Raw genomic sequence first — 45762 nt, 5'->3', positions numbered from 1 at the left:
GCCAGGCCTCAGCATTTTATTATGGTGATCCCCTGGGCGAAATGCGCCTGGTAAGCAGAGTTTTTGAAATGTAAGGCCTTTGAATAAGACAAAAGGCTGCCTCATCGCTAACTTTGCAACAGTGCCCTCGCCTTAGTTCTGTTAACGCTGGCGCTGGCATCACCTTTCTTTGCCACATTTTATACGATGAGCCGTTCTGATTTCATGGCGACGACGGCCTGCTACATGGCTGCGTGTGGCAGGTCTTAAACAACTGAACTGGGCTAGCGAAGGAGTGGGGGCAACAGCAGCTGCGCTGGTAGACTTATCCACAGTTGCTGGTAACAAAATCAGCAATCCGCCCTGGGTCAAATTTCAATCGGCAGGGTGGGTCAATTTTCCATCAGCGCCAACAAATGGTGGTTTCGTCGGGGATGCGCTCCAGGTTCAGCCCGGCAAACTGGCGCAGGATCGTGGTTTCGTACAGCGCTTCCTCCATCGCTGGATCGCTGTAGCCGAACCAGTTCTGCAGCAGATGCACACGCAGCATCGCCATCAACGGGTAGGCCGGACGGNCGGATAATGTGGCTCGATCAAAGCAATCAAGCCCTTCCACGGCACCACCCGATCCATCTCGATCAGGAACAACTCCTTGCGGGTTTGCTTGCGCTTGCCAGCGTACTCGGCGTCGGCGAAGGTCATCTGCTTCATCGGGAAACTCGGTGGGTGGGGGCGCGGTATTTTGCCAAATCAGAAAGTCTTTTTCAGAGTTTCCCTAGTGTGCGCTCTCTTGCTTGGATGGCATTACGTTCTGGCCCAACGTTACTGTAGCGAATCCGCAGCAGTATCAATCAAAGCCTCCTGTATCCCGCGTGAAGAAAGACGCTACGTTGCGCCCGTTCTTCCACGGCTTCGCTTGCCGCCCCGCTACGGCAGATTCGAAGTATTCATCGAAATGTCATCCTTTAGAAACAGTGCGTTAACAAGGAATTTCTATCCTTTGCATCGCGAACCGCAATTGTGCGGCCAGCAATATTGCAAAAGGTGATCAAATGATGCCCCATCCAATACAGGACGCCGTGCTGCGGGTCGACCGGTTGAGCGTCGTCTATCCAGGCGGCGTGACAGCCCTACGCGATACCTCGATTGCATTTCGGCGTGGTGAGTTCACCGTGCTGCTTGGTCTCTCGGGCGCAGGCAAGTCGACCTTGCTCCGTAGTCTCAATCGACTCGTCACGCCCACTGGCGGCAGTGTCACCAGCGAACTCGGTGAGCTCGGCAGCGGCTCGGCCTTGCGTCAGCATCGTCGGCGTACCGCCATGATCTTTCAGCACCACCAGCTAATCGAACGTCAAAGCGCACTGGCTAATGTGCTTACCGGTCGGCTGGCCTTTCACAACACGCTCCGCTCGCTGTTTCCTCTGCCGCGTGCCGATCAGGAGATTGCGCTCAGTTGCCTCGCTCGGGTCGGTCTGGCAGACAAGGCGCTAAGCCGGGTGGACAAACTGTCCGGTGGCCAGCAGCAGCGGGTAGGCATCGCGCGTGCGCTAGCGCAACAGCCGGCGATCATTCTGGCCGATGAGCCGGTAGCCAGTCTCGACCCGGCCACTTCGGTCCGTGTTCTCGGATTGCTGCGCGACATCTGCAAGGAAGACGGCATCACCGCCATCGTTTCGCTGCATCAACTCGAATATGCCCGCCGCTTCGCCGATCGCGTCGTCGGGCTGGCCGATTCTCAGATCGTTTTCGATGCCGCGCCCTCGGAACTCACCGATGCGCAGCTTGAGCGCATCTATGCAGGCCGCTCTACGACTCAGCCAGCGAATGCTCCGGCTGAACCACCTGTCATGCTCGAACCTTCACTGGAGATGTCCCGATGAAACGCTTATCCGCGCTCTTATTGACTTGCTTGCTGTCCGCTGTTTCAAGTTTGTCCGCCCTAGCGGCCGATGCCGATCCGGATGTGCTAAAGGTTGCCCTGCTGCCGGACGAAAACGCCTCCGAGCTGATCAAGCGTAACCAGCCGCTGAAGGATTATCTGGAAGAGCATCTGGACAAGAAGGTGCAGCTGATCGTAACCACCGACTATTCCTCGATGATTGAGGCGATGCGCTTTGGCCGTATCGACCTGGCGTATTTCGGTCCGCTGTCCTACGTCATGGCCAAAAGCAAAAGCGACATCGAGCCCTTCGCTGTCACGGTCATCGACGGCAAGCCGACCTATCGCTCGGTGATTATCGCCAATGTGGCGTCAGGCGTGAATGAGTATGCCGACCTTAAGGGCAAGAAGATGGCCTATGGTGACCGGGCATCGACGTCCAGCCATTTGATTCCCAAAACCGTGCTTCTTGAGACGGCCGGTTTGACGGGTGGGCGGGACTACGAAGAATATTTTGTGGGCACGCATGACGCCGTTGCCGTCAACGTGGCGAACGGCAACGCCGATGCGGGTGGGCTGTCGGAGGTAATTTTCAATCACGTAGTCGAACGTGGCCTAATCGATCCGAGCAAGGTGAAAGTACTTGGTTACAGCGGCGAATACCCCCAGTACCCCTGGGCGATGCGCTCGAACCTGAGCCCCGAGCTGAAAACCAAGGTGCGGGATGTATTCGTCGGTATCGACGATCCCGAAGTGCTGCGCAACTTCAAGGCCGAGGCCTTCGCGCCAATCACCGACGCCGACTACGATGTGATCCGCAAAATGGGATCGCTGCTCGGCCTCGACTTCGCCACGATGTGAGCACCGATATGTCTACTCATTACGACGTGCAGGCGCTGCCTGCAGAGCAACGCGAGCACATCCTTCGAGGCTTCGGCCTCGGTTGGTGGCGCCAGCTGGGGCAGGTGGCGATTGTATTCGGAGTGGTGCTGTTGGCCTGCTGGTACGTGGGGCTGCTCGATGCCACCACGCTGCTGAACGGGCTGCCCTCCATCGCGACCCTGGCAGGCGAGGCCATGCCGCCAGACTTTTCGGGCTATCGAAGCTGGATTCGCCCCTTGATCGACACCTTGGCGATGAGCATCGCCGGTACGGCCATCGCAGTGGTGTTCTCGCTGGTGGTGGCCTTCGTTGCAGCGCGCAATACGGCGCCGCACCCCCTTGTGTTCGGTGTTGCCCGGGTGCTGCTCAATGCCCTGCGGTCGGTGCCGGAGCTGATCATGGGCATCATCTTCGTTGCAGCCGTAGGGTTCGGCGCCTTGCCGGGCGTGCTTGCCCTGGGTCTGCATTCGGTCGGCATGGTCAGCAAGTTCTTCGCCGAGGCCATCGAGCACGTCGACGAAGCGCCGGTGGAAGCCGCTCGGGCGGCGGGGGCTACGCCGATGCAAGTGCTGCTGCACGCGGTTTTGCCACAGGTGACGCCGCAGTTCGCCGACGTGGCGATCTACCGCTGGGAATACAACTTTCGCGCCTCCACCGTGATGGGCATGGTTGGCGCCGGCGGTATCGGCTTCGAACTCATGGGCTCGCTGCGCATCATGCAGTACCAGGAGGTTGCAGCAATCCTGCTGGTCATCCTGGCCATGGTCACGCTAGTAGACGCCTTCAGTGGCGTGCTGCGCAAACGTTTCAAATAGGACAAAACATGCTGCCGAAACTCGTTATAACTCACCGAGTACACGATGAGATCCTGCAACTGCTGGCGCCACATTGCGAGCTGGTGACCAACCAGACCGACAGCACGCTGACGCGCGAGGAAATTCTGCGCCGCTGTCGCGATGCTCAGGCGATGATGGCGTTCATGCCCGATCGGGTCGATGCAGACTTTCTTCAAGCCTGCCCTGAGCTGCGTGTAGTCGGCTGCGCGCTCAAGGGCTTCGACAATTTCGATGTGGACGCCTGTACTGCCCGCGGGGTCTGGCTGACCTTCGTGCCTGATCTGTTGACGGTCCCGACTGCCGAGCTGGCGATCGGACTGGCGGTGGGGCTGGGGCGGCATCTGCGGGCAGCAGATGCGTTCGTCCGCTCTGGCGAGTTCCAGGGCTGGCAACCACAGTTCTACGGCACGGGGCTGGATAACGCTACGGTCGGCATCCTTGGCATGGGCGCCATCGGACTGGCCATGGCTGAGCGCTTGCAGGGATGGGGCGCGACCCTGCAGTACCACGAGGCGAAGGCTCTGGATACACAAACCGAGCAACGGCTCGGCCTGCGCCAGGTGGCGTGCAGCGAACTCTTCGCCAGCTCGGACTTCATCCTGCTGGCGCTTCCCTTGAATGCCGATACCCAGCATCTGGTCAACGCCGAGCTGCTTGCCCTCGTACGGCCGGGCGCTCTGCTTGTAAACCCCTGTCGTGGTTCGGTAGTGGATGAAGCCGCCGTGCTCGCGGCGCTTGAGCGAGGCCAGCTCGGCGGGTATGCGGCGGATGTATTCGAAATGGAAGACTGGGCTCGCGCGGACCGGCCGCGGCTGATCGATCCTGCGCTGCTCGCGCATCCGAATACGCTGTTCACTCCGCACATAGGGTCGGCAGTGCGCGCGGTGCGCCTGGAGATTGAACGTTGTGCAGCGCAGAACATCATCCAGGTATTGGCAGGTGCGCGCCCAATCAACGCTGCGAACCGTCTGCCCAAGGCCGAGCCTGCCGCATGTTGAATCCGGTCTGGCTGAAGAGCCTGGTAGCGATCGTTCAAACAGGCAGTTTTCAGAGCGCGGCGAGGGCGTTGGGGCTGGCCCAGCCGACGGTGTCGCAGCACTTGCAGAAGCTTGAAGAGCAGGTCGGCGTAACGCTGGTGCAGCGCAGTCGTAGCGGCTGCCAGCCTACCACACGGGCGCTGGCCTTCATGCCGCATGCGACCGCCTTGCTCGACATGCACGCCCGGGCGCTAGAAGCCCTGCATGGCAATCGTGAGCGCGTCGGGGCCAGCACCAACATCGGCACCTACCTTCTCCAGCCATTCGTGCGCAACTATCTGACGACCGCAAATGAGAGGGGCGAGGTGGATCTGCGCATCGCCGCCAACCCGGATGTGGCCGACCAGCTACTGGCGGGCCAGCTCGACGCCGCGATCATGGAATGGTGGCTACCTCACCCCGACTTCGAACACCGCCTCTGGCGGGTCGAGCCGCTGGTGCTTATCGTCAGCCCCGACCATGCGCTGGCTGAAGCAGGGTGCATAGAACGTGATCGTCTGGTGGACCTGCCGATGCTGGGAGGTGAACCGGGTAGCGGTACCGGACGGCTTCTGACCGAATACTTTGGCGAACTGGGCGTGCCTCGCAGCGGTATGCAGCTAGGCAGCACCGAGGCAGTCAAACAAGCAGTGAGGGCGGGACTCGGCGTGTCGTTGGTGATGGCTTCCGCAGTACAAGACGAAGTTCGCAGTGGCGCGCTGGTAGCTCTTCCCATCCCGGGGCTTGAAAAGCGTCTCCAACTGATCTGGCGCAAACCTCCCGGAAATCTGCACCCGCCGGGATTTGTGCGGCACTTATTGGAGGAGGCAGATCTAGCTGGATAAGGTGATGGATGGTTGCGATCCAGCGCTTGGCTTGTCAGCCTAGGGAAACTCTGAAAAAGACTTTCTGATTTGGCAAAATACCGCGCCCCCACCCACCGAGTTTCCCGATGAAGCAGATGACCTTCGCCGACGCCGAGTACGCTGGCAAGCGCAAGCAAACCCGCAAGGAGTTGTTCCTGATCGAGATGGATCGGGTGGTGCCGTGGAAGGGCTTGATTGCTTTGATCGAGCCACATTATCCGAAGGGTGAAGGTGGCCGTCCGGCCTACCCGTTGATGGCGATGCTGCGTGTGCATCTGCTGCAGAACTGGTTCGGCTACAGCGATCCAGCGATGGAGGAAGCGCTGTACGAAACCACGATCCTGCGCCAGTTTGCCGGGCTGCACCTGGAGCGCATCCCCGACGAAACCACCATTCTCAACTTCCGCCGCTTGCTGGAGAAACACGAGCTGGCGGCCGGCATCCTCGCTGTCATCAATGGCTCTGGGCGACCGCGGCCTGTCGCTGCGCCAGGGCACCATCGTCGATGCAACGCTGATCAATGCGCCCAGTTCGACCAAGAACAAGGACGGCAAGCGCGACCCGGAAATGCACCAGACCAAGAAGGGAAACCAGTATTATTTCGGCAGTGCGACCTGAAAGTCGCATGGGTTTCTGTTCCGCAGGTTAACGCCCGACGGAACCGACTGTTCCACCACTCGTTCCCTACCCAGACAGGCGTGGCCGGTAACAGCCGGGTCTGAAGCTCTGGGGACAATGTAACCGCCGATATTTCGGTAGGTCGAACCGCGAGGCCAGACTGAATCTGCCAGCATCAAGGCGGAGAGGCGCCAGGGATGAACAGGTACCCGCCAACTGCACGGGGGTGATGGTGCTCGCTTGGCGACTGGCTTCTTGCTGGAGGTTAGAGATTGCTTCGGCAATTGCCTTGGTCTGAGCCACATAGCTGCCGGATAGGTTGGCAATCACAATGCAGCAACGCGGTAACTCCAGAGCGGCGCTCATCAGGCAGCTGAGTGTGTAGGTGCTCACGGTAGCCAGCGTACCGCCGCCGATGACAGGGAAGGTGCGAATAAGCAGGTCATTTCTTCCCAAGCTGACTCGCTGATTAAAATTTCGCGGATCTGGGCCGATTTTTTTCCCGCAAACACATCGAATCAGCCTATTTAGGCTATTTTTTCCACCATTTCTGGCGTTATTTCCGGTTTTTACTGAGATCTCTCCCACTGACGTATCATTTGGTCCACCCGAAACAGGTTGGCCAGGGTGAATAACATCGCCAGTTGGTTATCGTTTTTCAGCAGCCCCTTGTATCTGGCTTTCACGAAGCCGAACTGCCGCTTGATGATGCGAAACGGGTGCTCCACCTTGGCACGGATGCTGGCTTTCATGTATTCGATGTTGATGGCCGTTTTGTTCTTGCGCGGATGCTGCTTCAAGGTTTTTACCTTGCCGGGACGCTCGGCGATCAGCCAGTCCACATCCACCTCGGCCAGCTCCTCGCGCTGTGGCGCTCCTTGGTAGCCGGCATCGGCTGAGACAAATTGCTCCTCTCCATGAAGCAGATTACCCGGCTGATTGAGGTCATGCTCGTTGGCCGCGGTGGTGACTAGGCTGTGGGTCAGGCCACTCTTGGCATCGACACCAATGTGGGCCTTCATGCCAAAGTGCCACTGATTGCCTTTCTTGGTCTGATGCATCTCCGGATCGCGTTGCTGCTCTTTGTTCTTGGTCGAGCTGGGTGCCTCAATGATGGTGGCATCGACCAAGGTGCCTTGAGTCATCATGACGCCTGCTTCGGCCAGCCAGCGATTGATGGTCTTGAACAATTGGCGGGCCAGTTGATGCTGCTCCAGCAGGTGGCGGAAATTCATGATGGTGGTGCGGTCAGGCAAGGCGCTATCCAGGGATAATCGGGCAAACAGGCGCATGGAGGCGATTTCGTACAGGGCATCTTCCATGGCACCGTCGCTCAGGTTGTACCAATGCTGCATGCAGTGAATACGCAGCATGGTCTCCAGCGGATAGGGCCGTCGGCCATTGCCCGCCTTGGGATAAAACGGCTCGATGACAGCGGTCATATTCTGCCATGGCAAAATCTGCTCCATGCGGGAGAGGAAAATCTCTTTTCGGGTCTGACGGCGCTTAGTGCTGAATTCACTATCGGCGAAGGTGAGTTGATGGCTCATGATGTCCCTCTGGGATGCGCTCCGGATGAATATGATGATCTCATATCAGGAACTTGTTCGCACCTTCCCTTGGTAAATGCTTCGCTCCGAGCTTATGACAACTGCCCCGCAGCGAGTTTTTCACATTTCCTATCATCGTGTTTACCCAGTTGAATGCCGGATGATCCAGCCAGTCCAGGTTGCCCCTGGTGACAACACCCAGGTGCTCACAATTGGCCTCCTTGACCGCTTTGAAACAGGCCAATCCATCGGATATCACCGCGCTACCACTGGCAATATGCCGTTTTGCCCAATCAGCAACGGACTTGGTTTTGAAACCATCGACCACCGTCATCCGCATCTTGATTGGATGTCCTTCCTTGTTCAGGGCCACTGCTGCCACAAACGGCGTCTTGCCTGCCGCGCCCCGACCCCGTTTGCCACCACGGCGCTCGCCACCCCAGTAGACATCATCGAGCTGAATGATGCCGCTGATGGGCTGCTTGTCATCGGACTCTTTCATGGCTTGCAGCAGCTTGTGCTTGAGCATCCAGGCGGTGTCATATTTGACGCCCAACTGGCGCTTTAGCTCCATCGCTGACAAGCCTGTTTTGGTTTGTGACAACAGGTGCATTGCCAGAAACCACTTGGTCAGTGGGAGCTTGGTGTTTGCGAAAATCGTGTTTCCAGTCAATGACATCTGGTGACGGCAGTGATTGCATTGCCACACACGTGGCCGCCTTCTCAGGCGACAACAGGTCTTGTTGGCACATTCAGGGCAGACAAAGCCGTTAGGAAAACGCCAAGTGAACAGCGCGTTTTCGCACTGAGCCTCAGTGCCATAGTCCTTGAGAAACTCAAACAGGCTGTAGCCTTTCTGGAATTGGATTTTGCTTTTGGCCATGATCTCGCACCTCGATAACTGTACGTAAGATCAGTATAGTTCGTGGTAACTGACTGCTAATCATGGGTAATCAGGTAAAGTTATGTAAATGTAAATCGTTTAAACTTTGCAATTATTGTAAGTGCTAGTGATTATCATTTATTGTACGCGAGCCAAAGGAACGATCCCCCCGCTCGGTTCACTGTACGTTCCAATTACTCTGGGATATAAACGATGAATTCTCTGCCTCGCGCCGGACTGCGCCGTATCACATTTGCCTCTGTCCTGGTCTTCTCAGTTAGCCTACCGGCGTTCGCTCAGGAAACGTTAACGCTCTATACCACCCGTGAACCGGGTCTGATCCAGCCTTTGCTTGATAGCTGGACCAAAACCAGCGGCATCAAAGTCAGTACGGTCTATATCAAGGACGGTATGCTTGAGCGCGTTAAAGCTGAAGGTAAAAATTCACCTGCCGACCTGCTGATGACCGTCGATGCCGGTAACCTCATTGATTTAGTGGAAGCGGGTGTAACTCAGCCTGTAGAGTCAGAAGCACTAAAAACCGCTATTCCGGCTAATCTGCGCGGCGCAGATAATCAGTGGTTTGCGCTGTCGATGCGTGCCCGCGTGCTGTATGCCGAGAAGTCACTGCCAATCGATAACTGGCATTACGAACAACTCGCCAGCCCTGAGTACAAAGGTAAAGTCTGTATTCGTTCCGGACAGCACCCGTATAACACGGCGCTGATCGCCGCAATGATTGCTCATCACGGTGAAGCAAAGACCGAAGAATGGCTGCGCGGTGTGAAAGCTAACCTGGCGCGTAAAGCTACCGGTGGCGACCGCGATGTTGCTCGCGATATTCTCGGCCGAATTTGCGATATTGGTCTCGCCAACTCCTATTACGTCGGCCATATGAAAAACGCCAAAGAAGGCAGTGATGCACGTCAGTGGGGCGATGCGATTAAAGTCGTTAAACCCACCTTTGAAAATGGCGGTACACACGTCAACATCAGTGGCGCAGCTGTAGCCCGCTATGCGCCAAATAAAGCCGATGCCGTTAAGCTGATGGAATATCTGGTTTCCGCACCTGCCCAGCAGCAGTATGCGAAAGCGAACTTCGAATACCCGGTACTGAAAGGCGTGACGCTTGATCCGGTTATCAGCGCAACTATTGGTGAAATCAACGTCGATAAAACGCCGTTAACCGAAATCGTTAAATATCGTAAACAAGCTAGTCTGCTGGTAGATAAAGTTGGATTCGATCAATAAACCTCTGCAGTTTCCGACGTTACGCGGCCTGGTTTCCGGGCCGCAGTCATTATTAACGCCGCTACATCTTGGCGCACTGTGCGTAGCGCTTGGCGTTCTGACACCGATCATTGCGCTAATTTGGCAGGCTACCCAGGCCAATTTATCTCACTGGGATAATCTCCTGACGTATGTACTGCCTGCCGCACTAAAAAATACCGTGCTGTTATTAGCCGGTGTCGCGGTGATGGTCGGCGTGATTGGCGTAGGCAGCGCATGGGCGGTAACGGCATGGGATTTTCCTGGACGTAAAATTCTTAGCTGGGCGTTACTGTTGCCGCTGGCAATGCCAACCTACATTGTGGCCTTTGCGTGGCTCGATCTGCTGCATCCGATTGGCCCCCTGCAAACCTTTATCCGTTTTTTACTGGGCTTTGACAGCCCAAGACAGTTCCGGCTGCCAGATTTACGCTCACTTTCCGGCGCAATCATCCTGCTCGGATTAGTGCTTTACCCATACGTGTATCTGACAACCCGCGCTATGTTTATCAGCCAGCCCGCCCATTTACTGGAAGCCGCACGCACGCTGGGATGCAGCGCAACCGGAACCTTTTTTCGTGTTGCTTTGCCCATGGCCCGTCCGGCACTGGCCGTTGGGATCAGCCTGGCACTGCTGGAAACGCTCAACGATATTGGCGCATCGGAGTTTCTCGGGGTACAGACGTTAACCGTTACCGTGTACACCACATGGATCTCGCGTTCTGATTTATCTGCTGCGGCGCAAATTGCCTGCATGATGCTGATGTTTATATTCCTGATTCTGACACTGGAATTTTATGGTCGCAGAAAACAAGGATTCAGCAGCCGCAGCCTGCGGGAAATTCAACCTTCGCGCGTGCAGGGCTGGCGCGGTTGGCTGCTCGGTGGCGTTATTTCACTGCCGGTTGTACTGGGTTTTCTGGCACCGGTACTGTTTTTAATGTGGGAAAGCGCCAAACGCATAGGCGATGAGAACCCCCTTTCCTCTTCGTTACTGTCAGCATTGCAAAATACGCTATCGCTGGCAGCGGGAACCACGCTGGTGGTGGTTTGTGTCAGTATGCTGGTGGCCTGGAGCGCCCGCCATAGCGCCGCAGACAACGCCATGCCGGGATTTCGTCGCGGCGTGATGCGTCTGGCCTCTTTAGGCTATGCGGTTCCCGGCACAATTCTGGCGATTGGTTTTTTACCCCCCGCCATGGCTGTCGACCGCTGGCTGGCCGATTTACTGGATGTTCGCGGCCTGCCGCTGATGTCCGCAGGGATCCTGCTGGTAATTTGTTGTGCCATGCGATTCCAGGCGATTGCCATTGGCGCGCTGGATTCTGGTCTGGGCCGCATTCCACCTTCGCTGGAACAGGCGTCTCGTCTGTTGGGCGAGAATGGTGCGGGGACGTTTGCACGAGTCCATTTTCCCCTGCTGCGCCCGGCATTAGTCAGCAGTGCCCTGCTGGTTTTTGCTGATGCCATGAAAGAGCTGCCAACAACGTTGCTTTTGCGCCCGGTCAATTTTGAAACGCTGGCAACGTTACTGTATGCGGAAGCCGCACGTGGAACCTATGAAGAAGGTGCTATCGCCGCGCTAATGATTGTTTTAGCTGGCACGCTACCGGTTATTTTGTTGGTGCGTCACCAAATGACTCGCCGTGGTTAAGAGAGCAACAATGTCAGAAATTGCATTACGACTCCAGGATGTACACGTTGCTTATGGCAACAGCCAGCAATCGGTACTGAGCGGATTTTCAATGTCGGTACGTAAAGGTGAAATTGCCTGTCTGCTGGGTGCCTCAGGCTGCGGAAAAACCACGGTACTACGCGCAGTTGCCGGATTTGAACGCCTGCAAAACGGAGAGATCTATGTGTCACAGCGACGTGTTGCCGGTCCCGGCGTTCATCTGCCACCGGAAAAACGTCATGTCGGCATGGTCTTCCAGGAGTATGCGTTATTCCCCCATCTGACCGCGCAGCAAAATGTGGCCTTTGGATTGCGTCGCATGCCGCGTGAGGAACAACAGGCCAGAGTGACTGAGCTGTTGAAAATGGTGGAGTTACACAGCCATGCCAACCGCTATCCGCATGAGCTTTCCGGCGGGCAACAACAGCGTATCGCCCTTGCGCGCGCGTTGGCGCCACATCCGGAAATCCTGTTGCTGGATGAACCCTTCTCCAGCCTGGATAAGCGCACACGTGAGCGTCTTGGCAACGAGGTACGGGATATTTTGCGCGCCGCCGGGCAAACGGCGCTGTTGGTTACCCACAGTGAACACGAAGCCCAACTAATGGCTGACCATATTGGCGTGGTAAAAATGGGGCAGTATCAAATTAAAAAAGCGACCCATCCGACCTGAAGGTCAACAAAGTCGCCCTGAAAATTAATAATGCTTCTGTACCAGGCTGATGTTCACCGGCATACCGGAGCGCCTTTCCAGTGCCTGGCTCCCGCGGCTCACATCCACGTCATTCCCGCTGATAAAGGTGCGCAAAGCGGGAGTGACTGACAAAGGCACCTTTCTGTCAGACTCGTATTCCGAACGGTTTCGTGACAGCGGCTCATGTACTTCCACCCAGCGACTACCGTCCGGCTCTTCGCTGTATTTCACCGGTCGGTCAATTAATTGTACACGCGTCCCTACAGGCACCGTATCAAACAGGTGCTTGATGTCATCATTCCGCAAACGGATGCACCCCTGACTTACCCGCAAACCAATACCGAAATTGGCATTTGTCCCGTGAATGGCATAAAGCCTGCCAATATAAATTGCATACAGGCCCATCGGATTTTCTGGCCCGGCAGGAACAAAAGCCGGCAAGCTTTCACCGCGAGCGGCGTATTCACGTCGGGTATTTGGCGTCGGCGTCCAGCTTGGTGCTTCCTGCTTACGTTCGACCGCCGTCACCCAGTTACGCGGCGTTTCTCTACCCGCCTGACCAATGTCAATGGGTAAAACCTCAACCGTATTGCTGCCAGCAGGATAATAGTAAAGCCGCATCTCGGCGACGTTGATGACAATCCCCTCGCGCACGGTATCCGGAAGTATCAGTTGCTGCGGCACAACCAGCGTTGAACCCGATTTAGGCAGAAAAACATCGACGCCCGGATAGCCTCGAAACAGTGCAATGCTGTCCAGAATACGCGTGACCTGAACGCCTGAAATCCCAAAGGCAACAGTGACCGTCAGGCATTCCTTTGTGAAATCATCGACGCAGGTAAGACACTTGATCCTGCGACCGGTGGAAAGTGCGTCCATGACGAAATCCATCGACCAGGTCAGATTGGGCGCCGCCGGACGGAGCAGCGGCAGACGTTCTGTTGCCAGCCCTTTACGACGTCTTCTGCGTTTTACGCCCAGGCCACTGAGGTGATAAAGCCGGTACACGCGCTTATGATTAACATGAAGCCCTTCACGGCGCAGCAACTGGCAAATACGACGGTAGCCAAAACGCCTGCGCTCCAGTGCCAGCTCAGTGATGCGCCCTGATAAATGCGCATCAGCAGCCGGACGGTGAGCCTCATAGCGGCAGGTCGACAGGGATAAACCTGTAAGCCTGCAGGCACGACGTTGCGACAGACCGGTCGCATCACACATCAACATCACGGCTTCCCGCTTCTGGTCTGTCGTCAGTACTTTCGCCCAAGAGCCACCTGAAGCGCCTCTTTATCCAGCATGGCTTCGGCAAGCAGCTTCTTGAGTCTGGCGTTCTCTTCCTCAAGCGACTTCAGGCGCTTAACTTCAGGCACCTCCATACCGCCATACTTCTTACGCCAGATGTAAAACGTGGCATCGGAAATGGCATGCTTGCGGCAGAGTTCACGGGCGGGTACCCCAGCTTCGGCTTCGCGGAGAATACTGATGATCTGTTCGTCGGAAAAACGCTTCTTCATGGGGATGTCCTCATGTGGCTTATGAAGACATTACTAACATCGGGGTGTACTAATCAACGGGGAGCAGGTCAGACAGCCCGCCTCGCCGGTCACCGCCTGAATCGCGGTGAGTACCGCATCGACGCTCGGCGAGGCGAACAGATCGCCGCAGACCGCGGCGGTCAGCATGCCTTTACCAATAAAGCCGACGTGCGCCGGTTCATGGCCGGAGCCGCCGCCGGAAATCACCGCCACGTTGTTTTTATTCAGATCGCGGCGTACCACTACACGGATCGCCGGGTCGCTCTCCAGACGCGCCAGGTTATTCCACGGGCTGGTGATAATTGTACCGTCGATCACGTCGCTAACGAGATGGGGGCGTTGATTAAAAAAGAATTGAGACATAACGGCTCCTCGAGGTTGAGTGTAAGACAACCCCCCGAATGCATGTTCATGGTGCGGAGGCGATAGAGAGATTCTGGCGAAGTCAGCATGGAAAAAAACAACACGAAAATGAGTTTCATTACGAAACGTGATTGCTGTTTTTTGTTCCGAAATGAAACTTAATTAGGCGAGAAATCATCACAATGCGAACTCGCTCGACTTTTTCCTCCTGCGATCAGAGCAGGCCACACGGCGCAGTCAGTCTTTTTTGCGGGGCTTTACCCAGGATGGCGCGTAATTGGGGAAATTTATCATCGTGTTTGTCGGTAATTTCGCGGTAACGGAACGGATCGAGATCGCAAATCTCATTATTTTTGTGGTTAAGCGTTCCAATATGAAACGCATGTCATTTTTATCTGTTCCATATCAGAACAAAATGACGAAAGATTTTTTTGTACACGCCTCGCCATACAGTTATTACATCGCTCCGGTACGTCCGCTTTCGCCGTCAACATCAGGCTAAACGGGTTAACGCCAGGGCTCACCATGTAAAAACATGTACTTATTTGAGGATGAAAGGAATGCTAAAAGTTATTCAATCTCCAGCCAAATATCTCCAGGGTCCTGACGCTTCTACCTTATTTGGTCAATACGCTAAAAATCTGGCGGACAGCTTTTTCGTGATTGCGGACGACTTCGTCATGAAGCTGGCGGGAGAAAAGGTACTCAATGGCCTGCACAGCCATGACATTAGCTGCCACGCGGAACGCTTCAACGGTGAATGCAGCCATGTTGAAATTAATCGCCTGATTGCCATTCTGAAAAAACACGGTTGCCGCGGCGTGGTCGGGATCGGCGGTGGTAAAACCCTCGATACCGCGAAGGCGATCGGTTACTACCAGAAGCTGCCGGTGGTGGTGATCCCGACCATCGCCTCGACCGATGCGCCGACCAGCGCGCTGTCGGTGATCTACACCGAAGCGGGCGAGTTTGAAGAGTATCTGATCTATCCGAAAAACCCGGATATGGTGGTGATGGACACGGCGATTATCGCCAAAGCGCCGGTACGCCTGCTGGTCTCCGGCATGGGCGATGCGCTCTCCACCTGGTTCGAGGCCAAAGCTTGCTACGATGCGCGCGCCACCAGCATGGCCGGAGGACAGTCCACCGAGGCGGCGCTGAGCCTCGCCCGCCTGTGCTATGATACGCTGCTGGCGGAGGGCGAAAAGGCCCGTCTGGCGGCGCAGGCCGGGGTAGTGACCGAAGCGCTGGAGCGCATCATCGAGGCGAACACTTACCTCAGCGGCATTGGCTTTGAAAGCAGTGGCCTGGCCGCCGCCCATGCAATCCACAACGGTTTCACCATTCTTGAAGAGTGCCATCACCTGTATCACGGTGAGAAAGTGGCCTTCGGTACCCTGGCGCAGCTGGTGCTACAGAACAGCCCGATGGACGAGATTGAAACGGTGCTGGGCTTCTGCCAGCGCGTCGGCCTGCCGGTGACGCTCGCGCAGATGGGCGTCAAAGAGGGGATCGACGAGAAAATCGCCGCGGTGGCGAAAGCCACCTGCGCGGAAGGGGAAACCATCCACAATATGCCGTTTGCGGTGACCCCGGAGAGCGTCCATGCCGCTATCCTCACCGCCGATCTGTTAGGCCAGCAGTGGCTGGCGCGTTAATTCGCGGTGGCTAAACCGCTGGCCCAGGTCAGCGGTTTTTCTTTCTCCCCTCCGGCAGTCGCTGCCGGAGGGGTTCTCTATGGTACAACGCGGAAAAGGATATGACTGTTCAGACTCAGGATACCGGGAAGGCGGTCTCTTCCGTCATCGCCCAGTCATGGCACCGCTGCAGCAAGTTTATGCAGCGCGAAACCTGGCAAACGCCGCACCAGGCCCAGGGCCTGACCTTCGACTCCATCTGTCGGCGTAAAACCGCGCTGCTGACCATCGGTCAGGCGGCGCTGGAAGACGCCTGGGAGTTTATGGACGGTCGCCCCTGCGCGCTGTTTATTCTTGATGAGTCTGCCTGCATCCTCAGCCGTTGCGGCGAGCCGCAAACCCTGGCCCAGCTGGCTGCCCTGGGATTTCGCGACGGCAGCTATTGTGCTGAGAGCATTATCGGCACCTGCGCGCTGTCGCTGGCCGCGATGCAGGGCCAGCCGATCAACACCGCCGGCGATCGGCATTTTAAGCAGGCGCTACAGCCATGGAGTTTTTGCTCGACGCCGGTGTTTGATAACCACGGGCGGCTGTTCGGCTCTATTTCGCTTTGCTGTCTGGTCGAGCACCAGTCCAGCGCCGACCTCTCCCTGACGCTGGCCATCGCCCGCGAGGTGGGTAACTCCCTGCTCACCGACAGCCTGCTGGCGGAATCCAACCGTCACCTTAATCAGATGTACGGCCTGCTGGAGAGCATGGACGATGGGGTGATGGCGTGGAACGAACAGGGCGTGCTGCAGTTTCTCAATGTTCAGGCGGCGAGACTGCTGCATCTTGATGTTCAGGCCAGCCAGGGGAAAAATATCGCCGATCTGGTGACCCTCCCGGCGCTGCTGCGCCGCGCCATCAAACACGCCCGCGGCCTGAATCACGTCGAAGTCACCTTTGAAAGTCAGCATCAGTTTGTCGATGCGGTGATCACCTTAAAACCGATTGTCGAGGCGCAAGGCAACAGTTTTATTCTGCTGCTGCACCCGGTGGAGCAGATGCGGCAGCTGATGACCAGCCAGCTCGGTAAAGTGAGCCACACCTTTGAGCAGATGTCTGCCGACGATCCGGAAACCCGACGCCTGATCCACTTTGGCCGCCAGGCGGCGCGCGGTGGCTTCCCGGTGCTGCTGTGCGGCGAAGAGGGGGTTGGGAAAGAGCTGCTGAGCCAGGCTATCCACAATGAAAGCGAACGGGCGGGCGGCCCCTACATCGCCGTCAACTGCCAGCTATATGCCGACAGCGTGCTGGGCCAGGACTTTATGGGCAGCGCCCCTACCGACGATGAAAATGGTCGCCTGAGCCGCCTTGAGCTGGCCAACGGCGGCACCCTGTTTCTGGAAAAGATCGAGTATCTGGCGCCGGAGCTGCAGTCGGCCCTGCTGCAGGTGATTAAGCAGGGCGTGCTCACCCGCCTCGACGCCCGGCGCCTGATCCCGGTGGATGTGAAGGTGATTGCCACCACCACCGTCGATCTGGCCAATCTGGTGGAACAGAACCGCTTTAGCCGCCAGCTGTACTATGCGCTGCACTCCTTTGAGATCGTCATCCCGCCGCTGCGCGCCCGACGCAACAGTATTCCGTCGCTGGTGCATAACCGGTTGAAGAGCCTGGAGAAGCGTTTCTCTTCGCGACTGAAAGTGGACGATGACGCGCTGGCGCAGTTGGTGGCCTACTCATGGCCGGGGAATGATTTTGAGCTCAACAGCGTCATTGAGAATATCGCCATCAGCAGCGACAACGGCCACATTCGCCTGAGTAATCTGCCGGAATATCTCTTTTCCGAGCGGCCGGGCGGGGATAGCGCGTCATCGCTGCTGCCGGCCAGCCTGACCTTTAGCGCCATCGAAAAGGAAGCTATTATTCACGCCGCCCGGGTGACCAGCGGGCGGGTGCAGGAGATGTCGCAGCTGCTCAATATCGGCCGCACCACCCTGTGGCGCAAAATGAAGCAGTACGATATTGACGCCAGCCAATTCAAGCGCAAGCATCAGGCCTAGTCTCCTCGATACGCGCCATGGAGAACAGGGCATCCGACAGGCGATTGCTGTAGCGTTTGAGCGCGTCGCGCAGCGGATGCGCGCGGTCCATGGCCGTCAGCAGGCGTTCGAGCCGACGGGACTGGGTGCGCGCCACGTGCAGCTGGGCAGAGGCGAGATTCCTCCCCGGGATCACGAACTGTTTTAACGGGCCGCTCTCGGCCATATTGCGGTCGATAAGCCGCTCCAGGGCGGTGATCTCCTCTTCGCCGACCGTCTGGCTCAGGCGGGTCAGGCCCCGCGCATCGCTGGCCAGTTCAGCCCCCAGCACGAACAGCGTCTGCTGAATATGGTGCAGGCTTTCCCGGAGCCCGGCGTCGCGGGTCGTGGCGTAGCAGACGCCCAGTTGGGATATCAGTTCATCGACGGTGCCGTAGGCCTCGACGCGAATATGGTCTTTCTCGATGCGGCTGCCGCCGTACAGGGCGGTGGTGCCTTTATCCCCGGTGCGGGTATAGATACGATACATTCAGTTTCTCTCACTTAACGGCAGGACTTTAACCAGCTGCCCGGCGTTGGCGCCGAGCGTACGCAGATGATCGTCGCTATCGGTGACGTGTCCGGTAGCCAGCGGCGCGTCCGCCGGCAGCTGGGCATGAGTGAGGGCTATCTCGCCGGACGCGCTGAGCCCGATACCCACCCGCAGGGGCGAGCTTCTGGCCGCCAGGGCGCCCAGCGCAGCGGCGTCACCGCCTCCGTCATAGGTTATGGTCTGGCAGGGGACCCCCTGCTCCTCCAGCCCCCAGCACAGCTCATTGATGGCGCCGGCATGGTGCCCGCGCGGATCGTAAAACAGGCGTACGCCTGGCGGTGAAAGCGACATGACGGTCCCCTCGTTAACACTCAGAATGCCTGGCGGAAAATCGCGGCAATCTCCTGCTCGTTGCCTTTACGCGGGTTCGAGAACGCATTGCCGTCTTTCAGAGCCATCTCCGCCATGTAGGGGAAGTCGGCCTCTTTTACTCCCAGATCGCGCAGATGCTGCGGAATACCGATATCCATCGACAGACGCGTGATAGCGGCGATGGCTTTTTCCGCCGCGTCGAGAGTGGACAGTCCGGTGATATTTTCGCCCATCAGTTCAGCGATATCGGCGAATTTCTCCGGGTTGGCGATCAGGTTGTAGCGGGCCACATGCGGCAGCAGGACAGCGTTGGCCACGCCGTGCGGCATGTCGTACAGGCCGCCCAGCTGGTGCGCCATGGCGTGCACGTAGCCGAGGTTGGCGTTATTGAAAGCCATCCCGGCCAGCAGAGAAGCATAGGCCATGTTTTCCCGCGCCTGCAGATTGCTGCCGAGGGCCACGGCCTGGCGCAGGTTGCGGGCGATGAGGCGGATCGCCTGCATGGCGGCGGCGTCCGTCACCGGGTTAGCGTCTTTGGAGATATAGGCCTCTACGGCGTGGGTCAGGGCATCCATCCCAGTCGCCGCGGTCAGGGCGGCCGGTTTACCGATCATCAGCAGCGGATCGTTGATAGAGACCGACGGCAGGTTGCGCCAGCTGACGATCACAAACTTCACTTTGGTTTCGGTGTTGGTCAGGACGCAGTGGCGGGTGACCTCGCTGGCGGTGCCGGCGGTGGTATTGACCGCGACGATAGGTGGCAGCGGGTTGGTCAGGGTCTCGATTCCGGCATACTGGTACAGATCGCCCTCATGGGTGGCGGCGATGCCGATGCCTTTGCCGCAATCGTGCGGGCTGCCGCCGCCCACGGTGACGATGATGTCGCACTGTTCGCGGCGAAACACGGCGAGGCCGTCGCGCACGTTGGTGTCTTTCGGGTTCGGCTCGACGCCGTCAAAGATCGCCACCTCGATCCCGGCCTCCCGCAGATAATGCAGGGTTTTGTCCACCGCTCCATCTTTAATTGCCCGCAGGCCTTTGTCGGTGACCAGCAGGGCTTTTTTCCCCCCCAGCAGCTGGCAGCGTTCGCCGACTACGGAAATGGCGTTGGGGCCAAAAAAGTTAACGTTTGGCACCAGATAATCAAACATACGATAGCTCATAATATACCTTCTCGCTTCAGGTTATAATGCGGAAAAACAATCCAGGGCGCACTGGGCTAATAATTGATCCTGCTCGACCGTACCGCCGCTAACGCCGACGGCGCCAATTACCTGCTCATTAAAAATAACTGGCAGGCCGCCGCCAAAAATAATAATTCGCTGTTGGTTGGTAAGCTGCAGACCGTACAGAGATTGTCCTGGCTGGACCGCTGGCGTAATTTCATGGGTACCTTGCTTCAGGCTGCAGGCGCTCCAGGCTTTATTCAGGGAAATATCGCAGCTGGAGACGAAGGCCTCGTCCATCCGCTGGATAAGCAGCGTGTTGCCTCCGCGGTCAACTACGGAAAACACCACCGCCACGTTGATCTCAGTGGCTTTTTTTTCCACCGCCGCCGCCATTTGCTGGGCGGCGGCCAGGGTGATTGTCTGAACTTGTTGGCTCTTGTTCATCATTCTCTCCCGCACCAGGATAACGCTGGCGCGAATAGTCAGTAGGGGGCGATAGTAAAAAACTATTACCATTCGGTTGGCTTGCTTTATTTTTGTCAGCGTTATTTTGTCGCCCGCCATGATTTAGTCAATAGGGTTAAAATAGCGTCGGCAAAACGTAATTAAGGGCGTTTTTTATTAATTGATTTATATCATTGCGGGCGATCACATTTTTTATTTTTGCCGCCGGAGTAAAGTTTCATAGTGAAACTGTCGGTAGATTTCGTGTGCCAAATTGAAACGAAATTAAATTTATTTTTTTCACCACTGGCTCATTTAAAGTTCCGCTATTGCCGGTAATGGCCGGGCGGCAACGACGCTGGCCCGGCGTATTCGCTACCGTCTGCGGATTTCACCTTTTGAGCCGATGAACAATGAAAAGATCAAAACGATTTGCAGTACTGGCCCAGCGCCCCGTCAATCAGGACGGGCTGATTGGCGAGTGGCCTGAAGAGGGGCTGATCGCCATGGACAGCCCCTTTGACCCGGTCTCTTCAGTAAAAGTGGACAACGGTCTGATCGTCGAGCTGGACGGCAAACGCCGGGACCAGTTTGACATGATCGACCGGTTTATCGCCGATTACGCGATCAACGTTGAGCGCACAGAGCAGGCAATGCGCCTGGAGGCGGTGGAAATAGCCCGCATGCTGGTGGATATTCACGTCAGCCGGGAGGAGATCATTGCCATCACTACCGCCATCACGCCGGCCAAAGCGGTCGAGGTGATGGCGCAGATGAACGTGGTGGAGATGATGATGGCGCTGCAGAAGATGCGTGCCCGCCGGACCCCCTCCAACCAGTGCCACGTCACCAATCTCAAAGATAATCCGGTGCAGATTGCCGCTGACGCCGCCGAGGCCGGGATCCGCGGCTTCTCAGAACAGGAGACCACGGTCGGTATCGCGCGCTATGCGCCGTTTAACGCCCTGGCGCTGTTGGTCGGCTCGCAGTGCGGCCGCCCCGGCGTGTTGACGCAGTGCTCGGTGGAAGAGGCCACCGAGCTGGAGCTGGGCATGCGTGGCTTAACCAGCTACGCCGAGACGGTGTCGGTCTACGGCACTGAAGCGGTATTTACCGACGGCGATGATACTCCGTGGTCAAAGGCGTTCCTCGCCTCGGCCTACGCCTCCCGCGGGTTGAAAATGCGCTACACCTCCGGCACCGGATCCGAAGCGCTGATGGGCTATTCGGAGAGCAAGTCGATGCTCTACCTCGAATCGCGCTGCATCTTCATTACCAAAGGCGCCGGGGTTCAGGGGCTGCAAAACGGCGCGGTGAGCTGTATCGGCATGACCGGCGCTGTGCCGTCGGGCATTCGGGCGGTGCTGGCGGAAAACCTGATCGCCTCTATGCTCGACCTCGAAGTGGCGTCCGCTAACGACCAGACTTTCTCCCACTCGGATATTCGCCGCACCGCGCGCACCCTGATGCAGATGCTGCCGGGCACCGACTTTATTTTCTCCGGCTACAGCGCGGTGCCGAACTACGACAACATGTTCGCCGGCTCGAACTTCGATGCGGAAGATTTTGATGATTACAACATCCTGCAGCGTGACCTGATGGTTGACGGCGGCCTGCGTCCGGTGACCGAGGCGGAAACCATTGCCATTCGCCAGAAAGCGGCGCGGGCGATCCAGGCGGTTTTCCGCGAGCTGGGGCTGCCGCCAATCGCCGACGAGGAGGTAGAGGCCGCCACCTACGCGCACGGTAGCAACGAGATGCCGCCGCGTAACGTGGTGGAGGATCTGAGTGCGGTGGAAGAGATGATGAAGCGCAACATCACCGGCCTCGATATTGTCGGCGCGCTGAGCCGCAGCGGCTTTGAGGATATCGCCAGCAATATTCTCAATATGCTGCGCCAGCGGGTCACCGGCGATTACCTGCAGACCTCGGCCATTCTCGATCGGCAGTTCGAGGTGGTGAGTGCGGTCAACGACATCAATGACTATCAGGGGCCGGGCACCGGCTATCGCATCTCTGCCGAACGCTGGGCGGAGATCAAAAATATTCCGGGCGTGGTTCAGCCCGACACCATTGAATAAGGCGGTATTCCTGTGCAACAGACAACCCAAATTCAGCCCTCTTTTACCCTGAAAACCCGCGAGGGCGGGGTAGCTTCTGCCGATGAACGCGCCGATGAAGTGGTGATCGGCGTCGGCCCTGCCTTCGATAAACACCAGCATCACACTCTGATCGATATGCCCCATGGCGCGATCCTCAAAGAGCTGATTGCCGGGGTGGAAGAAGAGGGGCTTCACGCCCGGGTGGTGCGCATTCTGCGCACGTCCGACGTCTCCTTTATGGCCTGGGATGCTGCCAACCTGAGCGGCTCGGGGATCGGCATCGGTATCCAGTCGAAGGGGACCACGGTCATCCATCAGCGCGATCTGCTGCCGCTCAGCAACCTGGAGCTGTTCTCCCAGGCGCCGCTGCTGACGCTGGAAACCTACCGGCAGATTGGCAAAAACGCCGCGCGCTATGCGCGCAAAGAGTCACCTTCGCCGGTGCCGGTGGTGAACGATCAGATGGTGCGGCCGAAATTTATGGCCAAAGCCGCGCTATTTCATATCAAAGAGACCAAACATGTGGTGCAGGACGCCGAGCCCGTCACCCTGCACGTCGACTTAGTAAGGGAGTGACCATGAGCGAGAAAACCATGCGCGTGCAGGATTATCCGTTAGCCACCCGCTGCCCGGAGCATATCCTGACGCCTACCGGCAAACCATTGACCGATATTACCCTCGAGAAGGTGCTCTCTGGCGAGGTGGGCCCGCAGGATGTGCGGATCTCCCGCCAGACCCTTGAGTACCAGGCGCAGATTGCTGAGCAGATGCAGCGCCATGCGGTGGCGCGCAATTTCCGCCGCGCGGCGGAGCTTATCGCCATTCCTGACGAGCGCATTCTGGCTATCTATAACGCGCTGCGCCCGTTCCGCTCCTCGCAGGCGGAGCTGCTGGCGATCGCCGACGAGCTGGAGCACACCTGGCATGCGACAGTGAATGCCGCCTTTGTCCGGGAGTCGGCGGAAGTGTATCAGCAGCGGCATAAGCTGCGTAAAGGAAGCTAAGCGGAGGTCAGCATGCCGTTAATAGCCGGGATTGATATCGGCAACGCCACCACCGAGGTGGCGCTGGCGTCCGACGACCCGCAGGCGAGGGCGTTTGTTGCCAGCGGGATCGTCGCGACGACGGGCATGAAAGGGACGCGGGACAATATCGCCGGGACCCTCGCCGCGCTGGAGCAGGCCCTGGCGAAAACACCGTGGTCGATGAGCGATGTCTCTCGCATCTATCTTAACGAAGCCGCGCCGGTGATTGGCGATGTGGCGATGGAGACCATCACCGAGACCATTATCACCGAATCGACCATGATCGGTCATAACCCGCAGACGCCGGGCGGGGTGGGCGTTGGCGTGGGGACGACTATCGCCCTCGGGCGGCTGGCGACGCTGCCGGCGGCGCAGTATGCCGAGGGGTGGATCGTACTGATTGACGACGCCGTCGATTTCCTTGACGCCGTGTGGTGGCTCAATGAGGCGCTCGACCGGGGGATCAACGTGGTGGCGGCGATCCTCAAAAAGGACGACGGCGTGCTGGTGAACAACCGCCTGCGTAAAACCCTGCCGGTGGTAGATGAAGTGACGCTCCTGGAGCAGGTCCCCGAGGGGGTGATGGCGGCGGTGGAAGTGGCCGCGCCGGGCCAGGTGGTGCGGATCCTGTCGAATCCCTACGGGATCGCCACCTTCTTCGGGCTAAGCCCGGAAGAGACCCAGGCCATCGTCCCCATCGCCCGCGCCCTGATTGGCAACCGTTCAGCGGTGGTGCTCAAGACCCCGCAGGGGGACGTGCAGTCGCGGGTGATCCCGGCGGGCAACCTCTACATTAGCGGCGAAAAGCGCCGCGGAGAGGCCGATGTCGCCGAGGGCGCGGAAGCCATCATGCAGGCGATGAGCGCCTGTGCTCCGGTACGCGACATCCGCGGCGAACCGGGCACTCACGCCGGCGGCATGCTTGAGCGGGTGCGCAAGGTAATGGCGTCCCTGACCGGCCATGAGATGAGCGCGATATACATCCAGGATCTGCTGGCGGTGGATACGTTTATTCCGCGCAAGGTGCAGGGCGGGATGGCCGGCGAGTGCGCCATGGAAAATGCCGTCGGGATGGCGGCGATGGTGAAAGCGGACCGTCTGCAAATGCAGGTTATCGCCCGCGAACTGAGCGCCCGACTGCAGACCGAGGTGGTGGTGGGCGGCGTGGAGGCCAACATGGCCATCGCCGGGGCGTTAACCACTCCCGGCTGTGCGGCGCCGCTGGCGATCCTCGATCTCGGCGCCGGCTCGACGGATGCGGCGATCGTCAACGCGGAGGGGCAGATAACGGCGGTCCATCTCGCCGGGGCGGGGAATATGGTCAGCCTGTTGATTAAAACCGAGCTGGGCCTCGAGGATCTTTCGCTGGCGGAAGCGATAAAAAAATACCCGCTGGCCAAAGTGGAAAGCCTGTTCAGTATTCGTCACGAGAATGGCGCGGTGGAGTTCTTTCGGGAAGCCCTCAGCCCGGCGGTGTTCGCCAAAGTGGTGTACATCAAGGAGGGCGAACTGGTGCCGATCGATAACGCCAGCCCGCTGGAAAAAATTCGTCTCGTGCGCCGGCAGGCGAAAGAGAAAGTGTTTGTCACCAACTGCCTGCGCGCGCTGCGCCAGGTCTCACCCGGCGGTTCCATTCGCGATATCGCCTTTGTGGTGCTGGTGGGCGGCTCATCGCTGGACTTTGAGATCCCGCAGCTTATCACGGAAGCCTTGTCGCACTATGGCGTAGTCGCCGGGCAGGGCAATATTCGGGGAACAGAAGGGCCGCGCAATGCGGTCGCCACCGGGCTGCTACTGGCCGGTCAGGCGAATTAAACGGGCGCTCGCGCCAGCCTCTCTCTTTAACGTGCTATTTCAGGATGCCGATAATGAACCAGACTTCTACCTTAACCGGGCAGTGCGTGGCCGAGTTTCTTGGCACCGGATTGCTCATTTTCTTCGGCGCGGGCTGCGTCGCTGCGCTGCGGGTCGCCGGGGCCAGCTTTGGTCAGTGGGAGATCAGTATTATCTGGGGCCTTGGCGTCGCCATGGCCATCTACCTGACGGCCGGTGTCTCCGGCGCGCACCTTAATCCGGCGGTGACCATTGCCCTGTGGCTGTTCGCCTGTTTTGAACGCCGCAAGGTGCTGCCGTTTATTGTTGCCCAGACGGCCGGGGCCTTCTGCGCCGCCGCGCTGGTGTATGGGCTCTATCGCCAGCTGTTTCTCGATCTTGAACAGAGTCAGCATATCGTGCGCGGCACTGCCGCCAGCCTTAACCTGGCCGGGGTCTTTTCCACGTACCCGCATCCACATATCACTTTTATACAAGCGTTTGCCGTTGAGACCACCATCACGGCAATCCTGATGGCGATGATCATGGCCCTGACCGACGACGGCAACGGAATTCCGCGCGGGCCGCTGGCGCCGTTGCTGATTGGCTTGCTGATCGCCGTGATCGGCGCGTCGATGGGGCCGCTAACCGGCTTTGCGCTGAATCCGGCGCGCGACTTCGGCCCAAAACTGTTTACCAGTCTGGCCGGGTGGGGCTCGATCGCCTTTACCGGTGGGCTGGCGATCCCTTACTTTCTGGTGCCGCTGCTGGCGCCGGTGGTGGGGGCGATTATCGGGGCGTTTTTGTATCGCAAGCTTATCGGCCGCCTTCTGCCGTGCGAATGCGGTATCGATGAGTAAAGCGGGACCCGCCGCAGCGCGGCGGGTTTCCCCGGCCTGATGCCGGGGGGGTTATTTTTTGATGACCGCGCTGAGATCGCCAAGTTTAGCGGCGGGGTTCTTGTGGCACTCCTGCAGCATTTTCGGTACCGAAACGGTCTCGACTTCATGCCAGTCAACATAGTCGCCGCCGCTAAAGTCGGTGTTGCGATTCACTACCCAGAAGGCCACCGGGGTCATGCTTTTTGGGTTCATATCCATAAATTCCTGACAGGTCATATTCTGCGGCGTGGTTTCCTCAACCGCGAACGCCGGGCTGGTCATCAGACAGAATGTGGTAGCCGCCACGGTCAATACGAGTGCTTTAGGGAAGGTGCGAACAAGTCCCTGATATGAGATCATGTTTGTCATCTGGAGCCATGGAACAGGGTTCATCATGAGTCATCAACTTACCTTCGCCGACAGTGAATTCAGCAGTAAGCGCCGTCAGACCCGAAAAGAGATTTTCCTCTCCCGCATGGAGCAGATTTTGCCATGGCAGAATATGGTGGAAGTCATCGAGCCGTTTTATCCCAAGGCGGGCAATGGCCGACGGCCCTATCCGCTGGAGACCATGCTGCGTATTCACTGCATGCAGCATTGGTACAACCTGAGCGACGGTGCCATGGAAGATGCCCTGTACGAAATCGCCTCCATGCGCCTGTTTGCCCGATTATCCCTGGATAGCGCCTTGCCTGACCGCACCACCATCATGAATTTCCGCCACCTGCTGGAGCAGCATCAACTGGCCCGCCAATTGTTCAAGACCATCAATCGCTGGCTGGCCGAAGCAGGCGTCATGATGACTCAAGGCACCTTGGTCGATGCCACCATCATTGAGGCACCCAGCTCGACCAAGAACAAAGAGCAGCAACGCGATCCGGAGATGCATCAGACCAAGAAAGGCAATCAGTGGCACTTTGGCATGAAGGCCCACATTGGTGTCGATGCCAAGAGTGGCCTGACCCACAGCCTAGTCACCACCGCGGCCAACGAGCATGACCTCAATCAGCTGGGTAATCTGCTGCATGGAGAGGAGCAATTTGTCTCAGCCGATGCCGGCTACCAAGGGGCGCCACAGCGCGAGGAGCTGGCCGAGGTGGATGTGGACTGGCTGATCGCCGAGCGCCCCGGCAAGGTAAGAACCTTGAAACAGCATCCACGCAAGAACAAAACGGCCATCAACATCGAATACATGAAAGCCAGCATCCGGGCCAAGGTGGAGCACCCGTTTCGCATCATCAAGCGACAGTTCGGCTTCGTGAAAGCCAGATACAAGGGGTTGCTGAAAAACGATAACCAACTGGCGATGTTATTCACGCTGGCCAACCTGTTTCGGGCGGACCAAATGATACGTCAGTGGGAGAGATCTCACTAAAAACTGGGGATAACGCCTTAAATGGCGAAGAAACGGTCTAAATAGGCTGATTCAAGGCATTTACGGGAGAAAAAATCGGCTCAAACATGAAGAAATGAAATGACTGAGTCAGCCGAGAAGAATTTCCCCGCTTATTCGCACCTTCCCTTGGTCAGGTTACTATTCATTGATCCTCACATCGCAAAGTATAGGCACATTCAAATCAGTATCTTTTTTCCTGTGCTGTTCTGAGGTGAGTATATCACCTCAGAACAGGTGGCCAAATTCAGTGTGTCACTTCACTATGCCTTCACCAGTTTCGCAGACATGGGGTCATAAACATACCCAATGATGCTACCATCCTTAATACGTGCAACAGCCTCATCGATAACGAATAACGGAACGAGAAACCATTCCTCGGGCTGTACTGGATGGCCGAAACGGTCGTTAATGGTAATGTTAAGCCTTGCGGGTGCAAACAACCTGTGAAACAGGTTTTCCATCCGGGTGCGGTTGATGCCTGCAAGCTTGTATGAAGCTACCACCTCGACCTTCGCTAACAGATAGGTGGAATCGTGTTCCGCATTGGCAATACGCGCCTCAACTTTGCCGCCAGTAACTCCAATCTTGTGAATGACATCACGATGTTCAGCTACATAAGGGTTATCAGATAGCGAACGCAACACATAAATGGTGCCACTTTCTAGATCGCTCTCTTCTAGAGCATCGCTGAATAAAGGCCCCATGTCTGGATCGGTAATTCGGCGTGCTGTTTCGTCTTTATACAAAGCACGAACCAGTGACAGCCGAAGTAGGTTGCTTTCCGTACCATTCGAGTAAATGACACGCAGCCGAGCATCTTTCTTCCCCTGTGGCGAATCGAACTCTTCACCTTCCTCAGCCACATAAGCCGTTTGACCATCCAGGATGAACCAATGGCCCACTTCAATCGTTGCATACTGTCCAAAAGGTCGGGTCACTCTTAACCCTGAACTTAGATCACTGCGCACCTGTTCAAATAGCGGTTTGAATGTATCAAAATCCTCGCACGGCTTGCGATCCGCGATCCCTTGTACAGCACGCTTTTCGGCGCTAGCACGAACATGACGCAAGACTGTGATATCGTCCTCGCTGGTAACATCCGCCAGTTCGGCAGCCAAATTATCGATATCGATAAATTCGTCCGCTGACTCCGCTCCATCCCCCCCTCCGGCCAACAAGCCCTGATAATCCAGCGGCTCTAGCAAGGCACGGCAGTCTGGGAGACTGCGTAGCCGGTCGAGCCGCACTGCATAGAGGCGCTCAAAGATCTCACGCTCTTCGCCGTGTTGCGGCGCACGTCCATGTTGGTCAGCGAAGCGCTGGATTTCCTCAAAACCTGCGATGATGCGTTCCTCGCTGGCTGGACGTCCTTTTTTCTTCTCCGGTGGTGCAAATTCAGCAAGTTCTGCCGCCAAATCGTCTAAATCAGAATTACTCATAACGTCCCTCCGCCCTAAAACGCATAAACGCGGCTGCACCTTCTGCAAGGTGCTTTTCCCAGGCATCCGCCGAAGTTAACGATGGGAGTCGCCCACGTTCACGTTTAAATTCAGCAGCACGCTTGGCGATCACTTTGGCATCTTCAGGCGTGATCGAGGTACGCTTGGCCGAGATGGCCGCCGCGACCTGCTTCAAGCTATCTTCGCTCATTGTCTTAGCAAGTATGGCGTAGGCTTCACCAAAGGGATTGATGCGGTCGATAAGGTCTATGTCTAAATCGCGTACGTCCATCGCAAAGCGACGCACTCCGTCAATAAGGGCAGTATTGAGCGTCCCATCGTTCTCGCCGTTGACAATACGCTTGGCCTGCTGCGTGAGGTTAAGGGCGGCGATAGCATGCTGACGTACAGCCTCCTGATCTTCAGCATCAAGTTCAGGATACTTTTCTTTGATGATCTTACCCATACGAACCTGTGTTAACTCTTCAGGGATCAGCTCTTCATCGAACAGACCTCGTTCGATGGCGGGCTTATCCTGCACAAAGGCCGCGATCACTTCGTTTAAATCTTCCTGGCAGATGCGTGCCGCTTCTTTGCTCTTGGGCTCGGCAAGTCCCTTAATCTCGATTTGATACGTCCCTGTCTGCTCATTAACACCAAAATTGCAGCTATCCGGGTCATATCCTCCATCACCATAATCAAAGCCTGGAGTCGGGCCGCTTTCTGGATTCTTGGGCTTAAACTCGAAGCGCGGAGCCAGTACCTGCTCCATCAACAAGCTCGCCGCGATAGCTTTCAAGGTATCGTTGACTGCCTCAGTAACTGCGCCCTCTACAGCGTCCGGCTCGGCGATCAAGTTAGTAAATCTCGCGCGGGTTTTACCCGGAGCGTCACGAGTGGCGCGACCGATAATCTGCACGATCTCAGTCAGGCTAGCACGGTAGCCCACAGTCAGCGCATGTTCGCACCAGATCCAGTCGAAACCTTCCTTCGCCATACCAAGTGCAATAATGATGTCCACATAATCACGGTCTGTCTTCATTTCTACAGCTCGAAGGCTTTCCTGAATCTTGCCTTGGCTAGTTGGGTCCACCAGATCAGCGATACGCAACATTCGGCCATCGCGGCATTTGACTAACTGGAAACCTGTCGCAGGATCCGCACCTTGCCAATCGCCAAGCGCGCCAAGAATATGTTCCACTTCCTTAATTTTATCCTTCGTGCTCTCGCGCGAATTGACGTTGGGTATATGGATAATGGTCTTCTTGTCAGGATCGAGGACATTAAGGATGTCATCGACGTAGGAGCCACTGTAGAAGAAGTAGCCGATGTCAAGTTGCTTGAGGTATTCGTAACCGTTGAGTTGTTCGTAGTAGGTATAGGTGACGGTATCGAACCTGGACTCATCCTGAGGAGCCAAAACGGCCTCCGCATCACCCCGGAAGTAGGAGCCGGTCATGGCAACGATGTGTGTCTTGTCACGCGCGATGAACTGCCCCAGATGCTGACCAAGCTTGTTATCCGGGTTAGCTGACACATGGTGGAATTCATCGACGGCGATCAGGCGATCGTCAAACGCTTCTACGCCGTAGGCATCGACCGCGAAGCGAAAGGTTGCGTGTGTGCAAACAAGCACCTTGTCGCTACTTTCAAGAAAAGAGCCGAAAGCTCTTACCTTGCCACCGTTGTCGTTACCGGGCGCGTTGCATAGGTTCCACTTAGGTTCGACATGCCAATCAGCCCAGAATCCAAACTGCGATAGTGGTTCATCGTTGAAGCTCGCGCCAATAGATTTTTCCGGCACGACAATGATTGCCTGTTTGATCCCCTGGTTTGCGAGTTTATCGAGTGCGACGAACATCAGCGCACGACTCTTGCCAGAGGCGGGCGGCGACTTTATGAGAAGATATTGTTCTCCGCGCTTCTCATAGGCCCGTTCTTGCATAGGGCGCATCCCAAGGGCATTAGCCTTGGTCGATGCTCCGTTGCGTGCATAAGTAACGGAAACGGATGGTACTGAATTGATCTTGACGCTCATATGTTGGCTCCTTCTTAACTCTTTTTTCCCTTAGCCGGTACAGCCGAGGTGGCCGTCTTGATATAGAGGTCGAACAGCTTCTCAAGCCTCTCGGTATCATTCTTAAAGCGACGGCCGATGTAGATGCGTTCAAGCACTTCGTCGTTGCGAGCATGCGCGGCACGTAGATCAGCGGGCATATTTTCGGGGTCATACAGCTCTGCAATTGTTGCTGGGAAATGATGTTCTCGCGCCAGCAAAATGTCCTCGGCACAGCGTGTTAAGTCTTCCTTATTCTTATCTGTAAGCATTGGCACCGGAAAAGTGTTCCAACCCATTTTGTTTGAGTAACTAAATCGTGTTTCTAGCTTTCCACAGACGGTGCTAATCCAGATTAGATGCAATCTTGATGCTATTAGTGCCAAATTAAACAAAGATCCATCATAGATCGAATAAGCAAGGTTATTTACTGTAGTCCGCTCATCGAATAGAGCCACGGGAAGGTATTCCCGATTCTCAGAACTCCGGATTGGAACAATTATTACCGACTGATTTCCACACTTCATCTCACAAAACTGATGCGGTCGAGTGGCCATAGAACGCGTTGCCTGCCGCTCGCTCTTTAAGCGCCATTCTTTGACTTTATTGATCTGCGCTGAGACTGCTGGAAACGATGTGGCCAGCGCAAAATTCTCATTCTCAATCCAGAGACAGTATCTCTCGCTACCGTTAATTACCTCGCTCGAACCTAAGATTTTGCGCGTGATCGTCTCTCGAACATCCTTTGGGATGCAAAGGGCTTCAATCCCCTTACTATCGAAAATTAGATGACCGCCTTCGTATGGCTGATTACCAAGTACCATCGGGGCGCAGCCAGGAGGAGGATCAGATTTCTTGTTTATAAAGATGTCTGCATTTGGAACCAAGTAGGCATTGATATTATCTACCTCTCTCTCGACTATTCCCTCACCTTGATGCTCAAATAATCTACACTTCGTTCCAAAACTACGCGTCAACCCAATTACAACGACTGTTACACCAGCATTGTGGGTTGCAAGGTTAGACCATTTGAAAGATGTGTACGCGAACGAGATCCTGACACCTAGTCCCATTATCAGTGGCCACAGCACAGGAACTTGGTTCCCTTGACAAATCGAGTTTGTACTGACGAAAGCGGCTGCTCCATTTACATGGGAGAGGTACTCCGCAGTTTTCACGAACCATGCGCTCACGTAGTCGAGCACTTTGAAAGTTCTAGGATATTTAGAAAAGACAAACAATAGATCTGCCTTCTGTTCAGCGGATTGATTTTTGGTTCCTTTATAAGGAGGGTTTCCACAGATATATGTTTCGCTGCCTTCATGTTCAAACTCGATTTCAGCTTGATCAAGTGGAGTTTGCAGGATATCGTCTGAAACCACCTTAACTCCTGAGCCACTCACATCCATTAAGCTATACCAATCGATCCGCAGCGCATTTCCACAAGTGATCCAATTCTCGCTGCGTAGTGGCAAGAATTCGGCCAAGGCCAACTTCTGCCCACGATAGAGTACATCACACTGGTATTCTGCGATAATCAACGCAAGGCGGGCGAGCTCTGCCGGGAAGTCGCGCAGCTCAATGCCACGAAAATTTGTGACCGGAATATCAGATGGGCGATCAGGTTCGCCTCGCCTCCAGTTAATCTCAGCTTCAATGGCACGCATTTCTTTATAAGCAATGACCAAAAAGTTGCCCGAACCACAGGCTGGATCAAAAATGCGTATACGGGCGATACGCTTGCGCAAATTGAGCAAAGCGCGTGGATTTTCGCCCGCATCTTCCAGCTTTGAACGCAGTTCGTCGAGGAATAGTGGGTTCAGTACCTTCAGGATGTTGGGAACACTAGTGTAGTGCATCCCTAATTCACCGCGCTCTTCATCTTCGGCAATTGCTTGAATCATCGAGCCGAATATGTCCGGATTTATTCTGGTCCAGTCCAGATTGCCAACGTGAAGCAGGTAGGAGCGCGCGATACGGCTGAAGCGCGGCACCTCTTCCGTACCTGAGAACAAAGCGCCGTTAACATATGGAAATTCTGCAGCCCAGCGCGGAATACCTACTGCGGCACGCTCATAGTCTGGAGTGTTCATAGCACGAAAGAGCGTGCCGATGACCTCGTGCATATTAGAAGCATCGCGCTCACTCATCTGTGCAATGGTGTCAGTAAAGCGCCCCTTGCCTATGAATATGTCAGTATCTTCAGCAAAAAAACAGAATATTAGACGCGCCATGAACTTATTCATGTCATGACGACGCTCCGCAGTACCCCATTCAGGGTTGTCTTTCAGCAGTTCAACGTAAAGGCGGTTCAGGCGGCTTGTAGCCCGGATGTCAAAGGCGTCTTCGCTGATCTGCCGAACAGTGCTGATACCTGCCAGTGGCAAAAAGAAACCGAAGTGATCGGGAAAGTCTTTAAAGGCACAAGCGACAGTCTGGCCGCTGATGAGGTCTTCAGCTTCGAAGTCTTTTCCATCTGTGGCGAGGATGAATTTGGCCTTGGCCTTGCCTGTTGCCGGGCTGGCCTTGAGTGAAGCAAGCATTTGTGTTACTTGCCCTTCTTCACTAGCCAAAATGTGAATGTTATTGGTCTGAAGAACGCCGCCCAAATCGGACTTATTCGATGCTCCGGCTCGCAAGCGTTTGATAGTCGTTTCCTTGTTACCAAAGGCTTCAAGGAAAGCATAAGGAAACTCTATGGGATCAAAGGGTTGCTCTGCAAGATCCGTGATGGCTTGTTCAATTTCTACGGCGTTCATTTGCTTACAGTTCTCCATTGGCATGTGACCGCCCTGCTGCTACTGGTGTGCAGTGAACTCATGTCATATCCTAGGTTTTCTTGGAAATTTTTGACCGTAAGTTTAACAGAATAGAACCCAGCGCTGTAGCTGATTCAGTCTCAGATCCACGTTTCAGAAAGCCCTATTATGTATTTATGGCGAGAATTTTAGCATTGAGATATTTTCGATAAAATATACATATTTTCAGCCAATTAAAGACTGCTAAATTCATGGTATATGAGACGCTCGCATGTGAGTAACTTCCGTTCTTATTTATGGTTTTCTTAAAACGTATTAAGGTTGCACCGAATATGGTTTTCCCCGCTGACCCTGACCCGGTTGACTGTTCAGTCAGCTATGACGTCAAGCACATGACGAAGGTAGCTTTCTGGATCCACGCCGTTTAGTTTGCACGTCCCGATCAGACTGTACATCAGCGCTACACGCTCACCTCCGTGGTCTGAGCCGAAGAACAGCCAGTTTTTTCTCCCCAAACTGACCATCCGCAGCGCCTTTTCAGCGATGTTGTTATCGGCTTCTGTCCAGCCATTGCCTGCATAGTGCGTCAGGGCCGGCCACTGGTTAAGGGCGTACGCGAACGCTTTCGCCAGCTCTGAGTGTCGTGACAGGGTGTTCATCTTTTCACGCAGCCAGCTTTCCAGGGATTTCAGCAGCGGTTTCGCTTTCTGCTGACGTTCAGCAAGACGTTGCTCCGCCGGCATTCCCCTTATTTCCGCCCCGATGGCATACAACCCGCCGATACGCTTCAGGGCATCCTCCGTCAGCGCCGACGGCGTGCGGGCGTACACATCGTGGATTTTACGGCGGGCGTGAGCCCAGCAGGCGGCTTCCGTTATCTGGCCACCGCGGTACAACTCGTTGAATCCTGCATACGCATCCGCCTGCAGCACTCCCCTGAAGCCGGCAAGATGGGTCTGCGGGTGGATGGCTTTTCTGTCCGGGCTGTAAGCGAACCACACCGCCGGTGCGACTGCTGACCCGGCGTTGCGGTCATCACGAACGTACTTCCACAATCGCCCGGACTTCGTCTTCTTATTGCCCGACAGCAGCATCTGGACCGGGGTATCATCGACATGGAGTTTGCCGTCGCTCAGGACATAGCCCCGAAGCGCCTCCTCCAGCGGTGACAGCAGCCTGCAGCATGCATCCACCCAGCCCGACAGGAGGGAGCGGCTCAGTTCCACACCCTGGCGGCTATATATTTCAGACTGGCGGTACAGCGGGGTATGCTCTGCATACTTTGAGCCCAGTACCCGGGCCAGCAGCCCCGCTCCGGCGATACCCCGCTCGATGGGACGTGAAGGCGCGGGGGCCTGCACGATAGCGTCGCATTTTGTACAGGCGTGTTTTTCCCGCACGGTCCGGATAACACGGAAGGCGCTGCGCATCAGCTCCAGCTGTTCAGCAGTATCTTCACCCAGCCAGCGCAGTGAATCGCCACAGTCCGGGCAGCATGATGCCGCCGACAACAGCCGTTTTTCGTCACGAGGGAGTGATTCGGGGAACGGTTTACGGGTGCGGGTCTGGCGAAGCGACCACGCTCCAGCCGTTTGGTCAGCAGACACAGCCTGTCGCCGGTAGACCACAGCAATTTTACCTGACTGCCACTGCAGCCCCAGAAGATGAAGACTTGGCCGGACATCGGGTCGTCTTTCAGTGCCGTCTGCACTTTTGCCGCCAGCCCGTTGAAGCCGTTGCGCATGTCGGTGATACCGGCAACCAGCCAGATTTTAGTGCCTGCAGGAAGATTTATCATACAGTCCCTCGCATCAGTTCGCGCAGGACAGTGGTGATGAGTTCAGTTGAGGGATGAGTCAGTGTTATATCTCCGCCCCGACATTTTATGTGACAGGCAGTCTGAGGTGAACAGGATGGCGGTTCGGGCGTTGGGGGAGATGGCTCTGCCCGAAATTGCACGGGTATGAGAGCAGGAAGCGACGATGCGTTTTTCCGTGGGTGGCAGACCCGCCCTTCACGTTGCCAGAGCCTTATCCATTTAAAGAGCAGGTTGTCATTGACATCATGTTGTCGGGCCAGCGCAGCAACACTTCCTTCTTTTTCAAGTGCCAGCCTGACCAGTTCCATTTTAAACTCAGGGGAATATCGTTTTCGGGGAAGTCTTTCTTTGGCGCGCATTAGGTGTCCACCTGCAAATTAAGCGGGGGCTTAAGTTACAGGATAGTGGTTTCAGAGCCAGACGTTTTTGAGACAACGCTTACTCTAAACCCAAGCGTAAATGTCTATTATTGGCAAAATACCACCAGCCAACATGAGCTGTGATGTAAAGTTGACACTGCTACAGTTACATGAGCCTGCTTATATTCTAAATAAATTCAGATAGATATTATCTCCGTGAATCCCCCGCCTCCCTGACCGGAGCGCGGGAATTTTTGTTTTTCACGCTGAGAACCCTGTATGAATAAAACTGATGGCCTTCAGGCCCTGGAAAAACCGCTGGCGTCGCTTCCCGATACGCTTCGCCAGCTTATTCTTGAACGTATTCAGAATCTGACCCACTACGAGCCGGTGATTGGCATCATGGGCAAGAGTGGTGCCGGTAAGTCGTCGCTCTGTAACGAACTCTTTCGGGGGAAAGTCTCCGCCGTCAGTGATGTGAACGCCTGCACCCGCGACATACTGCGCTTCCGGCTGCGCAGTGGTCGTCACAGTCTGGTGATTGTTGATTTACCGGGTGTGGGAGAAAACGGGCAACGGGACCATGAATACCGTGCCTTGTACCGGCGTATGCTGCCGGAACTGGACCTGGTGCTGTGGGTCATTAAAGCCGACGACCGGGCGCTGTCGGTGGATGAACATTTCTGGCACGGGGTGATGCAACCTTACCAGCAGCAGGTGCTGTTCGTGCTGAATCAGGCCGACAAAATAGAACCCTGCCATGAATGGGAGGCTCGCACCAGCACGCCTTCTGCACAGCAATGGACTAACCTTCAGGAAAAGCAGGCTGCCATTAGCGCGATGTTTAAACCGCATCATCCGGTCTGTGTGGTATCTGCCTGTAGCGGCTGGGGTACTGAAGAGATGGTGGCGACCATGATGCGCTGTCTGCCGGACCGCGCCACCAGCCCGGTGGCGACACAGCTGCACGGGAGGCTCTGCACGGAGCCGGTAAAGTCGCAGGCCCGTGATGGCTTCGGTGAGGCCGTGGGCCGGGTGTTTGATACGGCAGAATCATCATCGTTTCTGCCTGCGCCGTTGAAGACTGTGATTCGTACCGTGCGTGATACTGTGGTGTCGGTGGCCCGCGCGGTCTGGGACTGGATTTTCTTCTGAATGAGTAAAAGGTTATCAGGTTAGTGGTGGATTACTCTGTTTATTCACCACCCGGTAGATGATTTTTATGTGGCAGACATAACCTGTCTGCACCAGCAAAAGATACCACCAGTCATAAGCACGTTACTGCTGCCGACAGGGCATCCATACGGCCTTTTCGCGCCAGGCGTTTCGCTACGTATAACGGACACAACCTGTCAGTCTCATCCTTTACAGTAATACCTTCTTAATTAACTACTTACCCGACACGGAGATAATACATGTCTCAGGCTGAGCGTCGTTATGACCGCCTGTCTGTCCGGCTGTCGCTGATTATCAGCCGTCTGCTTGCGGGGGAAACGCTGAATATGCGCAAACTGGCGGCGGAGTTTGGCGTCTCGGAGCGTACCCTACATCGTGATTTCCGCGAGCGTCTGATTTATCTCGACCTCGAATATCAGGATGGCTGCTGCCGTCTGCTGACCGGAGGCCGTCAGGAGATTCAGGAGGAGGCCGCAATGCAGTTTGCCCGTCAGTCAGGCACTGGCGCGTTGTTTCCTGATATGGATCACCATCTGGTCAGTTCATTGCTGAGTAGCAAGGACTCCTCGCCATGCCTTATCTGGCATCAGGGGGCATCCGTACCGTCTTCCCGGCCAGGCATCTTCACGCGACTGGTCAGGGCAGTATCAGAGCAGCGGAGGATAACCCTGCTGGCTGACGGATGCCGTTGCGACAACCTTGCCCCCTACCGGCTGATTTTCAGCGGCGGTGAGTGGTTTCTGGTGGGGGAACACCTTGCCCGGATAACCGTTTTTGCACTGCACACAGTTCACTCCGTGACGTTTCACGCGGAAACCTTCACACCAGACGGACATTTCACCCGCATTCTGTCACACCCGGATTTTTTACAGGCGTTACCTCATTTTCATGTTTTTCATTCACTACTCGCTGACGGCAGTTACGGGCAGCTTACCCATAAGGAACAGGCATGAAATTACTCACCTCGGCGGCGCTGGCCGCCAGCCTCTGCATTACCTCTGTGACCCCGGCCATCGCAGAAAATATCGTGGGTTCAGTTAAGGCCTGGCAGTACATGCAGGCAGATGGCTGGACATCCGCTGATGGATACGATGATAACCATATGCATAACGCACTCTATCAGGCGGTTGTACTCGACAATTATCCCTGGACGAATCACTTTTTTCTTCGCAGCAGAGATGGAGGCTCGCTTTATCTGGCAGACAAAAAATCCCTGACGGTCAGATACATTGATATAAAACCCCGTGACGAATATCCGCTACATCTCCGGATTATTTATCAGGGCAATAATGAAGGTCAGGGCTGTTATTTCGCTGTCGTTGATGACCGGATGGCTAACTACTGGACAGCCGTTGAAGACAAGCTGCTCTACCAGTATCCCGCCGTTGAAAATGTTGATGAAAAAGCGGCTGAACTCAAAAAACAGTTCACGCCGGAAGTCATGATGATGGTAAAGGACAATTGTGTTAACAAACGGCAGCAGGCAGCGCTTGCAGCCCGGCGTACTGAAAAAGACAGGGAACTGCAACAGTGGGTGGCACAGCAGAGTCTTGCTGAGCTATGCCGTCGTACCGGTAACTGCTGACGCAGTCAAAACGATATTATCAGCAAGGGATCAACGTCATGAAAAAAACATACCCGCGTATTGTTGTCACTGTTCTGGCCGTTATCAGTGCTATCAGTGTTTCCGGTTGTGACAGCAAGGAAGATGCTGGCGTGAAAGCGATAGCCAGGTTTAAGGACCTGACTCCACCACCGTTCAGCAAGGTTGTCTCGCATAAATCCGATATTGCCCGGGAATGGGTAAAGAAGGATGCCTTTGGTACACCGCAATATACGGTGATGAAAACCCGCCAGTCACCGGAAGGCTGTGAGTCAGGCAATTATTACTACATTGCTGACATGCAGCAGAAAACAGTACAACCACTGATGGCAGCCCTGTGCCTTGCGGACAATATCACCCTGAGTTTCAGGATTGAAACCGACAGCTATACGGGTGAAAAATCGGTGGTGTATTCGCACGATGGCAAGGAAATGGGAAAACTCTATCTGCCGGAGAATCAGGAGAAAAATCCATGAAGAAGCTGAAAGGCGTTATCTCAGTTTTCGCTCTGAGTCTTTGTCTGCTGTCACCGGCTCAGGCCGAAGAACAGCGTTACATCAGTATCCGCAACACAGACATGGTCTGGGTGCCAGGCAATGTCTGCGTCTGGCAGTTTCGCCTGGACAACGGCGGAAGTGGTGAAGGATTCGGGCCTTTGACACTTTCCCTGCGTCTGAAAGATAAAGGGGGGAACACGCTGGCGATGGGGAATATGGCAGTGGCTGCATTTGGCGACAGCGATGCCACTCGCTCTCAGGAAGCCTCGCTGGAGAACGAATGCGTGGAAAACGTCAGTTCCGTCGAAATCATGAAGGCAACGGAAGCCTCTGATGGTTACCAGACTGACCTGCCGCTGTCAGTGTTTGATCCGCAGTATTATCACCCACTACCGGTGTCGGTTGCCGGAGGTAAGACATCCTGATGCCATCATTACTCGTCCGTTTCAGCCCCTGTCGCTTATGCCACAGGGGCTTTTTGTTTTAAGGAGCCAGTATGACTGAACTTACTGAATTACCTGAGGGGCCATTTACGCGTCAGCAGGCAGAGGTGGTTGCGTCTCAATATACCAGTGTTGCTATAGAGGATTAGCAAGGGGACACATTTCCGTCTGGTTATCCGTCATGAGTGTCGCATGGTCTGGCGAGCCTGGAACTTTGAGTCGGATGCCGGTTACTGGCTGAACCGGTATATCACTCGTGATGGCATCCGCAAATTTCCTGCATAACCACCACCAGCACATCATCGATATAAACAAAGTCAGGCCACACCTCCTTCGGGAAGTGTGGCCTTTTGTCTTTTTACCCACTGCATAAGGAGTTACCCATGCGATTAGCCAGCCGCTTTGGCCGTATAAACCAGATACGTCGTGACCGGCCTCTGACCCACGAAGAGCTGATGAGTCATGTTCCCAGCGTGTTCGGGAGTGACAAGCATGAATCTCGTTCAGACCGTTATACCTACATCCCGACCATCACCATCCTCGAAAGCCTGCAGCGTGAAGGCTTTGAGCCGTTCTTTGCCTGCCAGACAAAGGTTCGCGACCAGAGCAAGAGGGAGCACACCAAACACATGCTTCGCCTGCGTCGTGCCGGTCAACTTACCGGCCATCAGGTGCCGGAAATCATTCTACTTAACAGCCATGACGGCTCATCAAGCTACCAGATGCTGCCGGGGTTATTTCGCGGCGTCTGTACCAATGGCCTGGTCTGCGGTCAGTCATTCGGAGAAGTGCGGGTACCGCATAAAGGGAATGTTGTTGAGAAGGTGATTGAAGGGGCTTACGAAGTGCTCGGTGTGTTTGACCGGGTGGAGGAGAAGCGTGATGCAATGCAGTCTCTGGCGTTACCAGCCCCGGCCCGTCACGCGCTGGCAAATGCCGCACTGAAGTATCGATTTGGTGAGGAGCACCAGCCGGTCACGGTATCGCAGTTGCTGACCCCACGTCGCCGGGAGGACTACAGCGATGACCTGTGGACCGTATACCAGCGCGTGCAGGAGAACCTGATGAAAGGTGGATTGTCGGGGCGAACCGCTCAGGGGAAAAGCAGCCGCACCCGTGCTGTTACCGGTATTGATGGCGATGTGAAGCTTAATCGCGCCCTGTGGGTTATGGCAGAAAACATGCTCGATTTTTTCGGGCGTTAAACAACAGTTCCGGCATAAGGAGATAGTTTAATGAATACACAAAATCATCAGTTTGCGGAGCATACCGCAATTACTGCCTCGGTGGTCCCTGACGAGTTACGCATCGGCTTCTGGTCGCAGTACTTCGGCAGCATACCGCAGTGGATAATCCTTGAACCCACCGTTTTCGCGTGGATGGACCGCTTCTGCACGGACTACAGCGGCGGCATCTGGAATTTTTACACGCTGAGCAACGGCGGCGCGTTTATGGCCCCGGAAGTGGAGAACGATGAACTCTGGTCGCTGTTTAACACGATGAACGGCAACGGCGGTGACATGAGTGCCGAAGCTGCAGGGATTGCGGTCTGTCTGATGGCTTACAGCCACCATGCCTGCCGTACCGAATGCGACGCCATGACGGAGCACTACTACCGCCTGCGGGACTTCGCGCTCAACCACGCGGAATGCAACGCCATCATGCACATCATCGACTGAGGTCAGCCGCTATGGAGCAACAGTTACCGTTGTTTGCCCGTGAATTAGCCCTTGCCGACCAGCAGACAGTCTGGAAAGCCTTATCTCTGCTGGAGTGCCAGCTACGTGAAACCGGCGCATCATTTACTTCCAGCCATGCCGTCCGCGACTGGCTGCGCCTGCAGCTCGCGTCACTGGAGCGGGAAGAGTTTACCGCGCTCTTTCTCGATAACCAGCATCGCCTGATAGCCCACGAAACGCTATTTACCGGCACCATCAACCATACGCAGGTCCATCCCCGCGAAGTGGTGAAGGCCGGTCTGAAGCATAACTGCGCCGCTGTTATTGTCGCCCATAGCCATCCCTCCGGGGAGGCTGAACCCAGCAAGGCAGACCGTCAGGTCACTACGCGTATTCAGCAGGCGCTGGACCTGGTTGATATCCGCCTGCTGGACCACCTGGTGGTCGGCGGCATGGAGATCACCTCGTTTGCAGATCGTGGCTGGCTGTAGCACAACAGGAGAATAACCCAATGAAAATTATCAGTAAACGTCAGGCGATGGCGATATACCGCCAGTATCCGCAGTCCCGGTTGTTTCCCTTCTGCACGGGTAAATACAAATGGTCTGGCAGCATCTGCCACTACGCCGGACAGGAGGTTCAGGATATCAGCGGTGTGCTCGCGGTCTTCGCTGAACGCCGTCAGAGCCGCAACGGCCCCTATGTCGTATTACGCAGCGTCACGCTGAATTAACACACGTTTAAGGAAGGCTAAAATTGTCGAATGAAATACCGACAGTAAACCACGATATCACTGAACCCTGGTGGGGGCTTAAACGCAGTATCACGCCCTGTTTTGGCGCACGGCTGGTACAGGCGGGCAACCGTCTGCATTATCTCGCTGACCGGGCCAACATCACCGGACAGTTCAGCGACGCTGATTTACGGTATCTCGACCAGGCATTTCCACTGCTGCTCAAACAGCTTGAACTGATGCTCACCAGCGGTGAACTCAATCCCTGCCATCAGCACTGTGTCACGCTCTATGCAAAAGGGCTGACCTGCGAGGCCGACTCCCTCGGCTCGCATGGTTACGTATACCTGGCGATTTATCCGACACCAGCGGCAACCGCATAAAGCTTCTTACTACTTACCCTCGTTTTACCCATCAACAAAGAGATCCCACTATGCAAACCCAACCACTATCCTCAACTCAGGAGGCTACACCACGCCCGTCACCGGTGGAGATCTGGCAACGGCTTCTGAGCCACCTGTTGGATCGTCACTACGGTCTGACACTCAACGACACTCCGTTCGGCAACGATGGCGTGATTCAGGAGCATATCGACGCCGGTATCTCACTGTGCGACGCGGTGAATTTTATCGTGGAGAAATACGATCTGGTACGAACCGACCGTCGCGGTTTTAACGCAGAAACACAGTCGCCTCTTCTCAGCAGTATCGATATTCTCCGCGCCCGCAAAGCCACCGGACTGATGACCCGAAACGATTACAGAACGGTGACCGACATCACCACCGGTAAATACCGGGAGGTGCAGCCATGAAGCTGTCCCTGACGGTAGAAGCCGATACCCTCAACGTACTGGCTCTGAATGCGGGCCGGATCGCCGTGGATATTGATGGCATTGAACTAGCTGCGCTGATTGATGTGGTCTGTGATAACGGGTATTCCCTGCGTGTTGCTGACGAGCCCAGAAAGCTGGTTGTTGAAGATCCGCTGCCACCCCTCGCGCGCGTTAATGGCATCCAGTGCAGCACCGCGCATATCACGGCGGAAGACAATGCTCTGCTGTTTACCCTTGCACACCAGCATGAAGACTTTGGCGAGTCGGAATGGATTAGCTATACCGGCTCGGGTTATCTGCTCTACCTTGGCGCATGGTCGTTTCCGGTCTTGCATCTCAAACGTCTCGGCCTGTCGAAAGCATGCCGCCGGTTAGTGGTGACGCTTATCCGTCGCTACGCCGTTGGCATTGTTCATCTGGATGCCTTTGGCGAAGTGCTGCCGGGCTTTGCCACCTTCGACTGGTAACCCCACCTCAATCACCGCAAGGTTTTCACATGCCGGAATTGACCACTGAAACCGCTCTCGATATTTTGATTCGCTGGCTGCAGGACAACATCGATTGCGGCAGCGAGATTATCTTCGACAACGACGAAGACAGGACGGATTCGACAGCGCTGCTGCCATGGATTGAAAAGGCGCTTAAAGATGTCAGTGACCTCCGTCATCTTCAACTTCTGCAAGACGCAAAGACGAAATAACCCACCATTTCACACACTACCTGCATATGCGCCAGCCCGTAAACCGGCTGGTGTTGTGCATTTATGGAGTCCCTGAATATGAGCACAATTGAACCTGAGGTATTAACCGATCACACTGATGTTATTTGCTCCACCAGCATTGAGCGCATTGTTACCGGACGTAATGCAGCGTTGAGCCTGACAGAAATCCTTATCCATCAGCTTAGTGATATTTCTACACTAACCGACAGTATTGGCGGGGGCAAATCGAATGAATGGGGAGTGCGGCAATACCGTTACGACTGCTGGCTGATGGAGAAACCTGAAACCGCGATGAAGGCGATCACCCACAATATTGATCGTGGTATCTGGAAAGACCTGATGAAGAAATCGGGGATGCTAAGCCTGATGGATGCTCAGGCCCGTGATGAGTGGTACAAAAACCTTGAAGGGGAGGATATTCCGGCTGTTAGCGAAGCCAACATTCTGAGCACATTTGAGCAACTGCATCAGAGCAAAGGTGAGGTGTTTGAGCGAGGAGTAATCAATGTATTTAAGGGGCTATCCTGGAACTATAAGACCAATAGTCCCTGCAAATTTGGCACAAAAATCATTGTTACGGGACTAGTCAAATGTGACAGATGGGGATTTGGGCTGAACTGGGGCTGGCAACGGGATCGGTTAGCCGACCTTGAGCGCATGCTGATGCTCCTTGATGGTCAGCCCATTCCCGACAACCGCGCCGACGTCACACGTCGTCTTAGTGATCATATTCATACAAACCGACACAGTAATCGTTACGAGGATGAGATGTTTGCAATCAAGTATTTTCAGAAAGGAACCGCGCACATCAACTTTAAGCGGCCTGAACTGCTCGATAAACTGAATGACATCATTGCCCGGCACTATCCGGGAGCGCTGTCAGCGAGATGAAGAGCGCTGAGAGGCAATTCCTTACCTGACCCATTACCTGACCCAAATCACATCCAAAGAAAAAGGAGTCAGACGATTTCTCATCTAACTCCTTGTTTTATTTGGTGGCCCCTGTTGGGTTTGAACCAACGACCAAGCGATTATGAGTCGCCTGCTCTAACCACTGAGCTAAGGGGCCGTGGCGGTGAATTATAAAGTAACTCCGGCGTGCAATCCAGCCATAACCGTACGTATGCTGTTTTATTAAACAACGTATTTTCAATCCGTTATACTTTTCTTACGATGTTATGTAGTGGAGTCGTTATGGTTAAGGACATTTTAGCGCCAGGGTTGCGGGTCGTGTTCTGCGGCATCAATCCGGGGCTTTCTTCTGCCGGGACGGGATTTCCGTTTGCACATCCGGCGAACCGTTTCTGGAAGGTGATTCATCAGGCCGGTTTTACCGAGCGCCAGCTCAAACCCGAAGAGGCAGAACACCTGCTGGATTTTCGCTGCGGTGTCACCAAACTGGTTGACAGGCCAACGGTGCAGGCCAATGAAGTCTCGCGTCAGGAGTTGCACGACGGTGGACGTAGCCTGATTGTCAAAATTGAGCAGTACCAACCGCATGCCCTGGCGATTCTGGGTAAGCAGGCATTTGAGCAAGGCTTCAGCCAGCGCGGCGTACAGTGGGGAAAACAGAGCATAACCATTGGCGCAACGCAGGTGTGGGTGTTGCCGAATACCAGCGGGTTGAGCCGCATTACGCTGGATAAACTGGTGGAAGCATTCAGGGAACTGGATGAAGCGCTGATCGTGCGCGGAATGTAAAAAAAACGCCACCGAAAGGTGGCGTTTGTTGTTTGTGCGACGGGATTAGTCGTCCAGGAAGCTACGCAGCACTTCAGAACGGCTCGGGTGACGCAGTTTACGCAGCGCCTTCGCTTCGATCTGACGAATACGTTCGCGGGTAACGTCAAACTGTTTACCCACTTCTTCCAGCGTGTGGTCGGTGTTCATATCGATACCGAAACGCATACGCAGGACTTTCGCTTCACGCGCGGTCAGGCCAGCCAGCACGTCATGCGTTGCCGCACGCAGGCTCTCGGTTGTGGCAGAATCCAGCGGTAGCTCGAGGGTGGTATCCTCGATGAAATCACCCAGATGCGAATCTTCATCGTCACCAATCGGGGTTTCCATGGAGATCGGCTCTTTGGCGATCTTCAGCACTTTACGGATCTTGTCTTCCGGCATCAGCATACGTTCAGCCAGCTCTTCCGGCGTCGGCTCGCGACCCATCTCTTGCAGCATCTGGCGGGAGATACGGTTGAGTT

The 45762-nt window shown here is 55.6% G+C and carries 42 protein-coding genes, 1 tRNA gene and 10 pseudogenes (1 of these 53 only partly in view); 33 read left to right on the top strand and 20 right to left on the bottom strand.

What is annotated here, in order from left to right:
• Positions 1-394: 394 nt before the first annotated feature.
• Both QQZ17_RS10590 and QQZ17_RS10585 read right to left on the bottom strand, forming a co-directional pair.
• Positions 395-554, bottom strand: a pseudogene (locus tag QQZ17_RS10590) (transposase); the annotation flags it as partial.
• A gap of 1 nt (position 555) precedes the next feature.
• Positions 556-690 (bottom strand): annotated as a pseudogene (locus tag QQZ17_RS10585) (IS5/IS1182 family transposase); the annotation flags it as partial.
• Between the two features lie 341 nt (positions 691-1031).
• On the opposite strand from QQZ17_RS10585, the gene phnC reads away from it, so the two are divergent.
• The 6 genes and pseudogenes from phnC to QQZ17_RS10555 form a co-directional block, all read left to right on the top strand.
• Positions 1032-1859: a phosphonate ABC transporter ATP-binding protein gene (gene phnC / locus QQZ17_RS10580; protein WP_012637488.1), complete on the top strand. Its 828-nt coding sequence runs from the start codon at positions 1032-1034 to the stop codon at positions 1857-1859.
• Complete coding sequence (gene phnD, locus QQZ17_RS10575) at positions 1856-2719, top strand: phosphate/phosphite/phosphonate ABC transporter substrate-binding protein (RefSeq protein ID WP_004152695.1); 864 nt, start codon at positions 1856-1858, stop codon at positions 2717-2719. The genes phnC and phnD overlap by 4 nt, the downstream gene beginning before the upstream one ends.
• Before the next feature lie 8 nt (positions 2720-2727).
• The gene (gene phnE / locus QQZ17_RS10570) at positions 2728-3555 is read left to right on the top strand and encodes a phosphonate ABC transporter, permease protein PhnE (protein WP_004152694.1); all 828 of its coding nucleotides are present in this window, start codon (positions 2728-2730) and stop codon (positions 3553-3555) included.
• Between the two features lie 8 nt (positions 3556-3563).
• Positions 3564-4574 carry a phosphonate dehydrogenase PtxD gene (gene ptxD, locus QQZ17_RS10565; protein ID WP_004152693.1) on the top strand — a complete coding sequence of 337 codons (1011 nt, stop codon included), beginning with the start codon at positions 3564-3566 and terminating at the stop codon, positions 4572-4574.
• Entirely contained in the window at positions 4568-5437 is an 870-nt protein-coding gene (locus tag QQZ17_RS10560) for a LysR family transcriptional regulator (protein WP_004152692.1), read from the top strand. The genes ptxD and QQZ17_RS10560 overlap by 7 nt, the downstream gene beginning before the upstream one ends.
• Before the next feature lie 107 nt (positions 5438-5544).
• Positions 5545-6064: pseudogene (locus tag QQZ17_RS10555) on the top strand (IS5-like element ISPst7 family transposase); the annotation flags it as partial.
• A gap of 581 nt (positions 6065-6645) precedes the next feature.
• On the opposite strand, the gene QQZ17_RS10550 reads toward QQZ17_RS10555, so the two are convergent.
• Complete coding sequence (locus tag QQZ17_RS10550; protein ID WP_032669182.1) at positions 6646-7626, bottom strand: IS5-like element ISKpn26 family transposase; 981 nt, start codon at positions 7624-7626, stop codon at positions 6646-6648.
• A 67-nt stretch (positions 7627-7693) separates the two neighbouring features.
• Positions 7694-8509: pseudogene (locus QQZ17_RS10545) on the bottom strand (IS1595-like element ISKpn3 family transposase); the annotation flags it as partial.
• Between the two features lie 213 nt (positions 8510-8722).
• Here QQZ17_RS10545 and QQZ17_RS10540 point away from each other — a divergent pair.
• The 3 genes from QQZ17_RS10540 to QQZ17_RS10530 are packed head-to-tail and all read left to right on the top strand — an operon-like array spanning position 8723 to position 12126.
• On the top strand, positions 8723-9760 hold the full coding sequence (locus QQZ17_RS10540; protein ID WP_032669183.1) for an extracellular solute-binding protein: 1038 nt from the start codon (positions 8723-8725) through the stop codon (positions 9758-9760).
• Entirely contained in the window at positions 9744-11432 is a 1689-nt protein-coding gene (locus QQZ17_RS10535; RefSeq protein ID WP_032669185.1) for an ABC transporter permease, read from the top strand. Before QQZ17_RS10540 ends, QQZ17_RS10535 begins: the two co-directional genes overlap by 17 nt.
• Before the next feature lie 10 nt (positions 11433-11442).
• A complete protein-coding gene (locus QQZ17_RS10530) occupies positions 11443-12126 on the top strand; it encodes an ABC transporter ATP-binding protein (protein ID WP_032669186.1) in 684 nt (227 codons plus the stop codon).
• Between the two features lie 24 nt (positions 12127-12150).
• On the opposite strand, the pseudogene QQZ17_RS10525 reads toward QQZ17_RS10530, so the two are convergent.
• The 3 pseudogenes from QQZ17_RS10525 to QQZ17_RS10515 form a co-directional block, all read right to left on the bottom strand.
• Positions 12151-12876: pseudogene (locus tag QQZ17_RS10525) on the bottom strand (L,D-transpeptidase family protein); the annotation flags it as partial.
• A pseudogene (locus QQZ17_RS10520) lies at positions 12874-13661 on the bottom strand (IS3-like element ISSen4 family transposase); the annotation flags it as partial. The pseudogenes QQZ17_RS10520 and QQZ17_RS10525, both read right to left, overlap by 3 nt.
• Positions 13662-13730: 69 nt before the next feature.
• Positions 13731-14045 (bottom strand): annotated as a pseudogene (locus tag QQZ17_RS10515) (dihydroxyacetone kinase subunit DhaK); the annotation flags it as partial.
• 560 nt (positions 14046-14605) lie between these two features.
• Here QQZ17_RS10515 and QQZ17_RS10510 point away from each other — a divergent pair.
• Together QQZ17_RS10510 and dhaR are read left to right on the top strand one after the other, a co-directional pair.
• Entirely contained in the window at positions 14606-15703 is a 1098-nt protein-coding gene (locus QQZ17_RS10510) for a glycerol dehydrogenase (protein ID WP_032669188.1), read from the top strand.
• 101 nt (positions 15704-15804) lie between these two features.
• A complete protein-coding gene (gene dhaR, locus QQZ17_RS10505; protein ID WP_020317099.1) occupies positions 15805-17730 on the top strand; it encodes a dihydroxyacetone kinase operon transcriptional regulator DhaR in 1926 nt (641 codons plus the stop codon).
• On the opposite strand, the gene QQZ17_RS10500 is transcribed toward dhaR, so the two are convergent.
• The 4 genes from QQZ17_RS10500 to QQZ17_RS10485 are packed head-to-tail and all read right to left on the bottom strand — an operon-like array spanning position 17708 to position 20226.
• On the bottom strand, positions 17708-18238 hold the full coding sequence (locus QQZ17_RS10500; protein ID WP_004210508.1) for a cob(I)yrinic acid a,c-diamide adenosyltransferase: 531 nt from the start codon (positions 18236-18238) through the stop codon (positions 17708-17710). The two genes, dhaR and QQZ17_RS10500, sit on opposite strands and share 23 nt — an antisense overlap.
• Positions 18239-18592, bottom strand: a complete 354-nt coding sequence (locus QQZ17_RS10495) for a glycerol dehydratase reactivase beta/small subunit family protein (RefSeq protein ID WP_002917678.1) — start codon at positions 18590-18592, stop codon at positions 18239-18241. It lies immediately after the preceding gene.
• Between the two features lie 20 nt (positions 18593-18612).
• Positions 18613-19776 carry a 1,3-propanediol dehydrogenase gene (dhaT, locus tag QQZ17_RS10490; RefSeq protein ID WP_004150927.1) on the bottom strand — a complete coding sequence of 388 codons (1164 nt, stop codon included), beginning with the start codon at positions 19774-19776 and terminating at the stop codon, positions 18613-18615.
• Positions 19777-19797: 21 nt separating this feature from the next.
• Entirely contained in the window at positions 19798-20226 is a 429-nt protein-coding gene (locus tag QQZ17_RS10485; protein WP_014599267.1) for a GlcG/HbpS family heme-binding protein, read from the bottom strand.
• A gap of 413 nt (positions 20227-20639) precedes the next feature.
• On the opposite strand from QQZ17_RS10485, the gene QQZ17_RS10480 reads away from it, so the two are divergent.
• From QQZ17_RS10480 to QQZ17_RS10460, 5 genes are read left to right on the top strand one after another with little or no spacing between them, the layout of a single operon-like run.
• Positions 20640-22307, top strand: a complete 1668-nt coding sequence (locus tag QQZ17_RS10480) for a propanediol/glycerol family dehydratase large subunit (RefSeq protein WP_002917676.1) — start codon at positions 20640-20642, stop codon at positions 22305-22307.
• A 12-nt stretch (positions 22308-22319) separates the two neighbouring features.
• Positions 22320-22904, top strand: a complete 585-nt coding sequence (locus QQZ17_RS10475) for a propanediol/glycerol family dehydratase medium subunit (RefSeq protein ID WP_002917672.1) — start codon at positions 22320-22322, stop codon at positions 22902-22904.
• A gap of 2 nt (positions 22905-22906) precedes the next feature.
• Positions 22907-23332, top strand: a complete 426-nt coding sequence (locus QQZ17_RS10470) for a glycerol dehydratase small subunit DhaB3 (RefSeq protein WP_002917670.1) — start codon at positions 22907-22909, stop codon at positions 23330-23332.
• A 12-nt stretch (positions 23333-23344) separates the two neighbouring features.
• Entirely contained in the window at positions 23345-25168 is a 1824-nt protein-coding gene (locus QQZ17_RS10465) for a diol dehydratase reactivase subunit alpha (protein WP_002917661.1), read from the top strand.
• Between the two features lie 53 nt (positions 25169-25221).
• Complete coding sequence (locus QQZ17_RS10460) at positions 25222-26025, top strand: MIP/aquaporin family protein (protein WP_032669189.1); 804 nt, start codon at positions 25222-25224, stop codon at positions 26023-26025.
• 51 nt (positions 26026-26076) lie between these two features.
• On the opposite strand, the gene hdeB is transcribed toward QQZ17_RS10460, so the two are convergent.
• A complete protein-coding gene (gene hdeB / locus QQZ17_RS10455) occupies positions 26077-26328 on the bottom strand; it encodes an acid-activated periplasmic chaperone HdeB (RefSeq protein WP_007372196.1) in 252 nt (83 codons plus the stop codon).
• A gap of 112 nt (positions 26329-26440) precedes the next feature.
• Here hdeB and QQZ17_RS10450 point away from each other — a divergent pair, with 112 nt between their 5' ends.
• Positions 26441-27421, top strand: coding sequence for an IS5-like element IS5 family transposase (locus QQZ17_RS10450; protein WP_000019402.1), 981 nt, complete (start codon positions 26441-26443; stop codon positions 27419-27421).
• A gap of 281 nt (positions 27422-27702) precedes the next feature.
• Here QQZ17_RS10450 and QQZ17_RS10445 read toward each other — a convergent pair whose 3' ends face one another.
• The 6 genes and pseudogenes from QQZ17_RS10445 to QQZ17_RS26410 form a co-directional block, all read right to left on the bottom strand.
• Positions 27703-28881 carry a GIY-YIG nuclease family protein gene (locus tag QQZ17_RS10445; protein WP_032669191.1) on the bottom strand — a complete coding sequence of 393 codons (1179 nt, stop codon included), beginning with the start codon at positions 28879-28881 and terminating at the stop codon, positions 27703-27705.
• Positions 28874-30919, bottom strand: a complete 2046-nt coding sequence (locus QQZ17_RS10440; protein ID WP_032669192.1) for a DEAD/DEAH box helicase — start codon at positions 30917-30919, stop codon at positions 28874-28876. The genes QQZ17_RS10445 and QQZ17_RS10440 overlap by 8 nt, the downstream gene beginning before the upstream one ends.
• Positions 30920-30933: 14 nt before the next feature.
• Entirely contained in the window at positions 30934-33696 is a 2763-nt protein-coding gene (locus QQZ17_RS10435; RefSeq protein WP_152406401.1) for a class I SAM-dependent DNA methyltransferase, read from the bottom strand.
• A 368-nt stretch (positions 33697-34064) separates the two neighbouring features.
• A pseudogene (gene tnpC, locus QQZ17_RS10430) lies at positions 34065-35270 on the bottom strand (IS66 family transposase); the annotation flags it as partial.
• Positions 35258-35494: pseudogene (tnpB, locus tag QQZ17_RS10425) on the bottom strand (IS66 family insertion sequence element accessory protein TnpB); the annotation flags it as partial. The pseudogenes tnpB and tnpC, both read right to left, overlap by 13 nt.
• On the bottom strand, positions 35491-35823 hold the full coding sequence (locus QQZ17_RS26410; RefSeq protein ID WP_350309415.1) for a transposase: 333 nt from the start codon (positions 35821-35823) through the stop codon (positions 35491-35493). The gene QQZ17_RS26410 and the pseudogene tnpB, both read right to left, overlap by 4 nt.
• Before the next feature lie 330 nt (positions 35824-36153).
• Between QQZ17_RS26410 and QQZ17_RS10420 the strand changes: the two genes are divergently transcribed.
• From QQZ17_RS10420 to QQZ17_RS10350, 15 genes and pseudogenes are all read left to right on the top strand, one after another.
• Positions 36154-37029 carry a GTPase family protein gene (locus tag QQZ17_RS10420; RefSeq protein WP_032669193.1) on the top strand — a complete coding sequence of 292 codons (876 nt, stop codon included), beginning with the start codon at positions 36154-36156 and terminating at the stop codon, positions 37027-37029.
• A gap of 260 nt (positions 37030-37289) precedes the next feature.
• Positions 37290-38003, top strand: a complete 714-nt coding sequence (locus QQZ17_RS10415; protein ID WP_032669194.1) for a WYL domain-containing protein — start codon at positions 37290-37292, stop codon at positions 38001-38003.
• Positions 38000-38635, top strand: coding sequence for a hypothetical protein (locus QQZ17_RS10410; RefSeq protein ID WP_020837117.1), 636 nt, complete (start codon positions 38000-38002; stop codon positions 38633-38635). Before QQZ17_RS10415 ends, QQZ17_RS10410 begins: the two co-directional genes overlap by 4 nt.
• Positions 38636-38673: 38 nt before the next feature.
• Positions 38674-39129, top strand: coding sequence for a YfjS/YafY family lipoprotein (locus QQZ17_RS10405; protein ID WP_000754598.1), 456 nt, complete (start codon positions 38674-38676; stop codon positions 39127-39129).
• Complete coding sequence (locus QQZ17_RS10400; RefSeq protein WP_032669197.1) at positions 39126-39575, top strand: IrmA family protein; 450 nt, start codon at positions 39126-39128, stop codon at positions 39573-39575. Before QQZ17_RS10405 ends, QQZ17_RS10400 begins: the two co-directional genes overlap by 4 nt.
• A 71-nt stretch (positions 39576-39646) precedes the next feature.
• Positions 39647-39878, top strand: a pseudogene (locus QQZ17_RS10395) (DUF905 domain-containing protein).
• 98 nt (positions 39879-39976) lie between these two features.
• On the top strand, positions 39977-40798 hold the full coding sequence (locus QQZ17_RS10390; protein ID WP_032669198.1) for a DUF932 domain-containing protein: 822 nt from the start codon (positions 39977-39979) through the stop codon (positions 40796-40798).
• A 30-nt stretch (positions 40799-40828) separates the two neighbouring features.
• The gene (locus tag QQZ17_RS10385; RefSeq protein WP_032669199.1) at positions 40829-41272 is read left to right on the top strand and encodes an antirestriction protein; all 444 of its coding nucleotides are present in this window, start codon (positions 40829-40831) and stop codon (positions 41270-41272) included.
• A gap of 11 nt (positions 41273-41283) precedes the next feature.
• A complete protein-coding gene (gene radC / locus QQZ17_RS10380) occupies positions 41284-41763 on the top strand; it encodes a RadC family protein (RefSeq protein WP_032669200.1) in 480 nt (159 codons plus the stop codon).
• A 20-nt stretch (positions 41764-41783) separates the two neighbouring features.
• A complete protein-coding gene (locus QQZ17_RS10375) occupies positions 41784-42005 on the top strand; it encodes a DUF987 domain-containing protein (RefSeq protein WP_023567997.1) in 222 nt (73 codons plus the stop codon).
• A gap of 23 nt (positions 42006-42028) precedes the next feature.
• On the top strand, positions 42029-42388 hold the full coding sequence (locus QQZ17_RS10370; protein WP_023567998.1) for a type IV toxin-antitoxin system YeeU family antitoxin: 360 nt from the start codon (positions 42029-42031) through the stop codon (positions 42386-42388).
• 50 nt (positions 42389-42438) lie between these two features.
• A complete protein-coding gene (locus QQZ17_RS10365; RefSeq protein ID WP_032669201.1) occupies positions 42439-42816 on the top strand; it encodes a TA system toxin CbtA family protein in 378 nt (125 codons plus the stop codon).
• Positions 42813-43304: a DUF5983 family protein gene (locus QQZ17_RS10360; protein WP_032672023.1), complete on the top strand. Its 492-nt coding sequence runs from the start codon at positions 42813-42815 to the stop codon at positions 43302-43304. The genes QQZ17_RS10365 and QQZ17_RS10360 overlap by 4 nt, the downstream gene beginning before the upstream one ends.
• Before the next feature lie 29 nt (positions 43305-43333).
• Positions 43334-43537 (top strand): DUF957 domain-containing protein, encoded by a 204-nt coding sequence (locus QQZ17_RS10355; RefSeq protein WP_032669203.1) that lies wholly within the window; start codon positions 43334-43336, stop codon positions 43535-43537.
• Between the two features lie 78 nt (positions 43538-43615).
• Positions 43616-44449 carry a DUF4942 domain-containing protein gene (locus QQZ17_RS10350; protein WP_221929605.1) on the top strand — a complete coding sequence of 278 codons (834 nt, stop codon included), beginning with the start codon at positions 43616-43618 and terminating at the stop codon, positions 44447-44449.
• 102 nt (positions 44450-44551) lie between these two features.
• Here QQZ17_RS10350 and QQZ17_RS10345 read toward each other — a convergent pair.
• Positions 44552-44627, bottom strand: a tRNA-Ile gene (locus tag QQZ17_RS10345).
• 125 nt (positions 44628-44752) lie between these two features.
• Here QQZ17_RS10345 and mug point away from each other — a divergent pair.
• Entirely contained in the window at positions 44753-45259 is a 507-nt protein-coding gene (gene mug / locus QQZ17_RS10340) for a G/U mismatch-specific DNA glycosylase (protein ID WP_152406074.1), read from the top strand.
• A gap of 45 nt (positions 45260-45304) precedes the next feature.
• On the opposite strand, the gene rpoD is transcribed toward mug, so the two are convergent.
• On the bottom strand, positions 45305-45762 hold the 3' portion of the coding sequence (gene rpoD / locus QQZ17_RS10335; protein ID WP_046495899.1) for an RNA polymerase sigma factor RpoD. It continues 1390 nt past the right edge of the window; the window shows 458 of its 1848 coding nt (coding positions 1391-1848); the start codon falls outside the window, past its right edge; its stop codon occupies positions 45305-45307.

Source organism: Citrobacter sp. T1.2D-1, from assembly GCF_950098555.1.
GTDB classification, from domain to species: Bacteria; Pseudomonadota; Gammaproteobacteria; order Enterobacterales; family Enterobacteriaceae; genus Citrobacter_A; species Citrobacter_A telavivensis.
The sequence above is the reverse complement of the archived record's forward strand: the minus strand, read 5'-3'. Positions and strand labels throughout refer to the sequence as shown.

Coding starts and splice junctions, on each gene's coding strand:
- phnC (WP_012637488.1), top strand. CDS start 1,032: ATGATGCCCCATCCAATACAGGACGCCGTGCTGCGGGTCGACCGGTTG.
- phnD (WP_004152695.1), top strand. CDS start 1,856: ATGAAACGCTTATCCGCGCTCTTATTGACTTGCTTGCTGTCCGCTGTT.
- phnE (WP_004152694.1), top strand. CDS start 2,728: ATGTCTACTCATTACGACGTGCAGGCGCTGCCTGCAGAGCAACGCGAG.
- ptxD (WP_004152693.1), top strand. CDS start 3,564: ATGCTGCCGAAACTCGTTATAACTCACCGAGTACACGATGAGATCCTG.
- QQZ17_RS10560 (WP_004152692.1), top strand. CDS start 4,568: ATGTTGAATCCGGTCTGGCTGAAGAGCCTGGTAGCGATCGTTCAAACA.
- QQZ17_RS10550 (WP_032669182.1), bottom strand. CDS start 7,626: ATGAGCCATCAACTCACCTTCGCCGATAGTGAATTCAGCACTAAGCGC.
- QQZ17_RS10540 (WP_032669183.1), top strand. CDS start 8,723: ATGAATTCTCTGCCTCGCGCCGGACTGCGCCGTATCACATTTGCCTCT.
- QQZ17_RS10530 (WP_032669186.1), top strand. CDS start 11,443: ATGTCAGAAATTGCATTACGACTCCAGGATGTACACGTTGCTTATGGC.
- QQZ17_RS10510 (WP_032669188.1), top strand. CDS start 14,606: ATGCTAAAAGTTATTCAATCTCCAGCCAAATATCTCCAGGGTCCTGAC.
- dhaR (WP_020317099.1), top strand. CDS start 15,805: ATGACTGTTCAGACTCAGGATACCGGGAAGGCGGTCTCTTCCGTCATC.
- QQZ17_RS10500 (WP_004210508.1), bottom strand. CDS start 18,238: ATGTATCGTATCTATACCCGCACCGGGGATAAAGGCACCACCGCCCTG.
- QQZ17_RS10495 (WP_002917678.1), bottom strand. CDS start 18,592: ATGTCGCTTTCACCGCCAGGCGTACGCCTGTTTTACGATCCGCGCGGG.
- dhaT (WP_004150927.1), bottom strand. CDS start 19,776: ATGAGCTATCGTATGTTTGATTATCTGGTGCCAAACGTTAACTTTTTT.
- QQZ17_RS10485 (WP_014599267.1), bottom strand. CDS start 20,226: ATGAACAAGAGCCAACAAGTTCAGACAATCACCCTGGCCGCCGCCCAG.
- QQZ17_RS10480 (WP_002917676.1), top strand. CDS start 20,640: ATGAAAAGATCAAAACGATTTGCAGTACTGGCCCAGCGCCCCGTCAAT.
- QQZ17_RS10470 (WP_002917670.1), top strand. CDS start 22,907: ATGAGCGAGAAAACCATGCGCGTGCAGGATTATCCGTTAGCCACCCGC.
- QQZ17_RS10465 (WP_002917661.1), top strand. CDS start 23,345: ATGCCGTTAATAGCCGGGATTGATATCGGCAACGCCACCACCGAGGTG.
- QQZ17_RS10460 (WP_032669189.1), top strand. CDS start 25,222: ATGAACCAGACTTCTACCTTAACCGGGCAGTGCGTGGCCGAGTTTCTT.
- hdeB (WP_007372196.1), bottom strand. CDS start 26,328: ATGACCAGCCCGGCGTTCGCGGTTGAGGAAACCACGCCGCAGAATATG.
- QQZ17_RS10450 (WP_000019402.1), top strand. CDS start 26,441: ATGAGTCATCAACTTACCTTCGCCGACAGTGAATTCAGCAGTAAGCGC.
- QQZ17_RS10445 (WP_032669191.1), bottom strand. CDS start 28,881: ATGAGTAATTCTGATTTAGACGATTTGGCGGCAGAACTTGCTGAATTT.
- QQZ17_RS10440 (WP_032669192.1), bottom strand. CDS start 30,919: ATGAGCGTCAAGATCAATTCAGTACCATCCGTTTCCGTTACTTATGCA.
- QQZ17_RS10435 (WP_152406401.1), bottom strand. CDS start 33,696: ATGAACGCCGTAGAAATTGAACAAGCCATCACGGATCTTGCAGAGCAA.
- QQZ17_RS26410 (WP_350309415.1), bottom strand. CDS start 35,823: ATGGAACTGGTCAGGCTGGCACTTGAAAAAGAAGGAAGTGTTGCTGCG.
- QQZ17_RS10420 (WP_032669193.1), top strand. CDS start 36,154: ATGAATAAAACTGATGGCCTTCAGGCCCTGGAAAAACCGCTGGCGTCG.
- QQZ17_RS10415 (WP_032669194.1), top strand. CDS start 37,290: ATGTCTCAGGCTGAGCGTCGTTATGACCGCCTGTCTGTCCGGCTGTCG.
- QQZ17_RS10410 (WP_020837117.1), top strand. CDS start 38,000: ATGAAATTACTCACCTCGGCGGCGCTGGCCGCCAGCCTCTGCATTACC.
- QQZ17_RS10405 (WP_000754598.1), top strand. CDS start 38,674: ATGAAAAAAACATACCCGCGTATTGTTGTCACTGTTCTGGCCGTTATC.
- QQZ17_RS10400 (WP_032669197.1), top strand. CDS start 39,126: ATGAAGAAGCTGAAAGGCGTTATCTCAGTTTTCGCTCTGAGTCTTTGT.
- QQZ17_RS10390 (WP_032669198.1), top strand. CDS start 39,977: ATGCGATTAGCCAGCCGCTTTGGCCGTATAAACCAGATACGTCGTGAC.
- QQZ17_RS10385 (WP_032669199.1), top strand. CDS start 40,829: ATGAATACACAAAATCATCAGTTTGCGGAGCATACCGCAATTACTGCC.
- radC (WP_032669200.1), top strand. CDS start 41,284: ATGGAGCAACAGTTACCGTTGTTTGCCCGTGAATTAGCCCTTGCCGAC.
- QQZ17_RS10375 (WP_023567997.1), top strand. CDS start 41,784: ATGAAAATTATCAGTAAACGTCAGGCGATGGCGATATACCGCCAGTAT.
- QQZ17_RS10365 (WP_032669201.1), top strand. CDS start 42,439: ATGCAAACCCAACCACTATCCTCAACTCAGGAGGCTACACCACGCCCG.
- QQZ17_RS10360 (WP_032672023.1), top strand. CDS start 42,813: ATGAAGCTGTCCCTGACGGTAGAAGCCGATACCCTCAACGTACTGGCT.
- QQZ17_RS10355 (WP_032669203.1), top strand. CDS start 43,334: ATGCCGGAATTGACCACTGAAACCGCTCTCGATATTTTGATTCGCTGG.
- QQZ17_RS10350 (WP_221929605.1), top strand. CDS start 43,616: ATGAGCACAATTGAACCTGAGGTATTAACCGATCACACTGATGTTATT.
- mug (WP_152406074.1), top strand. CDS start 44,753: ATGGTTAAGGACATTTTAGCGCCAGGGTTGCGGGTCGTGTTCTGCGGC.